Annotated in this window: 48 protein-coding genes, 1 pseudogene and 1 riboswitch (2 of these 50 only partly in view); of the genes and pseudogenes, 33 read left to right on the plus strand and 16 right to left on the minus strand. The window is 71.7% G+C overall.

What is annotated here, in order from left to right:
- Positions 1-351: the beginning of an alpha/beta fold hydrolase gene (locus tag ACH4DZ_RS03825; RefSeq protein WP_398285279.1), read on the minus strand. 672 nt of this gene lie to the left of the window's left edge; the window shows 351 of its 1,023 coding nt (coding positions 1-351); the start codon lies at positions 349-351; the stop codon falls past the left edge of the window.
- A 305-nt stretch (positions 352-656) separates the two neighbouring features.
- On the opposite strand from ACH4DZ_RS03825, the gene ACH4DZ_RS03830 reads away from it, so the two are divergent.
- Positions 657-2,078, plus strand: a complete 1,422-nt coding sequence (locus ACH4DZ_RS03830) for a S1 family peptidase (protein WP_398285280.1) — start codon at positions 657-659, stop codon at positions 2,076-2,078.
- 50 nt (positions 2,079-2,128) lie between these two features.
- Complete coding sequence (locus tag ACH4DZ_RS03835) at positions 2,129-3,442, plus strand: damage-control phosphatase ARMT1 family protein (protein WP_398285281.1); 1,314 nt, start codon at positions 2,129-2,131, stop codon at positions 3,440-3,442.
- Between the two features lie 6 nt (positions 3,443-3,448).
- On the opposite strand, the gene ACH4DZ_RS03840 is transcribed toward ACH4DZ_RS03835, so the two are convergent.
- Positions 3,449-4,807, minus strand: coding sequence for an MFS transporter (locus tag ACH4DZ_RS03840; RefSeq protein ID WP_398285282.1), 1,359 nt, complete (start codon positions 4,805-4,807; stop codon positions 3,449-3,451).
- Positions 4,804-5,400 (minus strand): TetR/AcrR family transcriptional regulator, encoded by a 597-nt coding sequence (locus ACH4DZ_RS03845; RefSeq protein WP_398285283.1) that lies wholly within the window; start codon positions 5,398-5,400, stop codon positions 4,804-4,806. Before ACH4DZ_RS03845 ends, ACH4DZ_RS03840 begins: the two co-directional genes overlap by 4 nt.
- Positions 5,401-5,515: 115 nt before the next feature.
- On the opposite strand from ACH4DZ_RS03845, the gene ACH4DZ_RS03850 reads away from it, so the two are divergent.
- Both ACH4DZ_RS03850 and ACH4DZ_RS03855 read left to right on the plus strand, forming a co-directional pair.
- Complete coding sequence (locus ACH4DZ_RS03850) at positions 5,516-5,908, plus strand: hypothetical protein (RefSeq protein WP_398285284.1); 393 nt, start codon at positions 5,516-5,518, stop codon at positions 5,906-5,908.
- A 92-nt stretch (positions 5,909-6,000) separates the two neighbouring features.
- On the plus strand, positions 6,001-6,657 hold the full coding sequence (locus ACH4DZ_RS03855) for a DUF3105 domain-containing protein (protein ID WP_398285285.1): 657 nt from the start codon (positions 6,001-6,003) through the stop codon (positions 6,655-6,657).
- A gap of 100 nt (positions 6,658-6,757) precedes the next feature.
- Here ACH4DZ_RS03855 and ACH4DZ_RS03860 read toward each other — a convergent pair whose 3' ends face one another.
- The gene (locus ACH4DZ_RS03860) at positions 6,758-8,011 is read right to left on the minus strand and encodes a helix-turn-helix domain-containing protein (RefSeq protein ID WP_398285286.1); all 1,254 of its coding nucleotides are present in this window, start codon (positions 8,009-8,011) and stop codon (positions 6,758-6,760) included.
- A 252-nt stretch (positions 8,012-8,263) separates the two neighbouring features.
- On the opposite strand from ACH4DZ_RS03860, the gene ACH4DZ_RS03865 reads away from it, so the two are divergent.
- The 4 genes from ACH4DZ_RS03865 (at position 8,264) to ACH4DZ_RS03880 (ending at position 12,997) form a co-directional block, all read left to right on the plus strand.
- A complete protein-coding gene (locus ACH4DZ_RS03865; RefSeq protein ID WP_398285287.1) occupies positions 8,264-9,418 on the plus strand; it encodes a helix-turn-helix domain-containing protein in 1,155 nt (384 codons plus the stop codon).
- Between the two features lie 71 nt (positions 9,419-9,489).
- Entirely contained in the window at positions 9,490-10,371 is an 882-nt protein-coding gene (locus tag ACH4DZ_RS03870) for a dienelactone hydrolase family protein (RefSeq protein ID WP_398285289.1), read from the plus strand.
- 225 nt (positions 10,372-10,596) lie between these two features.
- Positions 10,597-11,988 (plus strand): alpha/beta hydrolase family protein, encoded by a 1,392-nt coding sequence (locus tag ACH4DZ_RS03875; protein WP_398285290.1) that lies wholly within the window; start codon positions 10,597-10,599, stop codon positions 11,986-11,988.
- 112 nt (positions 11,989-12,100) lie between these two features.
- Positions 12,101-12,997 carry a hypothetical protein gene (locus ACH4DZ_RS03880; RefSeq protein ID WP_398285291.1) on the plus strand — a complete coding sequence of 299 codons (897 nt, stop codon included), beginning with the start codon at positions 12,101-12,103 and terminating at the stop codon, positions 12,995-12,997.
- A 70-nt stretch (positions 12,998-13,067) separates the two neighbouring features.
- Here ACH4DZ_RS03880 and ACH4DZ_RS03885 read toward each other — a convergent pair whose 3' ends face one another.
- On the minus strand, positions 13,068-13,259 hold the full coding sequence (locus ACH4DZ_RS03885; RefSeq protein WP_398285292.1) for an antitoxin: 192 nt from the start codon (positions 13,257-13,259) through the stop codon (positions 13,068-13,070).
- Between the two features lie 129 nt (positions 13,260-13,388).
- Complete coding sequence (locus tag ACH4DZ_RS03890; RefSeq protein WP_398285293.1) at positions 13,389-14,120, minus strand: ribonuclease H; 732 nt, start codon at positions 14,118-14,120, stop codon at positions 13,389-13,391.
- A 198-nt stretch (positions 14,121-14,318) separates the two neighbouring features.
- On the opposite strand from ACH4DZ_RS03890, the gene ACH4DZ_RS03895 reads away from it, so the two are divergent.
- From ACH4DZ_RS03895 to ACH4DZ_RS03930, 8 genes and pseudogenes are all read left to right on the plus strand, one after another.
- Positions 14,319-15,242, plus strand: coding sequence for a MurR/RpiR family transcriptional regulator (locus ACH4DZ_RS03895; protein WP_398285294.1), 924 nt, complete (start codon positions 14,319-14,321; stop codon positions 15,240-15,242).
- A gap of 306 nt (positions 15,243-15,548) precedes the next feature.
- Positions 15,549-15,932 (plus strand): hypothetical protein, encoded by a 384-nt coding sequence (locus ACH4DZ_RS03900; RefSeq protein WP_398285295.1) that lies wholly within the window; start codon positions 15,549-15,551, stop codon positions 15,930-15,932.
- Between the two features lie 159 nt (positions 15,933-16,091).
- The gene (locus ACH4DZ_RS03905) at positions 16,092-16,823 is read left to right on the plus strand and encodes a TetR family transcriptional regulator (RefSeq protein WP_398285467.1); all 732 of its coding nucleotides are present in this window, start codon (positions 16,092-16,094) and stop codon (positions 16,821-16,823) included.
- A 130-nt stretch (positions 16,824-16,953) separates the two neighbouring features.
- Positions 16,954-17,403: a Zn-ribbon domain-containing OB-fold protein gene (locus tag ACH4DZ_RS03910; RefSeq protein ID WP_398285296.1), complete on the plus strand. Its 450-nt coding sequence runs from the start codon at positions 16,954-16,956 to the stop codon at positions 17,401-17,403.
- A 67-nt stretch (positions 17,404-17,470) separates the two neighbouring features.
- Entirely contained in the window at positions 17,471-17,980 is a 510-nt protein-coding gene (locus tag ACH4DZ_RS03915) for a DinB family protein (protein WP_398285297.1), read from the plus strand.
- 273 nt (positions 17,981-18,253) lie between these two features.
- Positions 18,254-19,273, plus strand: a pseudogene (locus ACH4DZ_RS03920) (tetratricopeptide repeat protein); the annotation flags it as partial.
- Between the two features lie 469 nt (positions 19,274-19,742).
- Positions 19,743-20,681, plus strand: coding sequence for a polyprenyl synthetase family protein (locus ACH4DZ_RS03925; RefSeq protein ID WP_398285298.1), 939 nt, complete (start codon positions 19,743-19,745; stop codon positions 20,679-20,681).
- A 111-nt stretch (positions 20,682-20,792) separates the two neighbouring features.
- Positions 20,793-22,046, plus strand: coding sequence for a hypothetical protein (locus tag ACH4DZ_RS03930; RefSeq protein WP_398285299.1), 1,254 nt, complete (start codon positions 20,793-20,795; stop codon positions 22,044-22,046).
- 49 nt (positions 22,047-22,095) lie between these two features.
- On the opposite strand, the gene ACH4DZ_RS03935 is transcribed toward ACH4DZ_RS03930, so the two are convergent.
- Positions 22,096-22,320, minus strand: coding sequence for a hypothetical protein (locus ACH4DZ_RS03935; RefSeq protein ID WP_398285300.1), 225 nt, complete (start codon positions 22,318-22,320; stop codon positions 22,096-22,098).
- A 133-nt stretch (positions 22,321-22,453) separates the two neighbouring features.
- Positions 22,454-22,753: a hypothetical protein gene (locus tag ACH4DZ_RS03940; protein WP_398285301.1), complete on the minus strand. Its 300-nt coding sequence runs from the start codon at positions 22,751-22,753 to the stop codon at positions 22,454-22,456.
- A 118-nt stretch (positions 22,754-22,871) separates the two neighbouring features.
- Between ACH4DZ_RS03940 and ACH4DZ_RS03945 the strand changes: the two genes are divergently transcribed.
- The 3 genes from ACH4DZ_RS03945 to ACH4DZ_RS03955 all read left to right on the plus strand — a co-directional run bounded on the left by ACH4DZ_RS03945 (position 22,872) and on the right by ACH4DZ_RS03955 (position 25,234).
- Positions 22,872-23,087, plus strand: a complete 216-nt coding sequence (locus ACH4DZ_RS03945) for a hypothetical protein (protein ID WP_398285302.1) — start codon at positions 22,872-22,874, stop codon at positions 23,085-23,087.
- Between the two features lie 255 nt (positions 23,088-23,342).
- Complete coding sequence (locus ACH4DZ_RS03950; protein WP_398285303.1) at positions 23,343-24,170, plus strand: hypothetical protein; 828 nt, start codon at positions 23,343-23,345, stop codon at positions 24,168-24,170.
- A gap of 102 nt (positions 24,171-24,272) precedes the next feature.
- Positions 24,273-24,359, plus strand: a riboswitch (ZMP/ZTP riboswitch).
- A 20-nt stretch (positions 24,360-24,379) separates the two neighbouring features.
- Positions 24,380-25,234 (plus strand): bifunctional 5,10-methylenetetrahydrofolate dehydrogenase/5,10-methenyltetrahydrofolate cyclohydrolase, encoded by an 855-nt coding sequence (locus tag ACH4DZ_RS03955; RefSeq protein WP_398285304.1) that lies wholly within the window; start codon positions 24,380-24,382, stop codon positions 25,232-25,234.
- Between the two features lie 21 nt (positions 25,235-25,255).
- Here the strand turns inward: ACH4DZ_RS03955 and ACH4DZ_RS03960 are convergent, their stop codons facing one another.
- Both ACH4DZ_RS03960 and ACH4DZ_RS03965 read right to left on the minus strand, forming a co-directional pair.
- Positions 25,256-26,281: a CU044_5270 family protein gene (locus ACH4DZ_RS03960; protein ID WP_398285305.1), complete on the minus strand. Its 1,026-nt coding sequence runs from the start codon at positions 26,279-26,281 to the stop codon at positions 25,256-25,258.
- Complete coding sequence (locus ACH4DZ_RS03965; RefSeq protein WP_398285306.1) at positions 26,274-26,837, minus strand: RNA polymerase sigma factor; 564 nt, start codon at positions 26,835-26,837, stop codon at positions 26,274-26,276. Before ACH4DZ_RS03965 ends, ACH4DZ_RS03960 begins: the two co-directional genes overlap by 8 nt.
- A gap of 105 nt (positions 26,838-26,942) precedes the next feature.
- Here ACH4DZ_RS03965 and ctaD point away from each other — a divergent pair, with 105 nt between their 5' ends.
- Positions 26,943-28,574 (plus strand): cytochrome c oxidase subunit I, encoded by a 1,632-nt coding sequence (ctaD, locus tag ACH4DZ_RS03970; RefSeq protein ID WP_398285307.1) that lies wholly within the window; start codon positions 26,943-26,945, stop codon positions 28,572-28,574.
- 196 nt (positions 28,575-28,770) lie between these two features.
- Here the strand turns inward: ctaD and ACH4DZ_RS03975 are convergent, their stop codons facing one another.
- The 3 genes from ACH4DZ_RS03975 to ACH4DZ_RS03985 form a co-directional block, all read right to left on the minus strand.
- Positions 28,771-30,210 carry a M6 family metalloprotease domain-containing protein gene (locus tag ACH4DZ_RS03975; RefSeq protein ID WP_398285308.1) on the minus strand — a complete coding sequence of 480 codons (1,440 nt, stop codon included), beginning with the start codon at positions 30,208-30,210 and terminating at the stop codon, positions 28,771-28,773.
- Positions 30,211-30,392: 182 nt separating this feature from the next.
- Positions 30,393-32,255 carry an endoglycosylceramidase gene (locus tag ACH4DZ_RS03980; RefSeq protein ID WP_398285310.1) on the minus strand — a complete coding sequence of 621 codons (1,863 nt, stop codon included), beginning with the start codon at positions 32,253-32,255 and terminating at the stop codon, positions 30,393-30,395.
- Positions 32,256-32,368: 113 nt separating this feature from the next.
- Positions 32,369-34,396: a GTP-binding protein gene (locus ACH4DZ_RS03985; protein WP_398285311.1), complete on the minus strand. Its 2,028-nt coding sequence runs from the start codon at positions 34,394-34,396 to the stop codon at positions 32,369-32,371.
- Between the two features lie 263 nt (positions 34,397-34,659).
- Between ACH4DZ_RS03985 and ACH4DZ_RS03990 the strand changes: the two genes are divergently transcribed.
- From ACH4DZ_RS03990 to ACH4DZ_RS04015, 6 genes are read left to right on the plus strand one after another with little or no spacing between them, the layout of a single operon-like run.
- The gene (locus ACH4DZ_RS03990) at positions 34,660-35,148 is read left to right on the plus strand and encodes a (2Fe-2S)-binding protein (RefSeq protein WP_398285313.1); all 489 of its coding nucleotides are present in this window, start codon (positions 34,660-34,662) and stop codon (positions 35,146-35,148) included.
- Entirely contained in the window at positions 35,145-37,541 is a 2,397-nt protein-coding gene (locus tag ACH4DZ_RS03995) for a xanthine dehydrogenase family protein molybdopterin-binding subunit (RefSeq protein ID WP_398285314.1), read from the plus strand. The genes ACH4DZ_RS03990 and ACH4DZ_RS03995 overlap by 4 nt, the downstream gene beginning before the upstream one ends.
- On the plus strand, positions 37,538-38,398 hold the full coding sequence (locus tag ACH4DZ_RS04000) for an FAD binding domain-containing protein (protein ID WP_398285315.1): 861 nt from the start codon (positions 37,538-37,540) through the stop codon (positions 38,396-38,398). Before ACH4DZ_RS03995 ends, ACH4DZ_RS04000 begins: the two co-directional genes overlap by 4 nt.
- A 5-nt stretch (positions 38,399-38,403) precedes the next feature.
- Positions 38,404-39,363: an AAA family ATPase gene (locus ACH4DZ_RS04005; protein WP_398285468.1), complete on the plus strand. Its 960-nt coding sequence runs from the start codon at positions 38,404-38,406 to the stop codon at positions 39,361-39,363.
- 44 nt (positions 39,364-39,407) lie between these two features.
- A complete protein-coding gene (locus ACH4DZ_RS04010; protein ID WP_398285316.1) occupies positions 39,408-40,565 on the plus strand; it encodes a VWA domain-containing protein in 1,158 nt (385 codons plus the stop codon).
- On the plus strand, positions 40,558-41,661 hold the full coding sequence (locus tag ACH4DZ_RS04015; RefSeq protein WP_398285318.1) for an XdhC family protein: 1,104 nt from the start codon (positions 40,558-40,560) through the stop codon (positions 41,659-41,661). The genes ACH4DZ_RS04010 and ACH4DZ_RS04015 overlap by 8 nt, the downstream gene beginning before the upstream one ends.
- Before the next feature lie 3 nt (positions 41,662-41,664).
- Here ACH4DZ_RS04015 and ACH4DZ_RS04020 read toward each other — a convergent pair whose 3' ends face one another.
- The gene (locus ACH4DZ_RS04020; protein WP_398285319.1) at positions 41,665-42,168 is read right to left on the minus strand and encodes a metallophosphoesterase family protein; all 504 of its coding nucleotides are present in this window, start codon (positions 42,166-42,168) and stop codon (positions 41,665-41,667) included.
- A 31-nt stretch (positions 42,169-42,199) separates the two neighbouring features.
- On the minus strand, positions 42,200-44,668 hold the full coding sequence (locus tag ACH4DZ_RS04025) for a SpoIIE family protein phosphatase (RefSeq protein WP_398285320.1): 2,469 nt from the start codon (positions 44,666-44,668) through the stop codon (positions 42,200-42,202).
- A 285-nt stretch (positions 44,669-44,953) separates the two neighbouring features.
- Between ACH4DZ_RS04025 and ACH4DZ_RS04030 the strand changes: the two genes are divergently transcribed.
- Positions 44,954-47,116, plus strand: coding sequence for a SpoIIE family protein phosphatase (locus tag ACH4DZ_RS04030; RefSeq protein WP_398285321.1), 2,163 nt, complete (start codon positions 44,954-44,956; stop codon positions 47,114-47,116).
- A 262-nt stretch (positions 47,117-47,378) separates the two neighbouring features.
- Here the strand turns inward: ACH4DZ_RS04030 and ACH4DZ_RS04035 are convergent, their stop codons facing one another.
- Positions 47,379-48,698, minus strand: a complete 1,320-nt coding sequence (locus ACH4DZ_RS04035) for a S1 family peptidase (protein WP_398285322.1) — start codon at positions 48,696-48,698, stop codon at positions 47,379-47,381.
- A gap of 508 nt (positions 48,699-49,206) precedes the next feature.
- On the opposite strand from ACH4DZ_RS04035, the gene ACH4DZ_RS04040 reads away from it, so the two are divergent.
- The 6 genes from ACH4DZ_RS04040 to ACH4DZ_RS04065 form a co-directional block, all read left to right on the plus strand.
- Entirely contained in the window at positions 49,207-49,905 is a 699-nt protein-coding gene (locus tag ACH4DZ_RS04040; protein ID WP_398285323.1) for a type 1 glutamine amidotransferase domain-containing protein, read from the plus strand.
- A 461-nt stretch (positions 49,906-50,366) separates the two neighbouring features.
- Positions 50,367-50,582 (plus strand): type A2 lantipeptide, encoded by a 216-nt coding sequence (locus ACH4DZ_RS04045; RefSeq protein WP_398285324.1) that lies wholly within the window; start codon positions 50,367-50,369, stop codon positions 50,580-50,582.
- A gap of 142 nt (positions 50,583-50,724) precedes the next feature.
- On the plus strand, positions 50,725-51,531 hold the full coding sequence (locus ACH4DZ_RS04050) for an HlyD family efflux transporter periplasmic adaptor subunit (protein WP_398285325.1): 807 nt from the start codon (positions 50,725-50,727) through the stop codon (positions 51,529-51,531).
- 47 nt (positions 51,532-51,578) lie between these two features.
- Complete coding sequence (locus ACH4DZ_RS04055) at positions 51,579-53,795, plus strand: NHLP family bacteriocin export ABC transporter peptidase/permease/ATPase subunit (RefSeq protein ID WP_398285469.1); 2,217 nt, start codon at positions 51,579-51,581, stop codon at positions 53,793-53,795.
- 163 nt (positions 53,796-53,958) lie between these two features.
- Positions 53,959-56,727, plus strand: coding sequence for an NHLP bacteriocin export ABC transporter permease/ATPase subunit (locus ACH4DZ_RS04060; RefSeq protein ID WP_398285470.1), 2,769 nt, complete (start codon positions 53,959-53,961; stop codon positions 56,725-56,727).
- A gap of 179 nt (positions 56,728-56,906) precedes the next feature.
- On the plus strand, positions 56,907-57,132 hold the 5' end (the start) of the coding sequence (locus ACH4DZ_RS04065) for an MFS transporter (protein WP_398285326.1). It continues 1,283 nt past the right edge of the window; only the first 226 of its 1,509 coding nucleotides appear in the window; its start codon is at positions 56,907-56,909; its stop codon lies beyond the right edge, outside the window.

Here is a 57,132-nt window from a genome sequence, read left to right on the forward strand (position 1 = left end):
GGCGGCGATGGTCGAGCCCCAGTCGTGGCCGACGATCACGGCGGTCTCCTCGCCGAGCGCGCGGACGACCGCCACGTTGTCCTCGACATGGGTCCCGATCCGGTATGCCTCCACGGCGTCGGGCGTCGAGGAGCGCCCGTATCCGCGGACGTCGATGGCGACCGCCCGGTAGCCCGCCGCGGCGAGCGCGGGGAGCTGGTGGCGCCACGAGTGCCACAGTTCGGGAAAGCCGTGGACCAGCAGGACCAGCGGGCCGGTGCCCTGTTCGACCAGGTGGATCCGGCCACCGGGCACGTCCACCGTCCGGTGCCTGGCACCCGCCGGGGTGAGCGGGGTGACTTCCTGCGACATACGTCCTCCTTGCGCCGACTTTCCCGACTGCCGAGCTGCCGAACGGCTCAGCACTCTGCTGCCGATCATGGGGGCGCTCCCGCCGAGCGGCGAGGGACCTTGCCGTTTCGGCAAAACGTGTCGCGTGGCACGGTCCGGACGACCGGCGGGTTCACGCCGACTCCGAACGGTCGGGCGGCCGGGTGAACCGGACCGCACGACGGCACGTACTGAAGGAGGGCGTTCACCTCGCGGGTTCGCCCGCACCAGAAGTGACGCTGTGTAAGAAGTGACGCTGTGTCAGGACAGTCGCACGGGAGCCGTGGATGAGGCATGCACGACGGAATGTTCAGCGAATCGCACGGTTCGCCGCCATCGGCGGGCTGGCCTGCGGAGGGCTGATGGTCACGCAGGCCATGGCGAGCGAGACCTCGTCGGACGGCACGAAGGGCACGCAGGCTCCCAACGCCGAAACCCGGGCCGCCCGCACGGGACAGGAACTGGTCTCCGAACTGGGCACCTCGCGTACGGCGGGCAGCTGGATCGACGCCAAGGGGCGCCCGGTCGTCGCGGTGACCGACGAGAAGGCCGCGGCCGACGTACGCGAGGGCGGCGCCGTGGCCAAGGTCGTCCGCCACACCATGCGGGACCTGAAGTCCGCCACCGAGAAGCTCAAGGACGCGCCCAAGGTGGCCGGCACCTCCTGGGCGATGGACTACGCGACCAATCAGGTGGTGGTCCGCGCCGACACCACCGTCTCCGCGGCCGAGTGGGCGCGGCTGACCGCGGTCGCCGAGGGCATCGGCGCCTCCGTGCGGATGGAGCGGACGGAGGGCACGTTCACTCCGCGGCTGAACGGCGCCGACGCGCTCTTCGCGGGCTCGGGACGCTGTTCGGCGGGCTTCAACGTGACCAACGGCCAGAACGACTTCATCCTCACGGCCGGCCACTGCGGGCCCGTGGGCACCTCGTGGTTCTCCGACCAGCAGGGGGCCGAGCCGGTCGGCTCCACCGTCTCCGGCTCGTTCCCCGGCGGTGACTTCTCGCTCGTGCAGTACAACTCCGGCACCGCCCTCAGCGGCGCCGACATCGTGACGGTCGGCAACGGCCAGGGGGTTCGGATCATCGGGGCGGCCGATCCGGCCGTCGGCCAGAAGGTCTTCCGCAGCGGCAGCACGACCGGCCTCCAGTCCGGCCAGGTGACCGGCCTGAACGCGACGGTGAACTACCCGCAGGGCACGGTCACCGGGCTCATCGAGACCACGGTGTGCGCCGAACCGGGCGACAGCGGTGGCCCGATGTTCGCCGACGGACTGGCCATGGGCGTCACCTCGGGCGGCAGCGGGGACTGCCGGGCCGGCGGTACGACGTTCTTCCAGCCGGTGACCAAGGCGCTGGACTCGCTCGGTGTGAAGCTGACGATCGATCCCGCGGCGGCCGATCAGGCCACGCCCTCGTCCGGGGCCGACGGCGGCACGGGCGACGACGCGGCCGCGGCGGTGCCGCCCGGCACGTCCTCGACCGCTCCCGGCGCGGCCCTGCCCGGAGCCATGGGGCCGGCGGACAGGGTCCCCCAGGGGCAGACCGACAACGCCGCCTCGGCACTGGAGCGGCTCGGGGAGTACCGGAACCTCGGCCCCGGGCTGTTCGTCATCGCGGGGAGTCTGCTCGCGCTGGTGGCACTGCGGATCCGTTCGGAACGCGGCCGCAAGCGCTACCGCAACCAGTACTCGCAGAGCTGGGGCTGACACCTGCCCCGCGGGCCGCGGACAGCGGGCACGGGCGGTTTACTGGGGACATGACGCGCCCCAGTCAGGACACCGGCCGAGCCCCCACCGACGCCGACGCCGACACCAGCACCAGCACCAGCACCAGCACCAGCACCAGCACCAGCACCAGCACCGATACCACGAACGCCGCCTCCGCCTCGGAGGACCGTGCCCCCGTGGTCGTCGGCACCCCGCGCTCCTTCGCCCGCAGCGTGCTGGACGAGCGGCACCCGGCCCTCATCGAGCGCGTCCGGCGGGCCACCCCGTATCCGCCCGCACAGCGGCGCGCTCTGGACGCCCTCCTCGACGAGATCACCAAGGGATCCGTCGAGCGGCTGGACGACGACGAACCGGGCGCCGGCCTCTGGCGGGACGAGCCGTACTACGGGCAGCGCTGGGCGGACGTGCCGTTCCTCTGGGCGGAGAGCTTCTTCTACCGCAAACTCCTGGCCGCCCTGCGGTACTTCGCGCCGGGCCCCTGGCTGGGCATCGACCCGTTCGCCCCCTTCAAGAACGCCGAACTCGCCGGCTCCAAGGTCGACGAGGAGCTGTCCGCGCTCGACCGCCTCCCCGATCTGCCGCCGGACGAGCGGGACCGTACGCTCCTGCTCTCCTCCCTCTGGGGCAACCGGGCCGACCTCGGCTTCCAACTGTCCGCGGGAGAGGCCGGGTTGGGCGACCGGGTCCAGGGACTCGTCGTCGACGACTCGGACGCGCTGTGGGACATCCTCGCGGCCGGGGAGCCGGGCCGGCCCGGTGAACCAGGTCAGCCCGGCAAGGTCTGTCTCGTCGCCGACAACGCCGGCCCCGAACTCCTCCCCGACCTCGTCCTCGCCGACCATCTGCTGGCCACCGGCCGGGCCGCCTCCGTCGTCCTGCACCTCAAGCCGTACCCGTACTACGTGTCCGACGCCACCACCACCGACACGCTCGCCTGTCTCGACCGGCTGACCGGTGCGCCCGGCCGTGCGGCGGCGGTCGGCGAACGGCTGCGGGACGCCCTCGGCGACGGGCGGCTGATCCTGCGCAGCCACCCGTTCTCCTGCGCGCCGCACCCCTACGACCGGATGCCCGCCGACCTCCGGGAGGACTTCGCGTCCGCCACGCTCACCGTCATGAAGGGCGACCTCAACTACCGCCGCCTGGTGGGCGACCGGCACTGGCCGGCCACCACACCGTTCGCCGAGGCCACCGCGTACTTCCCGGGCCCGGTGGCGGCCCTACGGACACTCAAGTGCGACGTCGTGACCGGGCTGACTCCCGGCACCCTGGCGGAACTGGACGCGGGCGCGGAGTCCTGGCGTACGAGCGGGACGCATGCCCTCATCCAGGTCAGGCCCTGATCCAGGTCAGACCCTGACCGCCGGCCTTCCGTCGTCCGACGTGGCGGGCAGCCCCGTGCCCACCAGCGCGCCGAGCGCGGCGACGACGGCGAGGACGAACAGCGCGACCCCGGTCGTCGAGACGTCGGCCGGTCTGAACACCGTGGCCAGGGCCACTCCCAGCATCGGCCCGATGTTCATCGCGGTCTGCTGGAGCCCGCCCGACACACCCGCGGCCTCCACGGACGCCGCGCGGACGAGCACCGCGGTGGCGGTGACCATCACGGACACGAAACCGGCGCCGAGGAGCAGGAAGCAGCAGCCGATCGCCACGGAACCCGACGTCCGGTCGAGGCGGGACATCAGCAGGGTGGCCAGGGCGACAAGTGCCGCACCCGTCACGACGGTCCGGCGCGGACCGAAGCGGCGGAACAGAACCGTGGACAGGGGTGCGCCGACGACCATCATGAGGGCGAGCGGCAACGCGTGCAGACTGCTCTGCAAGGGGTCCAGTCCCCGCACGTCCTGGAGGTAGTACGTGCCGAGGAACAGGGTGCCGAACATCGCCGCCGACACCGCCACCAGCGCCCCGAGCGCCGAGGTGACCGTCGTCGAGCGGAAGACGTCGGGCGGGATCAGAGGTCCGGCCGTACGGCGTTCGCGGCGGACGAAAGCGGCGCAGGCGACCGTCGTGCACAGGACGCCGAATCCGGTGGCGGCTGTCCCGCCGGAGCCCGGCAGACCGACGAGGGTGTGGACCAGGCAGATCAGCGTCACCGCCAGGAGGCCCGCGCCGGGCAGGTCCAGGCGTACCTCCGAGGCGGGCGCCGGTATGCGGACGGCGAGGGCGAGAGCGCCCGCCGCCACCGCGGGTACCACGCTCAGGAAGAAGACCCGTCGCCAGCCGAAGTGGGAGATCAGCGCGCCGCCGACGAGAGGGCCGAGCGCGGCGGCCGCTCCGATGGCGCTCGTGCGCAGGGCGACGGGCATGCCGAGCCGGTCGGGCGGATAGGCGGCACGCAGCATGCCGAGGGTGGCCGGTTGCAGCAGCGCCCCGAAGACCCCCTGGGCGACGCGCAGGGCGATGACCCAGCCGATGCCGGGCGCCAGGCCGATGGCCGCCGAGGCCAGCGCGAAGCCGAACACGCCGAGGGCGAAGACCCGTCGGTGCCCGTGGCGGTCACCGAGCCGGCCGGCGAAGACCAGCAGGCAGGCGACCGCGATGAGGTAACCGGTGCTGATCCATTGGACCTGCACGAACGAGGCGTCGAGGTCGCGGCGCAGGGTGGGCTGCGCGACGGTCGTCACGGTTCCGTCGAGGGCCACGACCGCGGCTCCCGTGACCCCGGCGGTGAGCGTGAGGCGTTGCCGGAGCGCCGCGTTCACCGCTCCGGCCCGAGGTGCGCGTCCAGAGCGGCCCGTACGAAGGGTTCGACGCCGTCCGCTCCCGTCGCGAGCCGGAGACTGCCCCAGCCCCACAGCTGCGCGACGCCGTGCAGGTTGGCCCAGAGCGCGCCGGCGAGCTCCGGAGCCCGTACGTCGGGGCGGGCCCGGCCCACCAGGCTCACCATGGTCCCGAAGAGCGGCAGGCTGGTCTCGCGCAGGCCCAGGCGGTTGCTCTCCAGCAGGTCGTGGCGGAACATCAGCTCGTACATGCCGCGGTGGGACAGCGCGTAGTCGACGTAGATGCCCGCCAGCGCGGCGAGTTGGGTCCGCGGGCCCTCCTGATCGCCGCGCAGTTCCGCGGCGACGGCGGCCCCCAGCTCGGCGAAACCCTCGCGCGCGATCGCGGACAGCAGCTCCAGGTGCGTCGGGAAGTAGCGGCGGGGCGCGCCGTGCGAGACACCGGCCCGGCGGGCGATCTCCCGCAGGGACAGGGCCTGTGCGCCTTCCTGGGTCACCAGTTCCACGCCGACGGCCACCAGCCGGGCCCGCAGCCCTGCCTCTCCCTGCGGCGATTCTGCTTTCCGTTCACTCATAGACACTGTCTACCAGCCATGGGTAGACAGTGTCTACTCGCGGGTGGGGGAGGGCGGTTCGTCTTTGTGCGGGGTACCGGGAGCGCTGTCACAGGCAGCGCATACCATCACGGGGATGAGCAGCCGGACGCCCCAGCGAGCGCGCCGCGTCACCCGCGACGCGGCGCTGCGTCCTGCCCCGGCCGTGCTGCTCGGCATGCTGCTCGCGGTGCTGGTGGCCTGCCTGGGGTACGTGCCGGCGCACGGCAGGACCGCGCCGGCCGCCGCGCCGGTGGTCACCGTCTACGTCCCGCACGAACGGCTGGCCTCCCCCGCCGAGCACGACCAGTGCTGTGGTCTGCCCACGCACGAGGCGCGGGCCGTGCTGCCGGTGGGCGCCCACCCCGTGCCCGCGGTGGCGCCCCGGATGCCCGTCGTGGCGCTCGCGGCCACGGCGGCGCGCGTGCCCGTGCTGCCGCCCGCCCGCGGGGCCCCCGATCTCCATGTCCTCCAGGTGCAGCGGATCTAGACCGGCGTCCGTACGACGACGTCCGTTTGACCCCGCACCCACCGCCGCCCGCCCGGACTCTCCGGCGCGGCGGGGACAAGGAACGCATTCCCATGAGCAGAACCAGCAAGAAGTCGGCCGCCACGGCCCGCAAGGCGCGTATCGAGGAGATGCGCCGCGCCGAGAAGGCCCGCGAGCGCCGGAGCCGCATCCTGACCATCTCCGTCAGTACGGCCATCGTGGTTGGGCTCGTCGGATTCGGCGCGTACTACGTCGACCGGGCGAACGACAAGGACGAGCAGCAGCAGGCGGCGGCGAAGAAGCCGGTCAAGGGCGAGAAGTCCTGGAACGCGAAGAAGCTGACCCAGAACCACGTCTCGAAGTCCGTGTCGTACCCGATGAATCCGCCGGTCGGCGGCGACCACGACCAGGCGTGGATGACGTGTGACGGCTCGGTCTACACGAAGGCGATACCGAACGAGAACGCGGTGCACTCGCTGGAGCACGGCGCGGTCTGGATCACGTACAACGACAAGGCGGCGGACGCCGACGTGAAGACGCTCGCCGGCAAGGTCGCCAAGACGCCCTACACGCTGATGAGTCCGGTGCGGGACCAGGCCGGAGCGCTCATGCTGTCGGCCTGGGGCAAGCAGCTGACCGTCGAGAAGGCGTCCGACCCGCGGGTCCAGCAGTTCCTCACGAAGTATGTGCAGGGTCCGCAGACCCCTGAGCCGGGGGCGGCCTGCACCAACGGCGTCGACGCGGCCTGACGCGCCCGCCACAGCCGCATAAGGCTTGGCATCGCTTGGCTTGGCTTGGCATGGCATGGCTTGATACGGCTTGTTGGACGGCGCCGGGCTCCCGCCGGAATCAGGAGCCCGGCGCCGCGCCGGCCGGCGTGCCCGCCCCCGCCCGGCGGCCGGCCGCCGGCGCGTTCGCGGTGCTCGGGGAGAGCAGCCAGGTCAGGACGAGCATGGTCTCCAGATGACGTTCGGCGTCCGGGCAGGTGCCGTCGGTGAGCTGGGCGATCTGGCGGAGGCGGTAGCGGACCGTCTGCTCGTGGACGTGCAGACGGTCCGCGGTGAGGACGGCGTTGTCACCGCAGCGCAGGTACACCAGCAGGGTTTCCAGGAGCGGTTCCCGGCGCCGGGGCGCCAGTTCGAGGAGCGGCCCGAGGAGGTCCGCCGCGGCTGCTTCCAGGAGGTCGCCCGACCGGAACGCCGTCAGAGCGGCCAGATGGTCGACGCAGCGCAGCGGGGCGGCGGCGGGCAGCAGGCCCCGTTCGACCAGTTCCAGACCGCGCCGCGCCCAGCGCAGCGACACCGCGCCCCGGTCGGGGGGTACGGCGGGGCCCAGGACGGCCCCGATGGTCCTCGGCAGCCAACGCGGCCCGGGAGTACGGGGGTCGGGCAGGACCAGATAGGGCGCGGCGGGGCTGCGGTCGGCGAGCACCTCGGGCGGCAGCACCCGGGTCTGCGGATGCTCGCCCGGTGGCAGGGCGAGGACGGCGAGCGTGCCGGGCAGCCGCCAGTCGGCCGCCGCGGCCAGTTCGGAGAGCGGCCGGGTCCTCTCGTCGGGGTCGGCGACCAGGGCGTCCCGCAGCCGGTCCCGCTGCACGTCGAGCGGGGCGCGGTGGCTCTCCTCGGCGTACCCGCGCGAGGCGGCCGCGACGGCGGTGCCGATCAGGGTGAAGGTGTCCTCGGTGAGCGTGGCCAGCAGGGGCGCCGGCCAGTGCAGCCGGTACGCGTCCTCGATGAGCCGTCGGCACGCCACCCGTCCCGCCAGGTCCAGGGCGTCGCGCAGCACGTCGAGCGGGCAGCCGAGGAGGCCGTGCCGGGCGCCGATGCGTTCGTACAGGGCGATGACCTCGGCCGTGGCGGCCTGCCCCGCCCTGGTGGCGTCGCGGATCGAGACGAAGCAGCTGACCGTGCGGTCGATGATGTGGCGCACCGAGTAGCCGTGCGTGCCCTCGACGGCGTGTGTGTAGTGCGGCAGACCGGTGCGTACCGCCTCCTCCATCTCGTCGATCGCGGCAGGAAGGTGCCGCAGCAGCATCCGGCGCGTCTCGCGCGGAAGCGGTGCGGTGTCCTGTGGGTCCAAGGCACGTGCGTGCGTGGGGGTCATGGCACCTCCCGTGGGTTCCCGTGGGGCTGGGCAAGACTGCGGGGCCCGTGTGAGGTACGCCAGATTCCGCGCGCGAACCGACTGCGAAAGTGTCACGCGCCTTACACTCCGGACCACGGCGACCCACCGTCCGGTGCTAGGCGCTCCGCTGTTTGCCCGTGTGGGGAATCTGCGGGTCGGTGGGGGCCGGGCGCGCAGTTCCCCGCGCCCCTTGCGGGGCCCCCGGCCCCCTCGTCTTCAAGGGAGTCGGACGTGGCAGGTGTTGATCCGCTGTTACCCAGGCGTCCTTGGCGTGATCTGCCTCCGGAGCTCGCGCCGTTGCTGAGGGCCCGGCTTCCGGAGCTGACCACGGAGATGGTCCAGGCCATCCGCCGAGAGGTACGCGGCTACCGGCAGCCCATCGGCTCCGCCGTGGCTCAGGATCTCGCCGAGGCAGTGCGGCTGGCGGCCACCCAGTTCACCGAGCTGGTCGAGGAGCCCGACGGGCCGCAGCAGCACTATGTGCCGCGTTTCAGGCGGCTGGGCAGACTGGAGTATCTGAACGGGCGGGGCACGGACGGGCTGCAGGCCGCCTACCGCATCGGCGCCCGGGTCGCGTGCCGCCGCTATGTGGACGTGGCACGGCAGGCGGCGTTCTCCGGTGAGATAGCCGTCCCGCTGAGCGAGGCCGTCCTCACACACATCCACGCGCTGGCCGAGGAGTCGGTGGCGGGCTTCGAGGAGGCACGGGCCGGCGCGGCCGACGAGGTGCTGCGCGCCCGCCGGCTGCTGGCGGCACGACTGCTGGAACGCCACCGCGATCCACTCGCGGAGCCCCTGCCCGACCTAGCCCGCCGGGCCGCCTGGCCGCTGCCGGAACGCGTCCGGTGCGCGGTCCTGCCCGCCTCCGCCGACGCGTCCGCGGTCGACGAGGAGGTGCTGCGGGTGAGCCGGGGTGGTGAACTGCGTCTCGTGGTGCCCGACGACGGCCTGCTGGGGGCGCTTGTGGAGGCACAGGCGGCGGTGGGCCCGAGTGTCACGCTGGACGAGGCCTGGGTGTCGCTGCACTGCGCCCGGCTTGGCCGGCGCCTGGGACGGCTCAGGGCCGAGGAACATCTCGCGGAGCTGCACCTCCTGCACGGTGCGCCGATCGGGGCCCTGCTCTGCGACCAGGTACTCGCTCCCCTGCGCGCCCTGCCGCCGGGCAAGGCGGAGCGGCTCACGGACACACTCGAAGCGCTGCTCGCCTCCGGCGGACGCACGGCCCCGGACGTGGCCGCCGCGCTGGGCATCCATCCGCAGACCGCCCGCAACCGGCTGCGTCAACTCGCGGCCCTGTACGGCGAGAAGCTGGCCGACCCGGCGTTCCGCTTCGACGCGCAGCTCGCGCTGCGCACCAGGTCCGTACGCCGTTCCGTGCTGCCCTGACAAACTCCCGTACGAAATTCAGCAGTTGAACCAGAAGCGGCGGCGACGTCGCGTCAGCATGCTCTGCCCGCATGAGACATGTGAGCACCCGCACCGCGAAACGCTTCGGCCTCCTGTCCGGCGCCGCCGCCCTGGTGGTGAGCGTGAGCATCCTCCCCCAGGAGGCTCAGGCCGGACCCGGGGACTACCAAAGGGGCCCCGACCCCACCGAACAGTCCATCACCGCCGAGCGCGGCCCCTTCGCCACCGCACAGACCACGGTCGACGGGCCGACCTTCAAGCAGGGCACCGCCTACTACCCCACCGACACGAGCCAGGGCACGTTCGGAGCCGTCGTCGTCAGCCCCGGTTTCGTGACGCCGGAGGCGCTGATCAGCTGGTACGGCCCGCGCCTCGCGTCCCAGGGCTTCGTCGTCCTGACGCTGGACACCAACTCCGGTTTCGACCAGCCCGACGACCGCGCCACCCAGATGCTCAACGCACTCGACCACCTCGTCCAGTCGAGTTCCGTACGGACCCGCATCGACCCCAACCGCCTTGCGGTGATGGGGCATTCAATGGGCGGCGGGGGCTCGCTCAAGGCGTCCGAGTCACGGCCCTCGCTGAAGGCGGCCGTGCCGCTGATGCCCTGGAGCAACGACAAGACCTGGCAGACCGACCGGGTACCCACGATGATCATCGGCGCCGAGAACGACGCCATCGCCTCACCCGGCTCGCACGCGGAGGTGTTCTACAACAGCCTCACCGCCGCGCCGGAGAAGGCCTACCTGGAGCTCCGGGGCGCCGACCACAACGTGGCACTCGGTTCCAACGTGACGATCGCGAAGTACAGCATCGCCTGGCTGAAGCGCTTCGTCGACGAGGACGTGCGGTACGACAAGTTCCTGTGCCCGGCGCCCGCGACGAACACCCAGATCAGCGAGTACCGGAACACCTGTCCCACCGGTTCCTGATCGCCGGCTCCTGATCGCTCCCCCGAGCACCACCGTCAGGCGCCCGCCCCCACGGCACGGGGGCGGGCGCCGAGTCAGGCACGGCACCGGGCCATGGACGGCGCCGGGTCATGATCGGCACGCGATTGATGTTGCGCAGATTATTGACCACCGGTGCGCTGGTGCCTAACTTCACTGGAGCCGCCCCGCCCCAACCCCCTCCCCCGCCCCGGAAGGGATCCCTTCATGAAACGCCGCCTCCTCCTCCCGGTCGCCGTCCTGCTGCTGGCGACCGCGGCCCCGGCCCGATCCGTCACCGCGGAGGACGTGCGCGCGGAAGACGTGCATGTGGAGGGCACCCTGTCCTCCGGCGCGACCTACGTCATGGACGTGCCCGCCGGCTGGAACGGCACCGTACTCCTGTTCAGTCACGGCTTCCGGCCCAGGGGCGCGCCCAACCCCGCCCAGAACGTCACCGACATCGCCACCCGCGACCTTCTCCTCAAGGACGGGTACGCGCTCGTCGGCTCGTCGTACGCCACCACCGGGTGGGCGGTGGAGCACGCGGTGCCGGATCAACTGGCGACGCTCGACGTCTTCGCCGAACGGTTCGGGGCGGCCCGGCGGACCCTCGCCTGGGGCCAGTCCTACGGCGGGTTCGTCACCACGCGGATCGCCGAGCACCACGCGGACCGCGTCGACGGCACCCTGTCCGTCTGCGGGCTGGTCCACGGCGGTGTGGCCAACTGGAACAACACCCTCGACCCGGTCTTCGCCCTCAAGGCCCTGCTCGCGCCCGACGCCTCCATCCCGTTGGCCGGCTTCCCGGACCGGGCGACCGCCACGGCCGCCGCCGGCGCGTTGAGCGGTGTCGTCACCGAGGCGCAGAACTCCGCGGACGGCCGCGCCCGGATCGCCCTCGCGGCGGCCCTGCACAACATCCCCGGCTGGAACGACCCCTCCCAGCCCCGCCCGGCGCCCACCGACTGGACCGCCCAGCAGGCCAACCAGTACACCGCCGTCCGCGGCCTCCTCGCGACGGCGGCGTTCAGCTGGCGGCAGGACACGGAGACCCTGGCGGGCGGCAACCCGTCCTGGAACACGGGGGTCGACTACCCGGGACTGCTGCGCGCGTCCTCGGCGTACGAGGAGGTCAAAGGGCTGTACAAGGCCGCGGGGCGCTCCCTCACGGACGACCTCAGGACACTGAACGAGACCCCGCGCATCAGGGCCGACAAGGACGCGGTCGACTGGATGAGCCGGACCAGCGCCTTCACCGGCAGGCTGACGAAGCCGCAGCTCACCCTCCACACCACCGGGGACGCCCTCGTTCCCGTGCAGACGGAGAGCGCCTATCTGCGAGCCGCCACCGCGGGCGGCTCCCGGCACCTGCTCCGCCAGGCGTACGTCGACAACGCGGGCCACTGCACCTTCAGCCCCGCCGAACAGCTCGCCGCGCTGGACACGCTGGAAGACCGGGTCGACACGGGCCGGTGGGGCGACACGGCGGCAAAGGCCCTCAACTCGCGTGCCGCGCAGGCCGATCCGACCACCCCGGCCCGTTACACCGCCTACCGGCCCACGGCGTACCCGCGCCCGTACGACCTGGCCCATCCGGGCGACGCGTACCGGCCCTGACCCGTACCGTCCGGCGTGGGAACCGTCCGGGCCGCCGGGCGTTCCGCATCCTCTCCTCGACACACGCGAACGGCACCCGGCCGCTCGCCGCCCGGACGAGGAGGAAGATTCCGTGCCGGTACGCCCCACATTCCGCAGGACACCCCTGTTGCTGACCGCGGCGGCCGTACTGGCCGTCACGGGCTGGACCGCGGTGGGAGCACCGGCGGGGCAGGCACCCCGGCACCGGGCCCCGGAGCCGCCACCCGCGGCGACCGTCTGCTCCCCCGCGGGCACCCTGAAGGGGCCGGGCGGACAGCGGGCCTTGGTCAGTCTCTGCGCGAGCGGCGGAGGCGCGGGAACGTCACTGTCGGCCCCGGCCACCTGCCGACGCACCGGCACCACCGTCCGGTACGCCTGTCTGACCTCGGGGAGCTGGACCCTGCGACGCGACGGCCGGACCGTCGCCACGGGCCCGCTGCCCGGCGGCCGGGAGACCCCGGGACCGGGAACGTACGAGGTCAGCGGCGCGGTGCACGTCCGCTCGTCGCCCGCCGGTGTGGACCTGCGGGGGACGGTCCGCGCCACGCTGACCCTCACCGACCCCAAGCCCGTCGCCACGCACCGCATCGAGGTCGACCGGCGCACACTGCGACCGCACTCGTCGGCCACGCTGACCTACACCGTCGCGCGTGACAGCGACGCCGGGGACGGGAGCGCCCGGTTCGGGCTCATCGGGGAGGAGGCCTCGGGAGTGGAGCTGACCACGTCCGACGCCCGCTGCGTCAACCCGCTCACCGGCCGCCATCCGTCGACGACCCGCAGCATGTACGCGCTGGACTGCGCCCTGACCGACCTCCAGCCGGGGCGGCCCTCCACGGTGGTCGTGCACGCCAGGGTCGCGGACACGTGCACAAGCATCGTCTCGAAGCTGGGGTACTGGATGCCGCGGGGCCAGAGCCTCTACACCGGCGGGATGCTGGCGGGGCCCACGGTCAGCTGCCATCCCTCGGACCCCCGGGGGCGCTGACCTCGCGGGGCGGTGAACAGAGCGGGCCGGCCCCCGGAGGGACCGGCCCGTCGTGTGCTCTGCCGCGGTGTCAGGACCGCGGCGGATTCTCGTCCCGGCCCGACCCGAACTGGTCCTTCAACCTGTCCTGGGCGCTGTCGACCTGACCGCTGTACTTGCCCTGCGTCTTACCGTCGACGAAGTCGCCGGCCCTGTCGACACCCTTGCCCGTCTGCTCCGGGTGGCCCTTAAGCATGCCCTTGATCTTGTCCATAACGGACATGAGTCATCCTCCTGATCGGTTCACCCCTACGTATCCAGGGTCACCGCAGGTGGCGGGTTTCGCATCCGGGAGGGGCACAGGGCGGTGCCTGGGCAGGTCAGGGGCGGGTCAGGGCGGGTTCCCGGGACGCTACTGGGCCTCGGTACGGCACTCCGGGTGGCCCCAGCCGTCGGGGTTCTTCGCGATGGTCTCGCCCGCCCCGTACGAACGGCCGCAGCGGCACCGGCCGGGAAACTTGGCCTTGAGCGTGCGCGAGGATGACGCCGCCGCCGAGGAGGAGGCGGACGAGGAAGAGGCGGACGAGGACGAGGTGCGCTTCTTCGCGGAGGCCGTTTTCGGTGCCGCCTTCTTGGCCGCCGGGGACTTCGGCGGCTCCGGAGAACCCTGCTCGCTGCCCGCGGGCTTCTGGACGAACGCGGCCTGGCTCGCCGCCCGGTCCGCGAAGTCGTTGAGGGGGTCGCCGTCGACCTGGTGCGCGGGCACGTACCGGAACTCCACCGAGCGGCCGTCGAGCAACTCGTCGATCCGTACGACGAGTTCCTGGTTGGCCACGGGCTTACCCGCGGACGTCTTCCAGCCCTTGCGTTTCCAGCCCGGGAGCCAGGTGGTGACCGCCTTCATCGCGTACTGGGAGTCCATCCGGATCTCCAGCGGCACGCCCGGGTCCACAGCCGTCAACAGCCGTTCCAGGGCGGTCAGTTCGGCGACGTTGTTGGTCGCGGTGCCGAGCGGGCCCGCCTCCCATTCGGTGGGGGTTCCCGTGCCGTCCCCTACGACCCAGGCCCAGCCTGCGGGGCCCGGGTTTCCTTTCGACGCCCCGTCACATGCGGCGATCACGCGTTCAGCCATGGGCACGATCATGCCAGGGGTGCGATGCGGGTCGGGCCAGTGGGTGAGGTGCGTGTGTATGTGCGGGTGCGTCGTGGCTTGTCGCGCCGTTCCCCGCGCCCCTCGGAAGCAAAGGTTGCGCCGTTCCCCGCGCCCCTCGAAAGCGGCAGGACGCCCGTCGCGGGGTGTGGGCTATGTTGAACCACAGTGGGACACGAAGGAGGCGCACCGGTGCCATCGCCGCAGCAGGCCCGCGCGCAGGCGTCGGCGATCAGTTCGGGAAAACCGGTCACGGAGGCGGAGGCCGCTCCCACGACGCGGCTGCGAGCCCTGTTCGACGGCCCCCGGCTCTCCCCCGGACAGCGGCGCATCGCCCAGTACCTGATCGAGCACATCACCGAGGCGGCCTTCCTGTCGATCACGGATCTCGCGGAGCGCGTGGGCGTGAGCCAGCCGTCGGTGACCCGCTTCGCGTCGGCGGTGGGCTTCAGCGGCTACCCCGCCCTGCGGGAACGCCTCCAGTCGATCGCGCTCAGCAAGCTGGCCGGTTCCCCCGACGCCACCGAGGAGGCCCGGCCCAACGAACTCCAGGCCGCCGTCGACGCGGAGATCGACAACCTGGAGAACCTGCGCCGCGACTTCGCCGACCCGGAACAGGTCATCGAGACCGGCCGCGCGCTGTCGCGGTCGGCTCCGCTCACCGTCCTCGGGCTGCGCATCTCCGGGTCGCTGGCCGAATACTTCGCGTACGCCGCCCGGCGCATCCACCCCGACGTCCGGCTGGTGACCCGGGGCGGAAGCGTCGCCTACGACGCCCTGCTGCAGTCGCGTGAGGCGGGCGGCACCTGGGTGCTGGCCTTCACCATGCCCCGGCACGCGCACGAGACACTGACGGCGATGCGGGTCGCCCGGCGGGCCGGTCTGCGTGTCGCCCTGGTCACCGATCTGGGACTGGGGCCGCTGGCCGACGAGGCCGACGTCGTCTTCGCGACCGGTACCGGCGCACGGCTCGTCTTCGACTCGTACGCGGCGCCCGTCGTGCTGTCCGCGGCTCTGCTCCAGGCCATGACCGACGCAGATCCAGAGCGTACGCAGGCCCGTCTGGAGGACTACGAACAGGTCGCGGACGAGCACGTCTTCTTCCTCAAGGACTGATCTCCGCGGTCCTCTCCGGCCCCACAGCCGCATATGACGGCAGCATCCCGCAAGGCGAAATTCAGCCGTACAGGCACATGAATTTTTACATACCCTTGCTTACCAGACGGTATATATGAATACTTCTCGCTGATCGGGATCCGGTGGGGTCCTGGTCGCCCGGGAGCGGCGCACCCGCCTCGCACCGTCCCGGGCGCAGGAACGGGCACAGCTCACGCACGCCCGTGGCGGCCCCGGTCAATCCCCTGGGCCGGGGCCGCCAAGAACGACCAGAACCGCCCGCCGGCCACCTCGGAAGCGATCCCCATGTCCCTGACGTACTCGCCCATCAGCACGGACTGGCCCTGTCAGGTCAAGACGCCCGGCAGCCGCGACTGGGAACGATCGGCGGCCAAATGGCTGCGCGAGCTGGTGCCGACCCGCTACGCCAGCTATCCCCTGCTGATCCGTCAGCCCGTCCTGCTCGCCCGCCACGCGCAGCTACAGCTCCAGCAGGAGATCCGCGTCGTGCGCACCGCGCTGCACAGCGCACGGGCCGAGCTGCCCGCCCTGGGGATGCCGGAGTCCGTGATCGAGCACACGATCAAGCTGTACGCGGCCGAGCTGACGCAGTTGAACCACATCGCCCGGGGCGTCCGCGTGATCACCCAGGCGCTCGTGGAGAGCCACAGCGCACGCCAGGGCCACTGAACCGCTCAGGGGAGGCCGGCCGGCCGGGGCGACGGCACTCAGTTCCCCGTCCGGAGCACACTGAGTGCCATCGGTCTCTCGTGCGGTGCTAGGTTCCCCAGCATGAGCGAGGCACCCCGTCCCCACCCGGCGGCCGACGTGAGCAACCCGAAGCCGCCGATGCGGGAGTCCCTCGTGGAGGCGGCGTTCCAGCTGTTCGTTGAGCGGGGGTACGAGCAGACCACCGTCGACGACATCGTGGCTCTCGCGGGTGTCGGACGCCGGTCCTTCTTCCGGTACTTCCCGTCCAAGGAGGACGTGGTCTTCCCGGACCACGAGGGCTGCCTGGCCCGGATGACCGCCTTCCTGGGCGAGAGCGGCCCCGGCCATGAACCCGTGGAGCGCGTCTGCGACGCCGCACGCCTGGTGCTGCGCATGTACGCCGAGAACCCGGCGTTCTCCGTCCAGCGCTACCGCCTCACCAGAAAGGTCCCGGGGCTGCGGACGTACGAACTCTCGGTGGTCTGGCGGTACGAGCGGGCGCTGGCCGAGTATCTGCGCGGACGTTTCTCGGGCCGGCCCGACGGGACCCTGCGGGCCGACGTCATCGCCGCGGCCGTGGTCGCCGCGCACAACAACGGGCTGCGGTCCTGGCTGCGTTCGGACGGCCGCCGCGACGCGAGCGCCGAGGTGGATCACGCCCTCGCCCACGTCCAGGGGGTGTTCGGGCCGGAGCGGGCGACGGGCGACCCGGCGCGGAACCCGGGAGCGGACGGGACCGGCACCGGAACCTGGGGCAGGGACGAGGACAAGGACGACGACGATGTGGTCGTCGTCGTTTCCCGGCGCGGCACCCCGCTGTGGCGGGTCGTCCAGGAGATCGAGACCACGCTCGGCCGCGATCCCGCCTGATACTGCCTGATTTCGCCGCCGATTGAGGGTACTGAGTGCCTTTACCTATGGCACTGCGTGCCATATTCTGAGGCCGTGCGCGGCACTGAGCGCATCTTCGGATTCCGGCCAGGCGCAGGGAGATGACATCGTGTTCCACCGAGGAAGCGGGACCACGACGGGCCTACTCGACCCGGAGACGGCAGCGGGAACAGGGACGGCGACGACCGCGGGACCCGCCGAGGAGGGGCTCCTGTACCAACGCTGCCGCTGGTGCGGGACCAGTACGTTCCACCGGCTGCTCTGTCCGGTCTGCGCGGGCAGCGACCTGCGTACGGAACGCAGCGCGGGCCTCGGCGTCATCCGCCACGCGACCGTCGTGCAGCGCAACACGCCCGGCGCGCGCAATGTCTCGCTCGTCGAGATGGCGGAGGGGTTCACGGTCAGGGGCCGGGTCTCGGGGCCGCTCGTCGCGATCCGCACGGGTGACCGCGTCCAGCTCACCACGTCGGCGGATCCGGTGCGCCGCGAGCCCGTGTTCAAGCTCTGCGAGGAGCCCTTCTCCGGGTCGTACCCCGGGCCCTACTCCGGCTGGCACTGAGGCGTTCCGCGGCGCCACGGGGGACACTGGGTGGAACACATGTCCACGGAAGAGCCCGGAGGAACCCATGCACGCCCAGGACGTTCTGGTCGAAGCCTACGGACGCATCAAGGACGAGGTGCACGCCGCCGTCGTCGGCCTCTCCCCCGACGAGCTCAATGCCCGGCCCGGCGGCACGGCCAACTCGATCACCTGGCTGATCTGGCATCTCACCCGCGTCCAGGACGACCACGTCGCCGATGCCTTCGGCCTCAAGCAGGTCTGGCTGTCGGGCGGTTGGGCGGACCGCTTCGCGCTGCCACTCGCCGAGGACGACACGGGTTACGGCCATGACGAGCGGCAGGTCGCCGAGGTCCGGGTGGACTCGGCCGACCTCTTGACCGGCTACTACGACGCCGTGCACGAGCAGACCCTGCGGGCGCTGAGCGACCTGCGCGCCGAGGACCTGGACCGCGTCGTCGACGAGAACTGGACCCCGGCCGTCACCCTGGGCGCCCGCCTGGTCAGCGTGCTCTCCGACGACCTGCAGCACGTGGGTCAGGCCGCCTACGCGCGAGGGCTGTCGGCCGCCGACTGAGCGTCGCCCGCCCGACCGCCCGGCGCTGTGATGTGCGCCTCAGAGGCAACCCCGCCGCCGCGATCCTCGTCCTGATCCACAACGAGGTGGCGCGGCGGCGCCGGTGACCCGCCGACCCAGGACAGTGATCCGAGGCGGAGAACCGGCGCACTATACACAGCATGTATACATACTGTGTATAGACCTGTATCGGTATCAGCCTGTGTTCGGTATCAGCCTGTGTACGGACAGGTCCTGCCGCGTCCACCGCAACCGGCGGACCGAAAGGCATCCATGTACGGCAAGGCATTCGCTCCCGAGTACCAGGGCGCGCTCACCTCCCTGTCCGTGAACTCCTCGCTGGTCGACGTACTGGCCGCGGGCACCGAGCGGTTGCGGGCGGCCGAGCGGGCCGGGGCCCGGGGAGAGGCGGCCCGCTCGGGTCTCGCGGTCGCGGAGGCGCACCGGCGGCTCGGGCAGGTGGGCGAAGCCGACCGGGCGTGGAAGGCGAGTTACCGCGCGGCCCGCGAGGCGAAGGACACGGCCGCGATGGCGTGGGCCCTGTGGAGCGGCGGCACGCTGGCCCGCCAGCGCGGCGCGCTCGCGCTGGCCCGGCGTCTGCTGGCACTCGCGGCCGAACTCGGCGAACGCGGCGGCGACATCGTCGTACGCGGCTACTCGCTGGCCGGGATGGCGGAGACCGGCCGTATCCAGGGCGACTACGCGGCGGTCGGCGCGCTGCACGAGCAGTTGCTGGCGGAGGCGCGCGAACGCGGCGAGGCGCGGCACACGGTGTGGGCGCTCGAAGGCATCGCGCAGATGCACCGCAACACCGGTTCGTACGACACGGCGTACTCGATGTTCGAGGAGGCCGCGGAGATCGCCGGCCGGGCGGACGACCGGCGTGGTCACGCGTGGGCGCTGCGCGGTCTCGCCGACCTCGTGTCCGTGCGCGACGGGGACGCCGACCGCGCACTCGCTCTGCTCGCCGAGGCCGAGGTGACGTGCCGCGAGATGAACCTGTCCAGCGCGCTGGCGTACAACCACAAGATGCGCGGCAACGTCCTGTACCGCGCCGGGCGTTACGCACAGGCCCGGGACCTCTACGAACTGGCCCTGTCGGAGTTCCGGGCGATGAGCGAGCCCCGCGGGGAGGCACTCTCCCGGCTCGGCCTGGCGAAGTCCCTCGCCCGCCTGGGCCGCGACCTGACCGAGACGGCGGCCGAACTGGCCGACCTGGCAACGGCGTTGGACCGGATCGGCCTCCGGCACGCACATCGCATGGTGTCCCACGCCCAGACCGAACTGGGCATCGAGCCCAGCCCCGACACAAAGCCCGACACCAAGTCACCAACCGGGGCCGACGCCACGCCAGACACCCGCCCCGACCCTAGCGCCGCGCCGGACACCCGGGACGGGTCCGGCACCTGGACGGACACCGAGCCCGGCGCCGGGACCGGCCCGTGCCCGCCGTCGCGCCCGGGCCCCGACCCGGACCAGCCCGCCACGCCCGGCCTCAAGGCAGGCGCGAGTACCCCTCTCGTCGACGCCGGGCGCGCCGCCGTGCTCATGTCCGGCCGGACCGACGTGGGGAGCCGGCGATGACCACGATGTCCTCCGCGCTCTCCCCTCCCCTGCCCGGCCCGCCGCAGACGCAGACGCCGACCCCGGCTCCGACACCGGCCCCGGCGAGCCCGCATCCCGCCTGCTGGAGCACAGCCGCGCCCTCGTACGCCCCGCGCTGGCCGCAGCGGTCGCGCGGCTGCACCCCTGGGTGGGTGAGATGGCCGCCTACTCCCTCGGCTGGTGCGAGCCGGGCGGCGCACCCGTGTCCACGCCCGCGGGCGGCAAAGGGCTGCGGCAGGTCCTCGCCGTGCTGGGCACGGAGACGGCCGGTGCCCCGCGGGGCGCCGGAGTGACCGCGGCCGTCGCCGTGGAACTGGTGCACACCTTCTCGCTGCTCCACGACGACATCATGGACGGCGACCCGACCCGGCGCGGGCGCCCCACGGTCTGGAAGGCGTACGGCACGGGCCCGGCCGTCCTCGCGGGCGACGCGCTGTTCGCCCTGGCCGTGGAGACCCTCGCCGCCGCACCCGGCGCCGATGTCCCCTCAGCCGTGCGCCACTTGTCCACCGCGCTCAACGACCTCGTACGCGGCCAGGCCGACGACCTGCTCTTCGAGAGCCGCCCCTGGGCGGGCCCGGAGTCGGTCCGCCCGGACGAGTACCGCGCGATGGCGGAGCACAAGACCGGCGCCCTGCTGGGCTGCGCGACCGCCCTGGGCGCCGTGCTCGCCGGCGCCCCGCGCGAGACGGTCGCCGCGCTCGACCGCGCGGGCCGTCACCTGGGCGTCGCCTTCCAGGTCATCGACGACCTCCTGGGCATCTGGGGCGATCCCGCCGTGACGGGCAAGCCGGTCCACGCGGACCTGCTCCGGGGCAAGAAGACGTTCCCGGTGCTGGCCGCCCTCGGCGCTCCGGGCGCCCGGCCGCTCGCCCGTCTCCTGGACTCCGCCGACCCCCTCGACGCGGCGGACGCCCGGCGCGCCGCGGCCCTGATCGAGGACATCGGCGGGCGCGGGGCCGCGACGGCGGAGGCCCGCCGGCACATCGCCACCGTCGGCGCCTGCCTCGACAGCGTTCCCTCGGCGGCCCGCACCACCCGCACCACCGACGACCTGCGGGCACTCCTCGACCACCTCGTACACCGCGAGATGTGACCGACAGCCGCGCCTCTCCGGGCCCTTGACGCCCCAGAAAGCCCTTGCCACACTCACCGCACCCCCACGTAGAAAACGCTTGCTATCCACCCCCACACAGGAGAAGACGAGATGGGACGCAGAGCCGCACCTCACCTCACTCGCTCGACCCCACACCTCACCAGCTCGACCCCACGGCCCCGTCTCAGGGGCACAGGTGTCATCGCCACCTGTGCAACGACCCTGGTCACGGCGGCTGCCCTGCTCACCGCCCCGGCCAGTGCCGCCCCCGCGAGTGCCGCCCCGCCGGGCGCGGCGCCGCGGCAGGCGGCGGCAGCGTGCGGGGAGGGTTCGTACCAGGCCGAGGCCACGCTCAGCGGCAGTACGTGGACCGCCCGGCGCGGCAGCGGTGTCGTCTACACCGGAACCGACATGCGGGCCGCGATGCAGGCGGCCGTCAGCAGCCTCACGGCGGGTCGCACGTCGAAGGAACGGGTCGTCGTACGCGGCTCGGGCACCATCAGCGCCGGCTCCAGGGTCTCGCTGCCGAGCTACACCGTGCTCGACGTGTGCGGCACCATCAACGTCACCGGTTCGGGCACCGGCGACCAGGCACCGGTCTACGCACGCGGCGTACAGGACATCGAGGTCCAGCACCTGAACGTCACCGGAGCCCCGCTCTACGGCATCTTCATGCGCAACGTCACCAACGTGGTCCTCGGCCAGATCGACATGCGCCTGTCGGCCGGTCTCGGCGTCCGCATCGACAACCGCGGCGACACCAGCCAGTGGACCCGCAACGTCCGTATCGACAACGTCTACGTGTCCGGGGCGAGCAGCCACGCCGTGGAGACGTACGGGGTCGACGGCATCACCATCGGCACGGTCACCGCGCGCAACGTGGGCGAGTCGGGCCTGCTGCTGAACCAGACGGTCAACGCCACCGTCACCAAGGTGGACGCTGACGGCGCCGGGGCCGGCACCGGCTACGCGGCCTTCCGGATGGCCAACCGCAACGGCCGGATCGGCAGCAGCTACGCGACCAACGTGCGGGTCGGCGAGGTCGTCGCGCGCGGTGGCGGCCGGGGTGTCTTCTGTGTCTCGGAGAGCGGCGGCGCGACCATCGACCGGGTCACGATCTCCAACACCGGCAACAACGCGATCCTGATCGAGAACTGCTACAACGTGAACCTCGCCGCGCAGAGCGGGAGCGTCACGGGCGGCGGGGAGATCCGGCTGGCCGCGCGCTCGGAGTTCCCCAACAACTCGGACATCACCGTCCAGAACCTGACGGTGACGAACTCCGTGATCAGGGAGAGTCCCTGCGGCACCAACACGACGTTCCGCAACAACACGCTGGTCAACAGCACACAGAGCATCTGCTGACGGACCACGGGCCCCCTGCGCGGATGCGTGCAGGGGGCCCGTGCTCATGTCAGTGTCCTGGCTCCGGCCCCCAGTACGAGGAGCCTCCGCCGCGCCACTCGATGAGCGGTGACACCGCGACCTCGTTCTCGTCGAACTCCAGTCCGGCGCGGCGCAGGAACTCGACGACGTCCGGGAGGTTCATGGCGGTGCCGATCGGCTCGCCGTGGACCGTCACGCGCCGGCCGCCGTCGCCGCGCGGCGGATGCACGAGTACTGCGGGGTGTTCCGACATGCCCTCAGCCTCACCCGGACCGCTCGCGCGCGCATCCGGGCAGCGCCGATGACCACCGGATCATCACCGGGCCTTGCTGCGACGCACACGGCGAGGGACCGGCCCGGTACCGGACGTCTCCGTACTCGACGACTCAGTACTCGATGGCGGGGAGCAGGCCGGTGACGGGGGCGGCGAGGTCGGTCACCTGGTGCAGCTGCTCCAGCTGGTAGAGGCCGTTCAGCTGGTTGAGGGACTGGATCCCGTCGGAGATCTTCGGAATCTTGTTCCGGTGCTCGACGGGGAGGTCGCTCACGGCGATCTGGTCGAGTTCCGCGATCGGGTCCAGTTTTCCCGTCTCGGGGACCGTGGCGGCGCTCGCGGAAGGTACGGCAAGCCCCGTGACGCTGATGGCGAGACCAACGGCGGCGACAATACGTCGTGTTGAGATCATGCTTTCAGCAACGGTGACAAGCTGCCCGCGGACACGGCCCCGCCCGGCCCCTCACCCGACAGGCGCATCGATACGCCTGCGCTTGCCGAGGTTCCCGTGCGGGAGGAGTCTCGAAGTCATGGACACCGCGGCAGGCCCCGGCTTCGACACCGAAACACTGCGCCGGGGCATCGAAGGCCAGGACGCGACGGCACTGCTGTCGCTGTACGCGGACGACCCGGAACCTTGTCTGTACCCCGACGGCGTCAGGGTGCTTGCCAACTCGATGATGTCGCTGCGCGACGGCAGGATCGTCGATCAGACCGTGCTCCAGGCCCGGGACGCCGAGGGATGACGCCGAGGGTCCGGATCACCTCGCGTCTGACCTGGACCTTCTCGGCCCGGCTGAGCCCGGGGCGGCCGTCGCGGCCTCGGCCGGCTCGCGGGGCGGGCCGACGCGTGTCCGCTGCTCTTCTTCGGTCGGCACTGCGGGCGGCGCGTTCTCGTCGGTGATCCTTCCGCCGGTACCCGAGGCGGCAGTGGCCCGATGTCCTGAAGTCGCGCAATAGTTGCCTTGTGGATGGTTTTTCTGCTTACTACCTTCCTCGCCATGACAAAGACGAGCACGCCTCATGCCGCCCTCCCGGTGGACGAGGTCACCGCCGCGGCGCGTGAACTGGCCCGGGCCGGACGGTGGCAGCGCGCGTTATGCCTCCTCGACGCCACCGTCACCAGCGAGCCGCGCGACCGGGCGGCTCTCGCTCTCGCCGGGGCGCAGATCGCCCTGGAGCGCGACTGGTTCGGCGGTACGGACACCGCGGACGCCCGGATCGCCGCCGCGGACACGGCGATCGGCGGACTCACCGAGCCGGTCGGGCTCTGGGACCTGGACTTCGTACGGCTGCGGTACGCGTACTTTCGTCTGCTGCTCGGGGACGGCACCTTCCGGTTCGGTCCGGCGGGCAAGGACCCCGCCGAGCTGGCGGAACTGCGGCGGCGCGCGGACGAGTTGTGCGAACGGGCTGCCGACGACGTACGCCGGGGCTGGGCGCGGATGTATCTCGGACTGATCGTCGACAACCTGTTCGCCGAGCGGGACGAGGCGCCGGCGCACTACGAACTCGCCCTGGACGCCGGGGAGTCGGCCGACGACCTCCTGGCCCGTGAGGCGCTGCGCCATCTCGGCGACCACGACCACGACAACCTCGACCACGACCGGGCGCGGGAGCGCTGGACCCGGGCGACCTCTCTCGGCGCCCGTGCCGGGAACGTCCCCGGCACCCTCTCCCAGCAGATGCTCCTGGCCGTCCTGGCCCGCGACACGGGCGACGAACCGGCCGCCACAGCCCTCGCCACGGAGGTCGCACGCTGGGCGGGAGCGATCGGAGCCGTACGCGTGGAGGCCCAGGCGACCGCGTTCCTGGCGAACGAAAGCTGAAGGCCGTGCCCCGCAAGCGGGCGCGGGGAACCGCGCGACAGGCCCCCACCGGCCCGCAGCCGAAACGACGGCCGGGCGAGGCCCGGGGCCTGGCGTAAAATAGCCGCAGGTCGTGACTGGCGCTGAGGTGGACCACCACCGGGGAGCGGCCCGACGCAATCGTCTGAGCCGCGCGCCTGGGCATCCTCCACGACGCTCAGGAGCAGCACATGTCCCAGGCCACACTCATGGACGGCACCGGTCTCGCCCGGCGGATCGTCGAGGAGACGGCGCAGCGGGCGGCCGACCTCACCGGACGCACGGGGGTGACGCCCTGTCTCGCGACCGTGCTGGTGGGCGAGGACCCGGCGTCCGTCACCTACGTACGCATGAAGCAGAACCGTTCCCGCAAGGCCGGTATCGCGTCACGGCACGTGTCCCTGCCCGCCGCGACCACGACCGCCGAACTGATCGGCACCCTCACCGAGCTGTCCGCCGACCCCACCGTGCACGGCATCCTGCTCCAGCACCCGATGGGGCACCACATCGACGAGCGGGCGGCTTTCGAGGCGATCGCTCCGGAGAAGGACGTCGACGGGGTGACCCTGGCGTCGTTCTCCGCGATGAGTTTCGGGCTGCCCGGCTTCTCCTCGTGCACGCCGGGCGGGATCATGCGCCTCCTCGACGAGTACGACGTCGATCCGGCCGGCAGGCGTGCCGTGGTGGTGGGCCGCAGCGCGATCCTCGGCAAGCCGGTGGGCATGCTGCTGCTCGGCCGCGACGCCACGGTGACGTACTGCCACTCGCGCACCCCGGCCGCCGATCTGTCGTCGCTCGTGCGGGAGGCGGACATCGTGGTGGCCGCGGTGGGGCGGCCCCGGCTGATCCGCGGGGAGGACATCAAGCGGGGCGCGGTCGTCGTGGACGCCGGTTACAACCCCGGAAACGTCGGGGACGTCGACTTCGACAGCGCCCGTGAGCGGGCGTCGCTGATCACCCCCGTACCCGGCGGGGTCGGTCCGATGACGATCGCCACGCTGCTGGCCCAGACCGTCGAGGCGGCCGTCCAGCAGACCGGTGCCTGATGCGGACCCGCTGCGGACCGATCAGCGGATCCACGCGCTGTAGTCCATGACGTCGCCCGCCTCGACGCCGTACTCGGGTTCGTCGACGGCCGCGGTGTCCTCCAGGCCCAGTACGGCACCGGTGGCCGGGTCCATGATCAGCATCCGGCGGTAACCGGCGCCGTCGTACACGTACGCCTGGCCGAGGCGGCCGAGGCGGTCGGTCACCTGGCCGACCGACCTCAGCCCCTTCGCGTCCGCGAGGAGCCGGGCGAGCGCGGCGTTCTCGCGGGCGCCGAGGGTCCAGGTGTCGAGCAGCACCGCCGTGGCGTCCAGCAGTGCGCGCGTGGTCAGCGGGGTGTCGATGTGCTGCGCTTCCCGCAGGTAGGCGCGCAGCCGCGTGGCGTCGTGCGGGGGCGGTGACTGGGGCGGGGCGTCGCTCCAGCTCGGCGGGAAGGTCTGCTCGCTGATGACGTGCCCGTCGTCGACGAGGCGCGGGCCGTCGTCCGCGTCGCTGAGGACCCGCCGGCCGGGGTGGCGCGGGTCGGTCGCGACGACCAGCTCCGTGTGGCTGTCGTCGGCGTTCCAGCGCACGACGCGTTCCACGGGCAGGGTGATCGGCGGCTCGTCCTCCGACATGCCCACGCTCCAGGACTGCACATGCGTGCCCTTGCGCAGCCCTGCCGAACCGTCCGCCGCGTCCCGCCGGGCCCGCTCGACCAGCCTGTCGAGGGGTACGGGGGTGGAGTCGGCCCGGACCACCAGCGGGCGGGGCGCGGCCACGGCCGGGGTGGTGCTCGGGCCCGCGAGGAGGAGCGCGGTGGCGGTTGTGGCGACCACCACGGTCGCAGTGAGCGCCCAGACGAGGCGGGTACGGCTCGGCCTGGGTCGGCGCTCGCCGTACACATCCGCGTCCACACCTGCGTCCGTGCCTGTGCCTGCGCCCGCGTCTGCCATGAGGTGGTGCAGCCGGCTCTCGGCCTCGTGGCCCAGCGGGCCTTCACCGAAACGGGGGTCGTCGCGGGGCACCGGGTCGGCCCGGCGCAGCAGTTCGAGCTCGTCAGCCATGGAACTGCTCCTTCGGAGGGTCGGTGTCGACGGCCCCGGCGCTCGGGGTCACCACGACGCGCATGCGGGCGATCTCGGTTCTGAGGCGGCGGCGGGCCCGGTGCAGTCGCATCGCCGCCGCTCGGCTGCCGCAGCCGAGGGCCACGGCGATCTCGTCGACCCCCAGTTCCTCCCAGGCGGTGAGCCGCAGTACCTCCTGGTCGGCCGGGGAGAGGCGGGCCAGCGCGTCGTGCACCCACTCGGCGGGCCGCTCGGAGTCCGGGCTGTCGACGATCTGTCTGCCGTGCACGGTCTCGTCGTTGCCGAGCCTGTCCATCAGCCGGCGCCGGCGCCCATAGCCGCGTACCGCGTTGGAGAGGCAGTTGCGTGCCACTCCGTACAGCCAGGGAAGAGGGGATGCGGGCAGGTCGGAGCGGCGCCGCCAGGCGACGGTGAAGACCTCCGCCACCACTTCCTCGACTTCGCTCGTCCGGCCGTCCAGTCGCCGAGCGACATAGCGGCTGACCGCCCAGTAGTGCTCGCGATAGGCAGCGGCGAAGATCTCGTCGTTGCTCATGTCCCGTACGTGTCCGGCAGGTCCTCGATCGTCACACCTGTTTCGGTGATCTTCGCCGCCCCGCCCAGGTGTGACGTCGGAAGGGCCGGCGGACACAGACGGGGCATGGAGAGCAACACTGTCACCCCGGCGCTCGCGCCCCCACGCCCGGGCCGCCGTCCCGGACTCGCCGGCGTCCGCCGGCTGACCACCACGGACCACAAGACGATCGGCACGATGTACCTGGTCACGTCGTTCGCGTTCTTCTGCATCGGCGGCGTCATGGCGCTGCTGATGCGCGCCGAGCTGGCCCGTCCCGGCACGCAGTTCATGTCGAACGAGCAGTTCAACCAGGCGTTCACGATGCACGGCACGATCATGCTGCTGATGTTCGCGACGCCGCTGTTCGCGGGCTTCACGAACTGGATCATGCCGTTGCAGATCGGTGCGCCGGACGTGGCGTTCCCGCGGCTGAACATGTTCGCCTACTGGCTGTACCTGTTCGGCTCGCTCATCGCGGTCGGCGGCTTCCTCACCCCGCAGGGCGCGGCCGACTTCGGCTGGTTCGCCTACAGCCCGCTGTCGGACGCGGTCCGCTCGCCGGGCATCGGCGCCGACATGTGGATCATGGGTCTGGCCTTCTCGGGCTTCGGCACCATCCTGGGCGCGGTCAACTTCATCACCACCATCATCTGCATGCGCGCGCCCGGCATGACGATGTTCCGTATGCCGATCTTCGTGTGGAACGTGCTGCTCACCGCGGTCCTGGTGCTGCTCGCCTTCCCCGTGCTCGCCGCCGCGCTGTTCGCGCTGGAGGCGGATCGGAAATTCGGCGCACACATCTTCGATGCCTCGAACGGTGGGGCGTTGCTGTGGCAGCATTTGTTCTGGTTCTTCGGGCATCCAGAGGTGTACATCATCGCGTTGCCGTTCTTCGGCATCATCAGTGAGGTCATCCCGGTCTTCTCCCGCAAGCCGATGTTCGGCTACATGGGCCTGATCGGCGCGACCATCGCCATCGCGGGCCTGTCCGTGACGGTGTGGGCGCACCACATGTACGTCACCGGCGGTGTGCTGCTGCCGTTCTTCTCCTTCATGACGTTCCTCATCGCCGTCCCGACAGGCGTGAAGTTCTTCAACTGGATCGGCACCATGTGGCGGGGCTCGCTGTCTTTCGAGACGCCGATGCTGTGGGCCACCGGATTTCTGATCACTTTCATGTTCGGTGGTCTGACCGGTGTCATCCTGGCCTCGCCGCCGATGGACTTCCACGTCTCGGACTCGTACTTCGTGGTGGCGCACTTCCACTACGTGGTGTTCGGAACGGTCGTGTTCGCGATGTTCTCCGGCTTCCACTTCTGGTGGCCGAAGTTCACCGGCAAGATGCTCGACGAACGCCTCGGGAAGATCACCTTCTGGACGCTGTTCATCGGCTTCCACGGTACGTTCCTCGTCCAGCACTGGCTGGGCACGAACGGAATGCAGCGCCGGATTCCCGACTATCTGGCCGTGGAGGGGTTCACGTTCCTCAATACGGTCTCCAGTATTTTCTCCTTCGTCCTGGGGCTGTCCCTGCTGCCGTTCTTCTACAACATCTGGAAGACGGCCAAGTACGGCAAGAAGATCGAGGTCGACGACCCGTGGGGCTACGGCCGTTCGCTGGAGTGGGCCACGTCCTGCCCGCCGCCGCGGCACAACTTCGTGGTCCTGCCGCGTATTCGTTCGGAATCGCCGGCGTTCGATCTGCACCATGGGTAGCTCACGGATGCGGTGAACCGGGCCCGTCCCTGTGTGTCGTCCTCTGCGGGTGCGTCGTGGCTGGTCGCGCCGTTCCCCGCGCCCCTGAAGGGCGCGGTCTTCAAGGGGCGCGGGGAACTGCGCGAACGGCCCCCACCGGGGCAGCACCCGAACACGCGCCTGGGAGCCTCACCACCCCGGAGGGGACCGGCGCCGGTCAGGCCACCGTGATGTGGACCGTCATCTCGTCGGCCCCCGGCGTGCCCACCGTCTCGACGGTCACCCCCGTCCACTTGCCGTCGGGCAGGTTGAGCGGGGGCTCCGTCTTCTCGCCGACCGTGTTCCTGTCCTGGAACGGATAGAGGTCGTCGCTGTCACCCCGGTTGCCCCGGCCGAACATCCGTGAGAGGTCGCCCTTGCCGTCGGCCTGGAGAAGTTCGATGGCCAGGTTCTGCTCGTCGTTGACGTTGTCGATCGACTCGTCGACGACGTACACGGCGATCCCCTCGTCGGGCAGGAAGGCGTCCTGCCCCCGACGGCGGCGGTACTCGACGAGGATGTACTGGCTGTCGGACATCGTGTCGGGGTTCTGGACGAACACCGCGCTGCCGTCCTCCGCGGCGGGCCGCAGCCTGATGTCGCGGGTGGTCTTGTTCACCACCTGGGGCTCGATCCAGCCGTGGAACATCCGCAGCATGGCCGTCGGGAACACCGGGGTCAGTCCGCCGTTGCCCCAGGAGCCGCCCGACATGAGGCAGTAGTTGCCGAGGCCGGCCGACCGGGTCAGCTGCTGCTGTCCGGTGTCGTAGTAGTCGGCCCAGCGCGCCGCGAGGTGCCCCCACTCGTGGGCGCAGACTCCGACCGCGCAGTCCTCGGGCACGGTCAGGAACGTGCGGACCGACAGGCCGGGCGCGACCTCGACACCGTCGGGGATCGTCCACTTGAGGCTCCACAGGTCGCCGCGCTGGGTCGTCTGCTCGGCGCCGCGTCCGGCGTGGATGATGAACAGGGCGGTGACGGCACCCTCGCCAAGCGCGTCGAAGGAGGTGAAGTCGACCCCGGCGGCGCGGGCCGCCAGTACGGCGTCACGCGCCAACCCCTGTGTGTTGCGCGGGAAGTTGGCGTTCATGCCCGAGTTGCCGTCGGCGTAGAACGACAGCGGCTCCGGCATCCGGAACCAGCCGTGCACCGCGCCCTGGATGTCGATGCCGGTACTGGGCGAGGTGTCGAAGCCGCTGACCTGGCGGTAGAAGGAGCGCATGCTGCCGCTCGGGAACTCCTCCAAGCCGAAGAGCATGCTGTCGTAGTGCCCGGGGCCGTGGTCGGCCTCGTGCGGCTGGTCGGGGAAGTCGACGAGCAGCACCAGTGTCCGTACGCTGCCCCGGAGTTGGGCCGCGGGGCGGGTGATCAGCTGTTTGTCGGTGCTGGGGCCCGGGTCGGTCGACCCGTCGTCCAGACCGACGAGGTTCTCGCCCCGTCGGCCCGCGCGCCATACCGAGAAGTACTCCTCGAAGGTCGTGTTCTTCGGCAGACGGCGTTCCTTGCGCAGTTCGAGATAGCGGGCGTACAGCTGGGCCAGGGCCTGCGGCGACAGCGGTACGGGGCAGGCGGCGGCACAGTCGTGGGCTGGCCGTACAGGGCTGAGCGTATGACGCATCAGGCACCCCCTTCAGGGGACGAACCCCTCATTGCCGGATACGGAGGATCCAGAGGAAACCGGCCTTCAATAGGCCGTACGCCCTCTCATATCCGGGGGTGCCCCTGCTGTCAACGTCCCTCCGGGTCACGGTCGTTGAAGCCCACGAAATGGAACCCTGCCGTCCTGCCCCTGGGCAGCCGTCAGCCCACCGTTGTCGCCGCCCAGTTCGCCAGCTCGGTCCGCGCGGCGTTCAGCAGCGTCGCGGACGGGGCCGGCGCGCCGTTGGTGACCAGGGCGTAGTGCAGGACGCCCGAGTCCGCGGCGGTCAGCAGGAGGCGGCGGCGGCCCGTGCCGCCCGGTTCCCGCGCGGCCGCGATCGGTGTGGTCCTGGTGTACGCGGGCGGCGAGGCCGTCACTCCGAGGTCCGAGACGACCGTCGTGGAGGCGGTCGGGAAGGAGGCGGGAAGGTGCAGTTCGGTGGGCTCCGCGCTGCCGTCCGAGCGCCACACCTGGAGCGCGTACTGGCCGGAGCCGACGAGTTCGGCCACGCGCGGCAGGGAGCCGGGGACCGGGTTCCAGGTGAGCGTGGTGGAGCCGTCCCGTGAACGGTCCTCGTAGGTGAAGGCGACCGTCTTTCCCGCCGTCGCGCTCGGGTAGACCCGGTCGAGGAGCCGGGCGTCCTGGCGCAGCACGGCCGTCCCGGAGTCGTCGAGGCGTACGGCGGAGAGATCCTCGTCGTTCCAGGCGTCACCGGTGGTGAGCACCTTGTCGGGGTTGCCGTTCATCAGCTCGTGGTGGCGGCCGTTGTAGATGTCCCACTGCCACTGCGAGCCGGACAGGACGGGGCCCGACTGGGTGGGGCTGGTCCACCAACTGCCGCCCTTCACGCGGGAGTCGAGTGCCTGGTACATGGCCTTGAGGACGGTCGGCGCCTTGTCGGAGACGGTGCCGGAGAGGGGGTGGCCGAACTCGCTGACGACCGCGGCGGTACCGGTCGCGGCGGCCCGGTCGCGCACGGTGCCGAAGTCGCCCACGTACTGCCCGTTCTCCGCCTTGCCCCACATGAAGACGCCCGAGATCGCCTTCTGGTCGTAGAAGTGGGTGTTGAAGACATAGCGCGGACCGAGCGTGCCCGAGTCGAGGAGGCCGCCCTCCTGCTTCTGGAAGTCGATGTTGGCGTTCCAGAAGAGGTTCGGCTCCACGAAGGCGGGCTTGGCCTGCCAGCCCGCCGCGTCCATCCGCGCCCGGAACTTCACATAGAACGGCCAGAGCACGTCCTTCTCCCAGGCCCGGCTCGTCTGACCCGAGTCGTAGCTGCCCGCGTGCGGCTCGTTGTACGGGTCGAAGCCGACGACCCCCGCGAACTGGGCGTCGGTCAGGTGCTGTTCGACGTACGCCATGGTGGCCTGCGCGGTGGTGAGGAAGGCGTCCTGGAGGCCGAACGCGTTGTGCCAGAAGTCGTACGACGCCTCGGTGACGGCCGCGTTCGAGGTGATGTTCTGGCCCCAGAAGGGGCAGATGCCGCAGTACTCGTCCGGGTAGTCGCCTGCGTCGACGGCCCACTTGGGGGCGCCGTCGCCCGTGTACCAGCTGTCGGGGTCGAAGAGGTGGCGCGAGTAGAGGTCCTGGTGGAAGTCGGGGTAGATCCGGATCCCGGCGTCCAGGAAGGCACGCATCTGGTCGGTGGCCGCCGCCAGGTACGCGGTGTCCACCTGGCCGCGCACCGGTTCGGCGTACGCCCAGGAGAGCAGGAAGCGCACCGAGTTGCCGCCGCCGAGGGCGCGCAGCGCGGTCGCCGACTTCCTGGCGTCGGCGACCGAGGCGAACGGCAGGCCGCGGTTCTCCGCCAGCTTCGTCTCGCCGGAGACGTTGTAGCCGCGCAGCACGACCTCGCGGCCGAGCCCGTCGGTGAAACGGCCGTTCTGGACCGTGAGGGTCGCGGCGGCGGCCGGGTCGAACCACAGGTCGTCGGGGAGGGCGGTGGCGGACTGGGCTCCCGCGGTCGACAGGAGACCGGTCAGGAGGACGAGGACGCCGAGCAGACGCACACGCAACTTCGACATGTTCACAACAGTCCCGCGCGCATCTTTGACCCGTCAAGTCTCCTGACCTGAGAGTAAGTCACCTTTTTTGAAAGGTTGTTGTGGTACTCGTCCCCCGTCAGGCCGGTTCGGGTTCAGACCCGCCGGGTCACCTTCAGCAGGTACTCCTTGCGGTTGAGCGGATTGTCGTCGGTGCGCGGCCGTTCCGGGACCGGGGTGCCCGGGCCGCGGCCGACCGGCGCGTAGTGGTCGAAGGCGGCCTCCAGTTCACCCTCGCCACGGGTCAGCCCCGGCAGGCGCTGCTCCAGCTCATGCACCCGCGCCGCGGGGATCGCCCACTCCAGTACGCACGCCCTGCCCCGGGTCTCCGTCAGCCGCGGCACGGCCCGCAGCCCCGCGAGGACCGGCAGGAGCGCGCCCAGCGTGTCCGCGGGGGCTTCGAGGCGGATGCGGTGCATCGGCTCGTACACCTGGGTGCCGGCCCGGCGCAGCGCGTCCATGAGGACGAGCGGGGTGAGGCCGCGGAAGTCCGCGCCCGTGCTCGACATGCTCTTGTCGAAGCTTTGGTGCGCGTGGCTCTGCCGGGGCGAGTAGCCGGAGTGCGTCATCGTGACCGTGCAGTCGGTGACCTGCCAGCCGTGGATCCCCTGGTCCAGCGCCGCCTTCACGGTGTCCTCGACGGCCTTGAAGAAGGCGTACGGCATCCCGCCGAGTTCGACCTCCAGCCGGAACTCCACGCCGGAGCCGACCGGAGCCGGGTCGACTCGCAGTCCGACCGTGGCGAGAAACGGGTTGGTGTCCTTGCCGTTGAACTCGACCGCCCCGCCGCTGCCCACGGGCCGCTCGACGCAGATCGTCGTCGTCTCGCGGAAGCCGACGTCGAGGCCGAACTCGTCGGCGAGGGTCGCCTGGACGACCTCCTTCTGCACCTCGCCGTAGAGGGACACGGAGATCTCCTGCCGGGTCTCGTCGTGCCGCAGGTCGATCAGCGGGTCCTGCTCGGCGAGCTGGGTCAGGGCGGTGTGCAGGGCGCCCTTGTCGGCCGGCCGGCCCGGGACGACGACCGTTTCGAGCGTGGGCGGGGAGAAGTGGTGATGCCCGACCGGCCCGGCCCGCTCCCCCGGCTGTTCGCCCGGTACGCCGACGGTGTCGCCGATCCTTACGTCGGTGAGGCCCCGGAGTGTGGCGATCCGCCCGGCCGCCACGGACGTCTCCCGCCGGGCCGAGCCCCGCTCGAAGACATCGATCGCGGTGACCTTGCCCCTTCGGGGGACGCCCTCGCCGCCGTCGTCGAACGTCAGCAGATCCCGCGTGCGCACGGTCCCCGAGAACATCCGCACATACGCGATTTTCTCCCCCGCCGGTCCCCGCTCGACCTTGAAGACCGTTCCGGACACCGGACCGTCGGCCCGGCCCGCGGCGGCCGGCAGCAGTTCCCTGATGCCGGAGAGCAGGGCGTCCACGCCCGCGCCCGTCATGGCGGAGCCGAAGAAGACCGGATGGACCCGCGTCCGCCCGGTCTGGTCGGCGAGGGCCGCACGGAGTCGGTGGTATGGGACCGTGTCGTCCTCGACGTACGAGGTGAGGAGTTCGTCGTCGTGCGCCGAGAGGACGTCGAGCAGGCCGGCCGTACCGGCGCCGGCCTCCGTGTGCGGGACCGTCCGGGCGTCGCGGGTGCCGAGGCCGTCGACCAGACCCATCGGCACGATCGCCGGGGTGAGCCGTTCGGCGATGCCGCGCAGCACGCGGTCCGTGTCGGCGCCGCGACGGTCGATCTTGTTCACGAAGATCAGGGTCGGGATGCGCAGGCGTCGCAGCGTCCGCATCAGGACGCGCGTCTGCGCCTGGACGCCTTCCACGGCGGAGATCACGAGTACCGCCCCGTCGAGCACACCCAGCACGCGCTCCACCTCGGCGATGAAGTCCGGGTGGCCCGGGGTGTCGATGAGATCGACCGTGACGTCGTCGATCTCGAAGGAGACGACGGCGGACTTGATGGTGATGCCGCGCTGTCGTTCCAGCGCGAGGGAGTCGGTCCGGGTACTGCCGTCGTCGACGCTGCCGATCTCGTCGATGATCCCGACGGTGTGCAGCAGCCGCTCGGTCAGGCTGGTCTTACCGGCGTCCACGTGGGCCAGGATGCCCAGGTTCACTGCGTGCACCGCGTGTCATGTCCTTTGTGATGAGGGGGATTCCTTTCCGGGCGGACATGAACGATGCGCGCATTGCTGCTCCTCGGTCCCGACGACGACAGTGCCCTACGGCTCGTAGTGCAGCAGGCGGCGGCGCCCCGCGGCAACGGATTAACGCTCAACAAAGGCCTGTCGAGGCACTCGCCCCTCCCGGGACGCGGTTCTAGAGTGACGCCCATCACGTCCGGTGGCTGATTTCCCACGCACCCTCGCACGGTTCCCTGGGAGGGCACATGACCCGAATCTCGGTGACGGTGGACGGCACGAAGTACGAGGACGAGGTCGAGCCCCGTCTTCTGCTGGTCCACTACCTGCATGACCGGCTGGGCCTGACCGGCACCCCCGTCGGCTGCGACACCTCCAACTGCGGGGCCTGCACGGTCGACCTGGACGGCGTGACCGCGAAGAGCTGCTCGGTGCTCGCGGTCCAGGCCGACGGGAGCGAGGTGACCACCGTCCAGGGGCTCGCGGTGAACGGGGAGTGGCATCCCCTCCAGAAGGCGTTCCACGAACGGCACGCCCTGCAGTGCGGCTACTGCACCCCGGGCATGATCATGGCCGCGCGCGACCTCCTCAAGGAGAACCCGGCGCCGAGCGCCGACGACGTACGCCACGCCCTGGAGGGCAACCTCTGCCGCTGCACCGGCTACCAGAACATCGTGCGGGCGGTCCTCGACGCCGCCGGCGCCACCGGGCCCTCGGTCCAGGAGGTGGCCACATGAGCGAGCGGACCGGCGAGCGCGAGGTCGGGCGGTCCCGCCCTCGCAAGGAGGACGCCCGGCTCGTCACCGGACAGACCAACTGGACCGACAACATCGGCGTCACCGGCCTGCTGCACCTGGCGATCCTGCGCAGCCCGATGGCCCACGCCCGCATCGAGCGGATCGATGTCGCAGCGGCCCTCGAACGGCCCGGTGTCGTCGCCGCGTACACCGGCCGCGATCTCGCGGAGGCCCTGGCCTCGCTGCCGTGCGCGTGGCCGGTGACCGAGGAGATCGTCCTGCCCGACCATCCGGCCGTGGCGGTCGACGAGGTCAGGTACGCGGGCGACCCGGTGGCGGTCGTCGTGGCCCGCGACCGGTACACGGCCGCCGACGCGCTGGAAGCGATCGAGGTCGACTACGAACCGCTGCCCCCGGTGCTCGACCTGGAGGCCGCGCTCGCCGACGACGCCTCACTGGTCCACGCGGACAAGGGAACCAACCGCTGCTATGTCTGGCCGCTGGCCACGGGCGAGAGCTACGAGACCGTCAGGGAACGCGCGGACGTCGTCCTGCACCGCCGCTATCTGCAACAGCGGCTCATCCCCAACGCCATGGAACCGCGGTCGGTCGTCGTCACCCCGCTCGCCGCGTCCGGCGAGTACACCGTTTACTCGTCGACCCAGATCCCGCACGTCCTGCGCGTCATGCTCTCCATGGTCACCGGCGTCCCCGAGCACAAACTGCGCGTGATCGCCCCCGACGTCGGCGGCGGCTTCGGCTCCAAACTCCAGGTGTACGGCGAGGAGGTCATCGCGCTCGACATCGCCCGGCGCCTGGGCCGGCCCGTCAAGTGGACCGAGTCCCGCTCCGAGGGCTACCTCGCCACCCACCACGGACGCGGACAGATCCAGGACATCGAGGTCGCGGCGACCGGTGAGGGCAGGCTGCTCGGTCTGAAGGTCGACCTGCTCGCCGACATGGGCGCCTATCTGATGCTCGTCACGCCGGGCATCCCGATCCTCGGCGCCTTCATGTATCCGGCGATCTACAAGATGGACGCGTACCGGTTCACCTGCACGGGTGTGTTCACGACCCGGACGCCCACCGACGCGTACCGGGGTGCCGGGCGCCCGGAGGCCACGTACGCCATCGAGCGGATCATGGATGAGCTGGCCGTCGAAGTGGGCCTGGATCCGGTGGAGTTGCGGCGCCGGAACTGGATCGGGCACGAAGAGTTCCCGTACACGTCGATCGCGGGTCTGACCTACGACAGCGGCAACTACGAGGCCGCCACCGACAAGGCGCTCGCCCTCTTCGGGTACGACGAGCTGCGGGCCGAGCAGGCCAAGCGCAACGAGAGCGGTGACTCGGTCAGGCTCGGGATCGGTGTGTCCACGTACACCGAGATGTGCGGGCTCGCGCCGAGCCGGGTGCTGCGGGATCTGCGGTACGGGGCCGGCGGCTGGGAGGCGGCGAGCATCCGGATGCTGCCCACCGGCAAGGTCGAGGTGGTCACCGGGACCAGCCCGCACGGGCAGGGGCACGAGACCTGCTGGAGCCAGATCGCCGCCGACGTGCTCGGGGTGCCCTTCGAGGACGTGGAGGTCGTGCACGGCGACACCAGGTCGGCGCCGCAGGGCATGGACACGTACGGGTCGCGGTCGCTGGTCGTCGGAGGCTCGGCGGTGCATCACGCGGCCGAGAAGGTGGTCGACAAGGCACGGAAGGTGGCCGCGCACCTGCTGGAGGCCGACGAGCGCGACCTCGACTTCACGGACGGCGTGTTCTCGGTGAAGGGGTCGCCCGAGGAGCGCAGGACGATCCAGGAGGTCGCCTTCGAGACGTTCTCCTCGCACGACCTGCCCGACGGCATGGAGCCGACCATCAACGCCGAGCATCTGCTCGACCCGGAGAACTTCTCCTACCCGCACGGCACCCACCTGTGCGCGGTCGAGATCGACACGGAGACCGGCCGGACCACGATCCGTTCGTACGTCTGCGTGGACGACGTCGGCAAGGTGGTCAACCCGGTGATCGTCGAGGGACAGGTGCACGGCGGCCTGGCCCAGGGCATCGCGCAGGCGCTCTACGAGGAGGCGGTGTACGACGACGAGGGCAACCTCGTGTCGGGCACGATGGCCGACTACCTGGTGCCCGGCGCACCGGACCTGCCCGAGTTCACGACCGACCGCACGGAGACGCCCGCCACCTCGAATCCCCTGGGTGTCAAGGGAGTCGGGGAAGCGGGGACGATCGCCTCCACGCCCGCCGTCGTCAACGCGATCGTCGACGCGCTGCGGCCACTGGGCGTCCACGACGTGCGGATGCCCTGCTCACCGGGGCGTATCTGGGAGGCCCTGCGGTCCGCGCAGTCGGACCGGTCCGGCTGGGAAGGGGCTGAGCGGTCATGATTCCTCCGGCATTCGAGTACGTGCGGCCCACGAGCGTCGACGACGCCGTCCGTACGCTCGCCGGGGCCGGCGAGGACGCGAAGGTACTGGCCGGCGGGCAGAGCCTGCTGCCGTTGCTGCGGATGCGGCTCGCCTTCCCCGAACTGGTCGTCGACGTGGGCCGGATACCCGGACTGCGCGGGGTCCGCGAAGAGGCCGACGCAGTGGTCATCGGCGCGCTGACCACCCACCACGACGTCATCGCCGACCCGCTGGTACGCCGTCACGCGGGCCTCCTCGCCGCGGCGGCGGCCACGGTCGCCGACCCGGCCATACGCCATCGGGGCACCCTCGGCGGCTCACTCGCCCACGCCGATCCCGGCGGCGACCTGCCCGCGGTGGCGCTCGCGCTGGACACGGAACTGGTCGCGGTCGGACCGGAGGGCCGACGGAGCATCCCCGCCCGGGAGTTCTTCGTCGACTTCCTCCAGACCGCCCTGCGGCCGGACGAGTTGCTGGTGGAGGTGCGGGTCCCGAAGACCGGCGAGTCCGACGGCTGGGGCTTCCGCTACGAGAAGTTCAGCCGCGTGGCGCAGGCCTGGGCCATGGTCGGCGTGGCGGCGCTCGTGCGACGCGAGGACGGCCGCATCGCGGAGGCCCGGATCGGCCTCACCAACATGGGGTCCACTCCTTTGCGGGCCTTCGCCACCGAGGAGGCGCTCGCCGGCGTGGGGCCGGACGGGGTGGCACGGGCCGCGCAGTCCGCGGCCGAGGGGACACGACCGGCCTCCGACCCGGCGGCCTCCGCCGAGTACCGGTCGCAGCTGGCACGGGTGCTCACGCGGCGCTCGGTGCTGACCGCCGCGGGGATGGGGTGAGGCCGATCGCACGCGAAGAGCACGAAGACGGGGGCGAGGGCGGCGGCGAGGGCGGGGGCGAGGTGGCGGGCGGCGGCCGGTCCGCGTGGCCGGCCGCGCCCGACGACGTGCGGGTCCGGCTCGGACAGAGCGGGTATCTCGTCGACGACGGGCTGGCGGTCGCCTGCTTCCTCGCGCTGAGACTGCGGCGGCCGATCTTCTGCGAGGGCGACGCGGGCGTGGGCAAGACCGCGCTGGCGTCGGCCCTGGCCACCGCCCTGGACGCTCCGCTGATCCGTCTCCAGTGCTACGAGGGCATCGACGCCTCCCAGGCACTGTACGACTGGGACTTCCCGCGCCAGCTGCTGCATCTGCGGGCGGCCGAGGCGGCCGGGCCCACCGACGCGAACCGGCTGGAGGGCGAACTGTACGGGCGGCGCTTCCTGATCGCCCGGCCGCTGCTGCGGGCCCTGGAGACCCCGTCGTGCGTGCTGCTCGTGGACGAGATCGACCGCGCCGACGACGAGTTCGAGGCCTTCCTGCTGGAGCTGCTGTCCGAGTACACGGTGACGATCCCCGAACTCGGCACCCTGCGCGCGAAGTCGCCGCCGGTCGTGGTGCTCACCTCGAACCGGACCCGTGAGGTGCACGACGCGCTGAAGCGGCGCTGCCTCTACCACTGGTTCGACCACCCCGGCTTCGCCCGCGAACTCGCCATCGTGCGGCGGCGGGTCCCGGGGGCGTCGGCGCGGCTCGCCGAGCAGGTGACGGCCCTCGCACAGGCCCTGCGGGCGCAGGAACTGGTCAAGCCCCCAGGCGTCGCGGAGACCATCGACTGGGCGGAGGCGATGGCCGCGCTGGGCGCCACGGAGGCCGACGCGGAGTTGGCGGTGGCCACGCTGGGATCGGTGCTGAAGTACCGGGAGGACCTGGAGCGGGCCCGCGGGCTCGACCTGACGGCGCTGCTCGCGGTGCGCGGGGCGTGAGCCCGGACATGGACCGGGACACGGACCGAGACAGGAGTCGGGACATGAGCCGGGGCCTGGGCGGGGGCATGGGTTCGTGGGGCGCTGTCGACGCGTCCGCCGTGCTGGTCGGCTTCGCCCGTGCCCTGCGGGCCGCCGGCGTCGACGCGGGACCCCATCGCGTACAGGCGCTGATCTGCGCGCTCGACGTGCTGCGGCCCGGGGCGCGGTCCGACGTGTACTGGTCGGGGCGGCTCACCCTGTGCGGGAGCCGGGACGATCTGGAGCGGTACGACCGGGTGTTCGCCGCCTATTTCGGGGGCGCGGGGTCCACGGGCAGAGCGGTGCGCACCGCTCCCGCCACCCGGTTGAGGGTGGCGGTACAGGATGCCGGACCCGCTCCCCGTACCGGCGGTGAGGGCGAGCGGGACGCCGTACCCGCGGCGGTTCTCGCGAGCTCGGCCGAGATGTTGCGGCACCGGGACTTCGCCGGGCTCACCGAGGCGGAGCGGCGTCAACTGTGGCGTCTGCTATCCGTGTTCACGCTGCGCGGGGAGTCCCGGCGTACCGCGCGGCTGCGGCCGGCCCGGCGCGGGGCCGTCGATCCCCGGCGTACCGTGCGGGAGATGCTGCGGCGGGGCGGTGAGCCGGCGCCGCCCCTGCGCAGGGCGCGGGCCGAGCGACCGCGGCGGGTGGTGCTGCTGGTGGACGTGAGCGGTTCGATGGCGGCGTACGCGGACGCGCTGCTGCGGTTCGCGCACGCCGCCGCGCACGGCGGCCGGGCGCGCACGGAGGTGTTCACGATCGGTACGCGGCTGACGCGGGTGACCCGTGAGCTGGCACATCGCGACCCCGACACCGCGCTGGCCGCGGTCGCGGCGGCCGTACCCGACTGGCGCGGCGGCACCCGGCTCGGCGAGCTGCTGCGGGACTTCCTCGACCGGTGGGGGCAGCGCGGCATGGCACGCGGCGCGGTGGTCGTCGTGCTGTCGGACGGCTGGGAGCGTGGCGATCCGGAACCCCTAGCCGCCCAGATGCGACGCTTGCACCGGCTCGCGCACCGGGTGATCTGGGCCAATCCGCGCAAGGCCCGCCCCGGATACGCGCCCCTGGCCGCCGGTATGGCGGCGGCACTGCCGAGCGTGGACGCGTTCGTCGAGGGCCACAGTCCGGCCGCGCTGGAACGTCTGGCCGCGGTGGTGAGAGGAGCGGACGATGCGTGAGATCCTCCCTGCGCTCGGCCGGTGGTACGCGGAGGGCTCCCCCTTCGGGCTCGCCACCGTCGTCGCCGTCAGCCGCAGCGCGCCCCGGGACCCCGGCGCCTCCATGGCCGTCGGGCCGGGTGACGAGGTGGTGGGCAGTGTGTCCGGCGGCTGCGTCGAGGGCGCGGTGTACGAGCTGGCCCAGGAGGTCGTCGGGTCGGGCGAGGCCCGGCTTGCGACCTTCGGGTACAGCGACGAGGACGCCTTCGCCGTCGGGCTGACCTGCGGCGGGGAGATCACCCTCCTCGTACGGCCCGTGACGGCCGCCCTCGATCCGTCCTTCGGGGCGGTCGCGGAGTCGGTGGCCGCGGGCCGCCCGGTGACGGTGGCGACGGTGATCGACGGCCCCGCGGAGCGCGGGGCGACCCTCGCCGTCTGGGCGGACGAGGTGTCGGGAACGCTCGGCACGACCGGCCTGGACGTGGCCGTGACCGCCGACGCGCGGGGCGAACTGGCCCTGGGGGCCACCGGCCGACGGCACTACGGGCCGCACGGCGAGCGGCGCGAGGACGCGGTGACGGTCTTCCTGCACTCCTTCGCTCCCCCGCCGCGCATGCTGGTCTTCGGGGCGATCGACTACGCGGCCGCGGTGGCCCGGATCGGCGCGTTCCTCGGCTACCGGGTCACGGTGTGCGACGCGCGGCCCGTGTTCGCCACGGCGAAACGCTTCCCGGCGGACGTCGAGGTCGTCGTCGAATGGCCGCACCGCTTCCTCCGGAGGACGGATACCGACGAGCGCACGGTGATCTGCGTCCTCACCCATGACCCCAAGTTCGACGTGCCGCTCCTGGAGGAGGCGCTGCGCCGCCCGGCCGCGTACATCGGGGCGATGGGCAGCCGGCGTACGCACGACGACCGGATGAAACGGCTGCGGGACGGCGGGCTCGACGAGCGCGAACTGGCCCGGCTGCGTTCGCCGGTGGGCCTGGACCTCGGGGCGCGTACGCCCGAGGAGGTGGCCGTCTCCGTCGCCGCGGAGATCGTCGCGCTGCGCTGGGGCGGCAGCGGCACGCCACTGGCGGCGACGGCCGGTGAGATCCACCCGCGCCGGCCGTGAGCCCTAGCCGCGCGGCGGCAGGCGGTGCAGGCGGACGTCGTCGAGGCTTCCGTTCGTCACGGTCGCGGTCATGTACGTGCAGTGCGGCTGGCGTCTGCGGTCGGTGGGCGAGCCCGGGTTGAGCAGGCGCAGCCCGGTGGCGGCCGTGGTGTCCCAGGGGATGTGGCTGTGCCCGAAGACCAGGACGTCGAGGTCGGGGAAGCGTTCCGCGCACCGGCGTTCGCGGCCCTGGGCGGCGCCGGTCTCGTGGACGACCCCGAGGCGCAGGCCGTCGAGTTCGGCACGGGCGATCTCGGGGAGGCGGGCCCTGAGGTCGGGGCCGTCGTTGTTGCCGTACACGCCGATGAACCGGTGCGAGCGGCTTTCGAGGAGGTCGAGGGTCGCGGTGTCCACCCAGTCGCCGGCGTGGACCACGACGTCGGCGCGCGGGAGTTCGGCGAGAAGTCGCTCGGGCAGTTCCCTGGCGCGCTTGGGGAGGTGGGTGTCGGACATGAGGAGGAGGCGCATGGGGGTGAGTCTGCCCGCTCGGTCTCCCGGTTCAGTCGCCGACGGGCTCGATCAGGGGGAGTTCGGCCCAGACCTGTTTGCCGCCGCTGACCGGGACGGTTCCCCAGGTGGCGGAGAGGGCCTCGACCAGCAGTATGCCGCGGCCTCCGGTGGCCTCCCAGCCGATGCTGGTGGGCTTGATGGGCGAGCGCGGTGAGGCGTCGGCGACGGCGACGCGCATGCGGTTGTTGATGAGGGTGAGGTCGAGGCGGACCTGGCCGTCGGTGTGGACCAGGGCGTTGGTGACGAGTTCGGAGACGATCAGGAGGATGGCGTCGGGCTCGTCCCTGACGCCCCAGGCGCGCAGGGCACGCCGGGTGAAGCGGCGGGCGTGCCGGACCGCCTCGGGGACCCGCCACACCGTCCAGCTCTCCCGCAGCGGCCTCAGGTCGAGGCCGTCGTAGCGCATGAGGAGCAGGGCCACGTCGTCGCCGCGGTTGGCGTCCGCGAGGAGGGCGTCCGCGACGAGTCCGAGGTGGGCGGGGTCGGCGGCGGCCAGTTGGCCGGCGAGCCGGTTCAGGCCGTCGTCCAGGTCCAGTTCGGAGGACTCGACCAGGCCGTCCGTGGTGAGGGCCACCACGGTGCCGGGCTGCAGCGGCAGCGGGCTCATCGGGAAGTCGGCCTGGGTGATGACCCCGAGGGGCGGCCCGCCCTCCGTGACGACGATGTCGGTGGTGCCGTCCGGGTGCCGCAGGACCGGCGGCAGATGCCCGGCCCGTACGCACCAGGCCGTGCCCTCCGCCATGTCCACGTCGACGTAGCAGCAGGTGGCGAAGAGGTCGGTCTCCATGCCCATGAGCAGCCGGTTGGCGTGCGAGACGACCACGTCCGGGGGGTGGCCCTCGACGGCGTACGCGCGCAGGGCGGTACGCATCTGGCCCATCAGGGTGGCGGCCTGGGCGTTGTGTCCCTGGACGTCGCCGATGACGAGGGCGACGTGGTTGTCGGGCAGCGGGATGACGTCGTACCAGTCGCCGCCGACCTCCAGGCCCGCCGTGGTGGGCAGATAACGGGCGACGGCCTCGGCGCCGGGCAGGGGCGGCAGTCGGCGCGGGAGGAGGGTGCGCTGGAGCATGCCGACGAGTTCGTGTTCGGCGTCGAAGGCGTGGGCGCGCATCAAGGCCTGGCCGGCCAGTCCGGCGGAGGCGGTGAGCAGGGCGCGCTCGTCGGGGCCGAAGTCGTGCGGGGCGTCCCAGCCGATGAGGCAGGCACCGGCCATCCGGCCGCCGGCCGGCAGGGGAAGGACGGCGAGGCCGCCGGGCCCGACATCGGCGAGCGCGGGCTCCAGCGGGGTACCGGCGGGCCAGATCGCCGCGCGGCCCTCGCGCAGGGCGGCCTCCAGGGTCGGCATGGTGCGCACGGGGGCGTCGGGCCAGTCCGAGCGCCACTCGGTGCGCCACACCTCGGGCCAGGCCTCCGGTTCCGGCGGGTCCAGGACGGTGACGACGAGGCGGTCGCCCTCCAGTTCGGCCAGCGCGATGCGGTCGGCGTTCAGGGGCCGGCGCAGGGCGTTGACGACCGCCTGGCCGACGTCGTGGACGGTGCCCGCGGTGGCGAGGGCGGCGGCGAGGCGCTGGACCCGGGCCACCTCGTTGCCGCCGGACCGCAGTTTCGAGGCGTCGGCGACGGTGCCCACCAGCCGGGACGGGCGCCCGTCGGCGGCGGGCAGCAGCCGGGCGCGCAGTCTCAGCCACCGCTGTTCGCCGGAGGGCTGGAGGATACGGAACTCCAGCTCCCGCTCGCCGATGGACATGTGGTCGGCCTCGACCACGGACATCAGTGTGGGCAGGTCCTCCGGCACGGTCATGCTGAGCAGGGTCTCGACCTTGCCGTCGAACTCGTCGGGCACGAGTCCGAACAGGACCAGCATCTCGTCGTCGACCTCGACCCGGCCGGAGTCCATGGCCAGGCTGAACGAGCTGCTGGGCAGCGCCTCGGGTTCGCCGGTGCCGGACGGGGGCGGGAAGGAGACCGCCTCGGCGAACAGCTCCAGGCACTTGCGGTCCTCGGTGTCGAAGCCGCCCGGGCTCTCGCTCACGGCCACCAGGCAGCCGCCGCCCCGTGCGTCGGGGGGCAGGGGCAGGGCCGCCAGCCAGTGGTCCCCCGCCGGCGTCGGCCGGGCGCCGGGGAGCACGGCGAGTTCCGCGGGGCCGAGCCACAGGGGCTGCCCGGCGCGGTAGGCGTCGGCCGCGGGTGAGCCGCCCGCGAGCGGATAGCTGTCGCGGACGCCGTACAGGGCCCGTGGGACGCCTGCGGACTCGATCAGGCACAGCTGGTCACCGCGGTCCCCCGGCGCGTACACGAGGGCGAGGGTCGCGCCGCCGTAGACGAGTGCCTGTTCGAGCACGCTCCGCAGCCGTTCGGGGGAGCCGAGGTCCGTGCGGAGCGCCTTGAGGGCAAGTTCGGCACGCAGCGTTCTCGTGCTGCGTCCCGCATCGCCCTCACTGACCACGTCCGTCATTACAACGCTTCCGGGACGCGGGCGCAGCCCCTGTGAACGTCACGAAGTGGGGTGGCGCCCCGGCCGGACGTGCGTGAGGCCCTTCCTACGGGCCCTTCGGCGGTGTCACGGAGAGTTTGCGGGGCCTGCCGGGGATACCGCCGACAGGGGTCACGCTGCGTAGAACGGCGCGCGGAACGGACAGAGGGGGCGCCCGGCAAAGGCGCGCACGGGCACCCTCGCCGTGCGGGAACCGCTCCCACGGGGGAGCCTTGACCTCTGGGCTCCTCCGTGCGGCCGAGGGAGGTGGTCGGTGTGTCCCATTGGCAGGCGTCCGGGCAGCCGTCCCGGGCCGCTCCGGCTCCGGTCGGCCGACCGTTGCTCTCCCTGACACTGGCCGCGCTCATGGACGACGTGCACGCGCACTCGGGCGCGGTGTACCTGCTGACCCCGGGCGAACCCGTGCTGGAGATGGCGGTGATGGCCGGGCTGCCCAGGGCGTTCGCGGCTCCCTGGGAGCGGCTGGGCCTGAGCGCGCCGGTCCCGGTGGCGGAGGCCGCGCGCCACCGGCGGCTCGTGTGGGTGGGCGGCGAGCAGGACATGGCCCGGCGCTATCCGCGGATCTCGGTGGTCCTGCCGTATCCGTTCGCGCTGGCCGCGCTGCCGGTGGCGACGGACCGGGCCACGTACGGGGCGATCTTCGTGACCTGGCCGGGCGCGCATCCCGGGGAGCTGTCGGACTGGGAGCGGGACCATCTGACGGCCGCCTGCGACCGGCTCGCGATGCGGCTGGAGCGCGCCCGCGAGACAGGCCGGCAGATCCGGCCCGAGCCCGACCTGCTCTCGCCGGCGCCCCTCGCGAGCGTGGCGGGGACGCTCGGCACGGTCGAGGCGTCGCGGATGGTGGCACGTCTGCCGTACGGGTTGTGCGCGCTGGATCTGCGGGGGCGGATCACCTTCGCCAACGCGGCGTCGGCCGAGCTGCTGGGGCTGCCGGTCAGCGCCCTGCTGGGCACCCAGCTGTGGGCGTCCGTGCCCTGGCTGAACGACCCGGTGTACGAGGACCGCTACCGTGCCGCTCTGCTCAGCCAGCAGGTGACGTCGTTCGTGGCGCTGCGGCCGCCCTCGGAGTGGCTGTCGTTCCGCCTCTACCCCAGTACGAACGGGCTGAGCGTGCGCATCACCCGGGCCCGGGCCGTGGCGCGGGAGGGCCGTGCGGCATTCCAGCACGGGGAGACCGGTACCCGCCTCGTCTCCATCTCGCAGGTGCTGAGCCTGGCCGGGGCGCTCACGCAGGCGGTGGGTGTGCAGGACGTGGTCCAGCTGGTCGCCGACGAGATCGCGCCCGCCGTCGGCAGCCAGGGGCTGGTGATGCTCGGCTCGGAGGCGGGCCGGCTGCATGTCCTGGGACAGCGCGGCTACCCGGACCCGCGGGAGCTGGAACGGTTCGACGGGATGCAGCTCAGCGAGCCCTCGCCGGGCACGCACGCCCTGGTGAGCGGTGTGCCGGCCTTCTTCGCCTCCGGCCAGGAGCTGGCGCGTCTCTATCCGGACCAGCGGCCGGCCGGTGACATGGCGGCCTGGGCGTATCTGCCGCTCATCGCGTCCGGACGGCCGGTCGGCACCTGCGTCCTCGCGTACGCGGCGCCCCATCCGTTCCCGGCCGACGAGCGTGCCGTGCTGACCAGTCTCAGCGGGCTCGTCGCGCAGGCGCTCGACCGGGCCCGCCTGTACGACGCCAAGCACAAGCTGGCACACGGCCTGCAGGCCGCGCTGCTGCCCCACTCGCTGCCGTCGCTGCCCGGCATCGAGGCGGCGGCCCGCTATCTGCCCGCCACCCAGGGCATGGAGATCGGCGGGGACTTCTACGACCTGGTTCCGACGGGCGCGCAGGAGACGGCGGAGGCCGCCGCGGTGATCGGGGACGTGCAGGGGCACAACGTCACCGCGGCGGGCCTGATGGGACAGATCCGTACCGCCGTACGCGCCTACACGACCGTGGGCCAGTCGCCGGGTGAGGTCATGAGCAGCACCAACCGGCTGCTGATCGACCTGGGCACCGAGCTGTTCGCGAGCTGTGTCTATCTGCGCCTGGACCCGGCGCACGGGCAGCTGGTGATGGCCCGCGCGGGGCACCCGCCGCCCCTTCTGAGGAGGCCGGACGGCAAGGTGCGGGTGCTCGACCTGGCGGGCGGTCCGCTGCTGGGCATCGACGCGGACGCCGTCTACCCGACGACCGACGTGGCGCTGCCGCCCGGCTCGCTGCTCGCCCTCTACACCGACGGGCTGATCGAGTCCCGCGGCGTCGACATCGAGGACGCGCTGGCGGGCCTCGCGGAACTCCTCGCCGAGATCGGCGACCGCCCCCTGGACGAGGTGGCGGACAGCCTCGTCCACCACAGCGGCACGGCGGACCAACGCCTGGACGATGTGGCCCTGCTCCTCCTCCGGGCGAAGCCCACCCCATGAGGGGCACGGGGAACTGCGCGACCGGCCCCCACCGGCCCGCAGACGACGCGACGTGCCCCGCGCAGTGCCCCCCCAGGGGCGCGGGGAACTGCGCGACCAGCCACGACGCGCCCGCGGACACCGAACCGCCCGGACCCCCGTACACCCGTAGGAGCCGGCTGTACCCCCGTAGGAGCCGGCCGTACGCAACACGGAGCGGCCCGATCCTCCCGCCGGAGGACCGGGCCGCTCCGAACGGCACCGCTACTGACCCACGGTCAACTCACTGGTCGTGAGCCGAACCGTCGTCCGCAACGTCGCCCGCCTGGTCACCGGCATCGCCGGCCTGCTCCTCGCCACCGACGGCTTCGCCGCCGACCGCGGCACCACCGGCACCGGCTTCCTCACCGGCGCCCGCTTCTTCACCCGCACCGGCCTCTTCACCGGCGCCCGCCTCTTCCCCGGCGCCCGCTTCCTCACCGGCGCCGGCCTCTTCGCCGGCGCCGAGCGTCGCGCCCACCGCCGTCAGCGCAGTGGTCACCGGCTGGAAGAAGGTCTCGCCGCCGACCGTGCAGTCACCGCTGCCGCCCGAGGTCAGGCCGATCGCGCTGCCCTCCGCGGTGAACAGCGAGCCGCCGCTGTCGCCGGGCTCGGCACAGACGTTGGTCTGGATGAGGCCGGTGACCGTGCCCTCCGGATAGTTCACGGTGGCGTCGAGGCCCGTGACCTCACCGTCGTTGAGACCGGTGGTGCTGCCCATCCGGATGACCGTCTCGCCGACCGCGGCATCCGCCGCGGCCAGGATCTCCACGGTCTGCTCGCCGGTGTTCACCGTGCTGGGAGCCACGGTCGCCGGGTCGTCGTACTTGACCAGGGCGAAGTCACCGGCACCGGGGAACGTGGCCGTCTCGACCGTGCCGATCGGCGCGCCGTCCTGCGCGTCCGACCACTCGGCGGCGGCGACACCGCAGTGGCCCGCGGTCAGGAAGGCCGGGCTGCCGTCGTCGGCGACGACGTTGAAACCGAGCGAACAGCGCGCGCCGCCGCCGAAGATGGCGTCGCCGCCCTCGACGAACGTCTTGAACTCACCGGCGGACTTCTTGATGGTCGCCACGCCCGCGCCGAGCGTCTGGACGGTCGACTCCAGCTGGTCCCACTTCGCACCTGTGACGGTGCTGTCGGCGGTCACCTGGATCTTGTTCGTCCGCGGGTCGACGGCCCAGGAGGTGCCGGGGATGGTCGCGTCGGCCTTCAGCGTCTGCGACGCCGTCTTGAGTTCGGCGGTGCTGTTCTCGACCTGGCGGACCACCGCGCCCTTCTTCTCCGCCAGGATGATGTTGTTGTTGTCGCCCACGACGTTGATGATGAGCTGCTGCTTGCCGGAGTCGTAATACCCACCGGCATAGTCTTCACCGAGCAGTTCGGCCAGTTGAGAGGCGAGGTCAGACGCGTCCGCGGCCTTCAGCGTTCTGGGGGCGGCACCTTCCGTCGCATCGGTCTGGGACGCCATCGCGTTGGGCAGGATGAGTGCCGCCGCGCCGAGCGCGACCACGCCTCCTGCGGCTATGACGGCCTTGCGCTTCGGTATCCGCTTGTGACTCAACTTCTTGACCTCCTGGGGACTGGGGGTCCGAGCCGCCGGATGACGGCTGACTGCGGGCGCCTGGATGGCTGTTGATACGCAGGCGGCACGTGGGGCGTTCAACGCTCTCGCGCAACTTCCTTTGCGAAAGCGCGAATCGGCCGCGCCGGAGGCACGGGCCCCGGTGGCGGGGACCAACGCCCCAGGACGCTGACCACCACAGATGCGGACCGGCTCCCCAGGGACGGCGTCGCCCCCTCCGCGCTCGAATCTTTCGGCGACACGGGAGCGCCCCGAACGACGCCTTGATCGACGCCTTGATCGGGGCCTTGATCAGGGCTCCGCGGGTGAAAGCGCGAAAGTGACCGGAATACGGCCACATGGCCCTCCGGCCGCGCCGGTTCATTCGGGCGCATTCGGGCCCGTTCCCGTGACGTCACAGGAAATCCGACACCCTCAATACATCCCCGGGGATCCCCCCATTGGTCCCCCATTGGAACTCTGTGTCCCATAGACCTACCTTCGATACATGTCGAAGATTCTTTTCGTAGTGACCGGTGCCGATTTCTGGACTCTCGCGGACGGCACGAAGCACCCGACCGGATTCTGGGCGGAAGAGGCCGTCGCTCCGTACGAGGCCTTCAAGGCCGCCGGCCACGAGATCGTCGTGGCCACCCCGGGCGGTGTCACACCGACCGTGGACAAGGGCAGCCTGGCCCCCGAACTGAACGGCGGACAGGAGGGCGCGGCCAGGGTCGCCGCCACCCTCGCCTCGTTCGACGAGCTGCGGCGTCCGATCCGCCTGGCGGACGTGGACCTCGACGCGTACGCGGCCGTCTACTACCCCGGCGGCCACGGACCCATGGAGGACCTCGCGGTCGACGCCGACTCGGGACGCCTCCTCACCCGCGCCCTGGACTCGGGGAAGCCGCTCGGTGTGGTCTGCCACGCCCCGTCCGCGCTGCTGGCCGCCGACAGGGAGGACGGCGGCAACGCCTTCGCCGGCTACCGCCTGACGGGGTTCACCAACATCGAGGAGACCGAGGCCGGGTTCGCGGACAAGGCCAAGTGGCTGCTCCAGGACCGCCTGGTGGAGATCGGCGCCGACTTCCAGGAGGGCGAACCGTGGGCCCCGTACGTGGTCGTCGACCGCAACCTCGTCACCTGCCAGAACCCCGCCTCCTCCGCGCCGCTCGCGGCCGAGCTCCTCAGGAAACTCGACCGATGACAGAACGGTCACTTTCAGTGATCGATCGGTGACGGAAAGCCCATCGGCCGGATCGGAATCCTGGCTTCAGCAAATCTGCACATCGAATACGCAGTGGAGTCACGGCACGCGGCGAATCCGCACAACGGATCGCCGCGTGCCGCGTCATTGGCGAGGTGTGCCCGATTCAGGTTCCGCCTTGTGTTGCCGAGATGTGGATGACCCCCGGGGTCATGTGAAGAAGTCGCCACCACGCGGTGCGCAGGCCTGCACGGTTGAACCGATCCGGCTCGAAAATGCCCAGATCGCATGGCCCGTTGATTGGATGAGCGACGCGGCACCGTGCTTTGATCCATTGCACCGCGGGGGCCGCTCTTCGGATTTCGGTTTCGGCATCCGGGCGCTCGCGGTCGCGGCCGACCATCTGTCCCCAGAGGGGGCCGCTCCCCCCTTGTGAATATCAATAGGAAGGGAAGTTCATCATGAACTCCACCCCCCAGGTCCAGACCGCCGAGATCTCCGACGCCGACCTCGACAACGTCTCGGGTGGCCTCGCGCTGAACGCCGTCAGCACCGTCACCGGTGTGGTCGACGGCATCGCCCCGGTCTCCGGCCTGGTCGACACCGTCGTGGGCACCGTCGAGGGCGCGACCGGCCTGAACACCGCCCCGGTCACCGGCCTGGTCGCCGGTCTCTGATCACTTCTGTGATCGCTTAGCGTGCCGTGAGTCCCGGAACCGTTCCCCGGTTCCGGGACTCACGGGTTCTGCCCCTTTCTTTTGTTCTCCGGCTCGGTTCGCCTTCGGGACGCGCCATCAGTCACTCGCAGGTGAGAATTCCGTGCAGTTCCGCCAACAGGCCCTCGCCAAACTGCAGTCGCCCGAGGAGCTCGACCTGCCGGTGCGCTTCGCCCGCCCCCAGGGCTGGCTCGTGCTGTGCGTGACGGTCGCCGTCATGGCGGCCGCGTCGGTCTGGGCCGTGACGGGCTCCGTGGCGTCCACGGTGAGCGCGCCCGCCATCCTCACGCACGGGCAGGGCAGTTACCTCCTGCAAAGCCCTGTCTCCGGCCAGGTCACCGCGGTCCTCACCGAGCAGGGCCGCCGGATCAGGGCGAACGCCCCCGTCCTCAAGGTCCGTACGGCCAAGGGCGAGACGGTCGTACGCAGCGTCGCCGCCGGCCGGGTCTCCGGGCTCGCCGCGACGATCGGCGCGATCATCAGCACCGGCACGAACGTCGCCGCGGTGGAGAAGGTCGCCGACGCCGACGACCCCCTGTACGCGACGGTGTACGTGCCCGCCGAGAACGCCGCGACGATCCCCGCGAACGCCGCCGTCGACCTGACCGTCCAGTCCGTGCCGACCCAGGAGTACGGGGTGCTGCGCGGCCATGTGAAGTCGGTCGACCGGGCCGCCCAGTCACCGCAGCAGATCGCCGCCTTCCTCGGCGACAGCCAGCTGGGCGAGCAGTTCACCAAGAAGGGCAGGCCGGTGGCCGTCCTCGTCCGGCTCGACACCTCGTCCGGCACGGAGTCCGGCTACAAGTGGTCGTCCGCGCAGGGACCGCCGTTCCGGCTCGACTCCATGGCCATGGCGTCCGGCTCGATCCGCCTGGACGACCAGCGCCCGATCGATTGGCTGCTGCCGTGACCGCGCCCCAGGACACCTCGTCCGCCACGCACACCACCGGAGCCGAACTGCCGCCGCCCGTACGGGGCCGACGCCGCTCGGCGCCGCCGAAGCGCAAGGTCCCCAAGGGCCGGGGCGGACGGGCCCGTACGCCCACCGTCCTCCAGATGGAGGCCGTGGAGTGCGGTGCCGCCTCCCTCGCGATGGTCCTCGCCCACCACGGGCGGCACATCCCGCTGGAGGAACTGCGCATCGCCTGCGGTGTCTCGCGAGACGGCTCGCGGGCCAGCAACCTGCTGAAGGCGGCCCGCAGTTACGGCCTGACGGCCAAGGGCATGCAGATGGACACGGCCGCGCTCGCCGAGGTGCAGGCGCCGGCGATCCTGTTCTGGGAGTTCAACCACTACGTCGTCCTCGACGGGATCGGACGCCGGCTGGGCCGGCGCGGGGTACACGTCAACGACCCTGCCAAGGGCCGGCGTTTCCTCTCCATGGAGGACTTCGACACCGGTTTCACGGGGGTCGTGCTCGTCCTGGAACCGGGTCCGGACTTCGAGAAGGGCGGCCGCAGGCCCGGCGTCATGGGCGCGATGCCCGCCCGGCTGCGCGGCACCTCGGGCACCATGCCCGCAGCCGTGCTGGCCAGCCTGCTGCTGGTGGCGGTCGGCGCCGCCGTGCCCGCGCTCAGCCGTACGTACATCGACATGTTCCTGATCGGCGGACAGACCTCGCTGCTCGGGGTGCTGTTCGCGTCGATGGGCGCGAGTGTGCTGCTGACGGTGGTACTGACCTGGCTGCAGCAGGCGAACCTGCTGCGCGGCCGGCTGATCTCCTCGACGCTCAGCAGCGCCAAGTTCCTCCGGCATCTGCTGCGGCTGCCGGTCACGTTCTTCTCCCAGCGCAGCCCGGCCGACCTCGTGCAGCGGCTCCAGTCCAACGACGCGGTGGCCGAGACACTGGCCCGGGACCTCGCGGCGGCGGGCGTGGACGCGGTCGTCGTGGTCCTGTACGCCGTACTGCTCTACACCTACGATCCGCAGCTCACGGCGGTGGGCGTCGGGGTCGCCCTGCTCAACGTGGTGGCGATGCGGGTCGTGATCCGGCTGCGGGCGACGCGCACGGCGAAGCTGCGGGCCGACAGCGCGCGGCTGACCAACACGGCCTACACCGGACTCCAGTTGATCGAGACGATGAAGGCGACCGGCGGCGAGGACGGCTACTTCCGCAAGTGGGCGGGGCAGCACGCCACCACGCTGGAGGAGCAGCAGCGCCTCGGCGTGCCGAGCGCCTGGCTGGGGGTCGTGGCGCCGACGCTCGCGACCCTCAACAGCGCCCTGATCCTGTGGATCGGCGGGATGCGGGCCGTGGAGGGACACATCTCCGTCGGGCTGCTCGTCGCGTTCCAGGCACTGGTGACCCGCTTCACCGCGCCGATCACCCGTCTCAACGGTGTGGCGGGCCGCATCCAGGACTTCGCGGCCGACGTGGCACGGCTGAAGGACGTCGAGAACTTCGCCGCCGACCCGCTCTACTCGCGGCGCGGCGCGAACGACAGCACCCGCAGGCTGCAGGGCCATGTGGAGCTGGAGAACATCACCTTCGGCTACAGCCCGCTCGACAAGCCGCTGCTGTCCGGGTTCTCACTGACGGTCGGCCCGGGCCGGCAGGTGGCCCTGGTCGGCGGTTCCGGCAGCGGCAAGTCGACGGTGTCCAGGCTGATCTCGGGCCTGTACGCGCCCTGGGAGGGGGTGATCCGGATCGACGGACAGTGGCTGGAGGACATCCCGCGCGGCGCGCTCGCGTCCTCCGTCTCCTTCGTCGACCAGGACGTGTTCCTCTTCGAGGGCACGGTCCGCGACAACATCGCCCTGTGGGACCCGTCGGTCCCGGACGAGGCGGTGGTCGAAGCGCTGCGGGACGCGGCGCTGTACGACGTGGTGACGCGCCGCCCGGGCGGCATCCAGAGCCGGGTCGAGCAGGACGGGCGCAACTTCTCCGGCGGGCAACGGCAACGCCTGGAGATCGCGCGGGCGCTGGTCCGCAGGCCCAGCATCCTGGTGCTCGACGAGGTGACGAGCGCGCTGGACGCCGAGACCGAGCAGGTCGTGATGGACAACCTGCGCAGGCGCGGCTGTGCCTGCGTGGTCATCGCGCACCGGCTCAGCACCGTGCGCGACAGCGACGAGATCGTGGTGCTCCAGCACGGCACGGTCGTGGAACGCGGGCGCCACGACGCCCTGGTGGCGGCCGGCGGCGCGTACGCCGACCTGGTCAGGGAGCGATGAGATGACGTCCGCGTACCCGCAGAACGAGTACCAGCAGCACGAGTACCAGCAGAACGCGTACCCGCAGAACGAACAGCAGCAGCCCGCCGGGCGGTATCAGCCGCCCGAGCAGTACGGACAGCCCGGCGCCGAGGGCGACTACGTGCTCACCGCGCTCGGGGGCATGGGCGTCCCGGTCGACGGCTCGGGCCTGAACCGCCTGGACCTCGAAGGACCGCACGTCCTGTGGCTCGTCGCGGCCGGGGCCATGGACCTGTTCGCCGTGGACGCGGCCCAGCAGGGCCACTGGCACCACCTCGGCCGTCTCGAAACGGGCTCGCTGCTGCTCGGTCCGGTCGCCGGACCCCAGCACACGCTCGTCGGCCGGCCCCTGCGCGAGTGCGTCCTGCGCCGTATCGAGCTGCGCGAGCTGCACCGGCCGCCGCAGACGGAGACCTGGACGTACGACGCGTACGGCACCCCGCAGTACGTACCTCCGTCGACCAGCCCCCTGGAGTACGCCCTCTCCCTCGGTGTCGGCCGGGGCCTCGCCATCCTCTTCGAGGCGCCGCTCGCGACCGAGCGGGGCGCGGCCCTCACCGACGACGACATCCTGTGGACGCAGGTACCGCCGGGGAGTGTGCGGTACGGCTCCCTGTACGGCGCCGAGGCCGCGGCGGACCTGCTGGTCGACCCGGCGATGTGGCAGACGATGGTCGACCAGCAGTACCGGCTGCTGGCGACGCTCGACCGCTGGATCGAGCAGCTGGAGCGCACCCACGAGACGCGGACGGCCGCGGGCATCAAGGCGGGCGAGGCGGTCCGCGCGCAGGCCGACCGCACACTGCTCGCCTCCATATCCAAGCGCTCGGGCCGAGGTCCCGGCGGGGCAGACGCGGATGCCACGTACGCGGCGTGCGGGCTCGTCGCCCGCGCGGCCGGGATCACCCTCGCCGACCCCGCGCAGGGCGGCTCGGAGAGCGACCGTCTCGACCCGGTGGAGCGGATCGCGCTGGCGTCCCGCGTCCGGGCGCGTGCCGTCCGTCTCGACGGGCGCTGGTGGCACGACAACGTCGGCCCTCTCGTCGGACACCGGGTCGCCTCGGGCGCGCCGACCGCCCTGCTGTGGCGGCGCGGCGGTTATGTGGCGGTGCATCCTTCGAGCGGCCGGGAGACGCCGGTGGAGAAGGCGAACGCGGCGGAGTTCGAGCCGCGTGCGGTGATGTTCTACCGGCCGCTGCCCGACCGGGGACTGACCCCCCTGCGGCTCCTGCGGTTCAGCCTCCGGGGCACCGGTGGGGACATGCGCAATCTCGCGCTCAGCGGTCTGGTGACGGTGGCGCTCGGCGCGCTGGTGCCGGTCGCGACCGGCAAGGTGCTGGGCGAGTTCGTGCCGAAGGCGCAGGAGAGCCTGATCGTCCAGATCTGTCTGGCCATCATGATCGCCGGTGTGGTGTCGTCGGCGTTCATGCTGATGCAGAACCTCACCATGCTGCGTCTGGAGGGCCGGATCGAGGCCACGCTCCAGCCGGCCGTGTGGGACCGGCTGCTGCGGCTGCCCACGAAGTTCTTCACCTCGCGCTCCACCGGTGAACTGGCCAGTGCGGCCATGGGCATCAGCGCCATCCGCCGCATGATGGCGGGCCTGGGCCCGGTGGTGGTCCAGTCGGTCACGGTCGGCGCGATGAATCTCGGGCTGCTGTTCTGGTTCAGCGTTCCGATGGCGCTCGCCGCGATCGGCATGCTCGTGGTGATCGCCGGGGTGTTCCTCGGGCTCGGGCTGTGGCAGGTGCGCTGGCAGCGCCGGCTGATCGTGCTGAGCAACAAGCTCAACAACCAGGCCTTCCAGACCCTGCGCGGGCTGCCGAAGCTGCGGGTCGCGGCGGCGGAGAACTACGCGTACGCGGCCTGGGCGGGCGAGTTCGCCCGCAGCCGTGAACTCCAGCAGCGGGTGGGCCGGATCAAGAACCTGACGACCGTGCTGGGCTCGGTGTACCTGCCGCTCTGCTCGCTCATCATGTTCATGCTGCTGGCGGGACCGGCTCGCGGAACGCTGTCGGCCGCCGCCTTCCTCACCTTCAACACCTCGATGACCATGCTGCTGACCTCGGTCACCCAGCTGACGGGCTCCTTCGTCTCGATGGTGGCCGCGCTGCCGATGTTCGAGGAGATCAAGCCGGTTCTCGACGCCGAGCCGGAGGTGCGGGTGGCGAGCACGCGCCCCGCCGAGCTGTCCGGGGCCATCGAGGCGAAGAAGCTGTCCTTCCGGTACACCGACGACGGGCCGCTGGTCCTGGACGACCTGTCCTTCGCGATCCGGCCCGGCGAGTTCGTGGCGGTCGTCGGCCCCAGCGGCTGCGGCAAGTCCACGCTGCTGCGGCTGCTCATCGGCTTCGACAAGCCGGTCGCGGGCAGTGTGCTGTACGACGGCCAGGACCTGGCCGCCCTCGACCAGTCGGCCGTCCGCCGCCAGTGCGGTGTCGTGCTCCAGCACGCGCAGCCGTTCACCGGCTCGATCCTGGACGTCATCTGCGGAACGGAGCCCTACACGCCCGAGGAGGCGATGGCCGCCGCGGAGATGGCGGGGCTCGCCGACGACATCAGGCGTATGCCGATGGGTCTGCACACGATCGTCTCCGGCAGCGGCGCGGTCTCCGGCGGCCAGCGCCAGCGGCTGATGATCGCCCAGGCCCTGATCCGCCGTCCGCGCATCCTGTTCTTCGACGAGGCGACCAGCGCGCTCGACAACGAGACCCAGCGCACGGTCATCGAGAGCACCCGCGCGCTCAACGCGACCCGCGTGGTGATCGCGCACCGGCTGTCCACCGTGATGGACGCGGACCGCGTCATCGTGATGGAGGACGGCCGGATCGCCCAGCAGGGTACGCCCGCGCAACTCCTCGCGGACACGGGCGGCCGGCTGCACGAGCTGGTGCGGCGGCAGATGCGGTAGGTCTCGGGACCGCTCGTCCGGACCCGGGCCAGGCCGCCGGGGTCGACCGCCGCGCGTGTGACGTCCGTCTCGCTAGCGAAACTTTGTCGTTTCGATGAAAGTGGTCTAGCCTCGAAGAGTACGAAACAGTTTCGTTTACGTACTTCCAGTGCCGAGCGAACTTTCCCTGGAGTGCTCCCATGCCCAAGACACAGACCCTGTCCGAGGACGCCCGCAAGGGCGCCCCGGACGCACCCGGCGCGGCGCGCCCGGCGAACCGGTGGTGGATCCTTGCGATCATCGGTATCGCGCAGCTGATGGTGGTGCTGGACGCCACCATCGTGAACATCGCGCTGCCGTCGGCGCAGGCGGACCTCGGGTTCACCGACGGCAACCGCCAGTGGATCGTCACGGCGTACGCGCTCG

It is taken from the genome of Streptomyces sp. NPDC017991, from assembly GCF_044328075.1.
In the GTDB taxonomy this organism is placed as follows: Bacteria; Actinomycetota; Actinomycetes; order Streptomycetales; family Streptomycetaceae; genus Streptomyces.

Bases quoted from the DNA above. Each gene is read 5' to 3' on its own strand.
- ACH4DZ_RS03830 (WP_398285280.1), top strand. From the start codon at position 657: ATGAGGCATGCACGACGGAATGTTCAGCGAATCGCACGGTTCGCCGCC.
- ACH4DZ_RS03835 (WP_398285281.1), top strand. From the start codon at position 2,129: ATGACGCGCCCCAGTCAGGACACCGGCCGAGCCCCCACCGACGCCGAC.
- ACH4DZ_RS03845 (WP_398285283.1), bottom strand. From the start codon at position 5,400: ATGAGTGAACGGAAAGCAGAATCGCCGCAGGGAGAGGCAGGGCTGCGG.
- ACH4DZ_RS03850 (WP_398285284.1), top strand. From the start codon at position 5,516: ATGAGCAGCCGGACGCCCCAGCGAGCGCGCCGCGTCACCCGCGACGCG.
- ACH4DZ_RS03855 (WP_398285285.1), top strand. From the start codon at position 6,001: ATGAGCAGAACCAGCAAGAAGTCGGCCGCCACGGCCCGCAAGGCGCGT.
- ACH4DZ_RS03860 (WP_398285286.1), bottom strand. From the start codon at position 8,011: ATGACCCCCACGCACGCACGTGCCTTGGACCCACAGGACACCGCACCG.
- ACH4DZ_RS03870 (WP_398285289.1), top strand. From the start codon at position 9,490: ATGAGACATGTGAGCACCCGCACCGCGAAACGCTTCGGCCTCCTGTCC.
- ACH4DZ_RS03875 (WP_398285290.1), top strand. From the start codon at position 10,597: ATGAAACGCCGCCTCCTCCTCCCGGTCGCCGTCCTGCTGCTGGCGACC.
- ACH4DZ_RS03885 (WP_398285292.1), bottom strand. From the start codon at position 13,259: ATGTCCGTTATGGACAAGATCAAGGGCATGCTTAAGGGCCACCCGGAG.
- ACH4DZ_RS03890 (WP_398285293.1), bottom strand. From the start codon at position 14,120: ATGATCGTGCCCATGGCTGAACGCGTGATCGCCGCATGTGACGGGGCG.
- ACH4DZ_RS03900 (WP_398285295.1), top strand. From the start codon at position 15,549: ATGTCCCTGACGTACTCGCCCATCAGCACGGACTGGCCCTGTCAGGTC.
- ACH4DZ_RS03905 (WP_398285467.1), top strand. From the start codon at position 16,092: ATGCGGGAGTCCCTCGTGGAGGCGGCGTTCCAGCTGTTCGTTGAGCGG.
- ACH4DZ_RS03915 (WP_398285297.1), top strand. From the start codon at position 17,471: ATGCACGCCCAGGACGTTCTGGTCGAAGCCTACGGACGCATCAAGGAC.
- ACH4DZ_RS03925 (WP_398285298.1), top strand. From the start codon at position 19,743: ATGGCCGCCTACTCCCTCGGCTGGTGCGAGCCGGGCGGCGCACCCGTG.
- ACH4DZ_RS03930 (WP_398285299.1), top strand. From the start codon at position 20,793: ATGGGACGCAGAGCCGCACCTCACCTCACTCGCTCGACCCCACACCTC.
- ACH4DZ_RS03935 (WP_398285300.1), bottom strand. From the start codon at position 22,320: ATGTCGGAACACCCCGCAGTACTCGTGCATCCGCCGCGCGGCGACGGC.
- ACH4DZ_RS03940 (WP_398285301.1), bottom strand. From the start codon at position 22,753: ATGATCTCAACACGACGTATTGTCGCCGCCGTTGGTCTCGCCATCAGC.
- ACH4DZ_RS03945 (WP_398285302.1), top strand. From the start codon at position 22,872: ATGGACACCGCGGCAGGCCCCGGCTTCGACACCGAAACACTGCGCCGG.
- ACH4DZ_RS03950 (WP_398285303.1), top strand. From the start codon at position 23,343: ATGACAAAGACGAGCACGCCTCATGCCGCCCTCCCGGTGGACGAGGTC.
- ACH4DZ_RS03955 (WP_398285304.1), top strand. From the start codon at position 24,380: ATGTCCCAGGCCACACTCATGGACGGCACCGGTCTCGCCCGGCGGATC.
- ACH4DZ_RS03960 (WP_398285305.1), bottom strand. From the start codon at position 26,281: ATGGCTGACGAGCTCGAACTGCTGCGCCGGGCCGACCCGGTGCCCCGC.
- ACH4DZ_RS03965 (WP_398285306.1), bottom strand. From the start codon at position 26,837: ATGAGCAACGACGAGATCTTCGCCGCTGCCTATCGCGAGCACTACTGG.
- ctaD (WP_398285307.1), top strand. From the start codon at position 26,943: ATGGAGAGCAACACTGTCACCCCGGCGCTCGCGCCCCCACGCCCGGGC.
- ACH4DZ_RS03975 (WP_398285308.1), bottom strand. From the start codon at position 30,210: ATGCGTCATACGCTCAGCCCTGTACGGCCAGCCCACGACTGTGCCGCC.
- ACH4DZ_RS03980 (WP_398285310.1), bottom strand. From the start codon at position 32,255: ATGTCGAAGTTGCGTGTGCGTCTGCTCGGCGTCCTCGTCCTCCTGACC.
- ACH4DZ_RS03990 (WP_398285313.1), top strand. From the start codon at position 34,660: ATGACCCGAATCTCGGTGACGGTGGACGGCACGAAGTACGAGGACGAG.
- ACH4DZ_RS03995 (WP_398285314.1), top strand. From the start codon at position 35,145: ATGAGCGAGCGGACCGGCGAGCGCGAGGTCGGGCGGTCCCGCCCTCGC.
- ACH4DZ_RS04000 (WP_398285315.1), top strand. From the start codon at position 37,538: ATGATTCCTCCGGCATTCGAGTACGTGCGGCCCACGAGCGTCGACGAC.
- ACH4DZ_RS04010 (WP_398285316.1), top strand. From the start codon at position 39,408: ATGAGCCGGGGCCTGGGCGGGGGCATGGGTTCGTGGGGCGCTGTCGAC.
- ACH4DZ_RS04015 (WP_398285318.1), top strand. From the start codon at position 40,558: ATGCGTGAGATCCTCCCTGCGCTCGGCCGGTGGTACGCGGAGGGCTCC.
- ACH4DZ_RS04020 (WP_398285319.1), bottom strand. From the start codon at position 42,168: ATGCGCCTCCTCCTCATGTCCGACACCCACCTCCCCAAGCGCGCCAGG.
- ACH4DZ_RS04025 (WP_398285320.1), bottom strand. From the start codon at position 44,668: ATGACGGACGTGGTCAGTGAGGGCGATGCGGGACGCAGCACGAGAACG.
- ACH4DZ_RS04040 (WP_398285323.1), top strand. From the start codon at position 49,207: ATGTCGAAGATTCTTTTCGTAGTGACCGGTGCCGATTTCTGGACTCTC.
- ACH4DZ_RS04045 (WP_398285324.1), top strand. From the start codon at position 50,367: ATGAACTCCACCCCCCAGGTCCAGACCGCCGAGATCTCCGACGCCGAC.
- ACH4DZ_RS04060 (WP_398285470.1), top strand. From the start codon at position 53,959: ATGGGCGTCCCGGTCGACGGCTCGGGCCTGAACCGCCTGGACCTCGAA.